The organism is Kitasatospora sp. NPDC001225 (assembly GCF_053597855.1).
In genome coordinates this window covers 1-52,811 of sequence record NZ_JBSFJC010000062.1, presented here as the reverse complement: position 1 = coordinate 52,811, position 52,811 = coordinate 1, and the positions used below count along the sequence as shown (strand labels likewise).

The following is a 52,811-nucleotide window of genomic DNA, read 5'->3' as shown; positions in this document are numbered from 1 at the left end:
GCGGAGGAGGGAGCCACTGCGGAGCATTGGCGACCGACGACAACGCGGCGAGGTGCGTGCCCCGGCGTCGCCCCGCAGACGCGAGTTTGAAGACAGGCCCTAGGTCCGCCCCTAGACCGTGGCCCGCTCGGCCCGGTCGGTGGCCGGCCCGTCCGGCTGGGCGGACAGGTACGCCGCGCCGCAGGCGGTCAGCCGCAGGGCGGTGTCGATCAGCGGGACGTGGCTGAAGGCCTGCGGGAAGTTGCCGACCTGGCGCTTGAGGCGCGGGTCCCACTCCTCGGCGAGCAGGCCGACGTCGTTGCGCAGCGCGAGCAGCCGGTCGAACAGCTCGCGGGCCTCCTGGACCCGGCCGATCATGGCGAGGTCGTCGGCCAGCCAGAACGAGCAGGCCAGGAAGGCGCCCTCGTGGCCGGAGAGGCCGTCCACGTTGTTGCCCGACTCGTCGTGGGTGGGGTAGCGCAACACGAAGCCGTCCTCGGTGGACAGTTCGCGCTGGATGGCCTCGATGGTGCCGATGACGCGCTTGTCGTCGGCGGGCAGGAAGCCGACCTGGGGGATCAGCAGCAGCGAGGCGTCCAGTTCCTTGCCGCCGTAGTACTGGGTGAAGGTGTTGCGCTCCGGGTCGTAGCCCTTCTCGCAGACGTCGGCGTGGATGGTGTCGCGCAGCGCGCGCCAGCGCTCCAGGTGGCCGCCGGTGGGCTCGTCCTCGGGGGTCTGCTCCAGGAGCTTGATGGTGCGGTCGACGGCGACCCAGGCCATGACCTTGGAGTGGACGAAGTGGCGGCGGGGGCCGCGGACCTCCCAGATGCCCTCGTCGGGGTTCTGCCAGTGGTCCTCGAGGTAGTCGATCAGGCGCAGTTGGAGCTGGTGGGCGTGGTCGTTGCGGACGAGGCCGGTCATGTGGGCGAGGTGGAGGGCTTCGACGACCTCGCCGTAGACGTCGAGTTGGAGTTGTCCGGCGGCGCCGTTGCCGATGCGGACGGGCTGGGAGCCCTCGTAGCCGGGCAGCCAGTCGAGGGAGGACTCGGTGAGTTCGCGCTCGCCGGCGATGCCGTACATGATCTGCAGGTTCTCGGGGTCGCCGGCGACGGCGCGCAGCAGCCATTCGCGCCAGGCCTTGGCCTCGTCGCGGTAGCCGGTGCGCAGCAGGGAGGAGAGGGTGATGGCGGCGTCGCGCAGCCAGGTGTAGCGGTAGTCCCAGTTGCGTTCGCCGCCGATGTCCTCGGGCAGGGAGGTGGTGGGGGCGGCGACGATGCCGCCGGTGGGGGCGTAGGTGAGGCCCTTGAGGGTGATCAGGGAGCGGATCACGGCTTCGCGGTAGGGGCCCTGGTAGGTGCACTGGTCGGCCCAGTCGTGCCAGAAGTCGGCGGTGGCGTCGAGCATGCCCTCGGCGTCCGGGGCCTTGGGCGCGTCGAGGTGGGAGGCCTGCCAGGTGAGGGCGAAGGCGATCCGCTCCCCGGCGGTGACGGTGAAGTCGGCGTAGGTGGTGAGGTCGCGGCCGTAGGTCTCGGCCCTGCCGTCCAGCCAGACGGAGTCGGGGCCGGCCACGGCGACGGTGCGGTGGCCGCCGTCGGCCTGCTCGACGCGGTGCACCCAGGGCACCACCCGGCCGTAGGAGAAGCGCATCCGCAGTGCGGAGCGCATCCGCACGGTGCCGGAGACGCCCTCGACGATCCGGATCACCTGGGGGACGGCGTCCTTGCCGGCCAGCGGGCGCGGCGGCATGAAGTCGATCACCCGGACGGTGCCGCCCTGGGTGTCCCACTCCTGCTCCAGGATCAGCGAGTCGCCCCGGTAGCGGCGGCGGTCGGCGGGCACGGCCGGGGCGGCGGCGGTGGGCGGGGGCACCCGCAGGTCGGCGGTCTCGGCGATGCGGACCCGTGCGGGCGAGGGGGCCGGGGCCGTCGCGGGGAGGGGGACCGAGGTGACGACGGCCTCGGCCGGGCCGATCCGCCAGAAGCCGTGTTCATCGGTGCCGAGCAGGCCGGCGAACACGGCCGGCGAGTCGAAGCGGGGAAGGCAGAGCCAGTCCACCGCCCCGTCCCTGCTGACCAGGGCAGCGGTCTGCATGTCCCCGATGAGTGCGTAGTCCTCGATACGGCCGGCCACGTGGATCTCCAGTTCGCAATGTGGTCAGGGCATCGGCGAGCGGAGGGAGCGAGCGGTCTGCGGGGCCGGAGGTCCACCCCGGGACGTCCGGCCTGCCGGGGGTGGTGGCGGGCCTTGCTGGAGTGTCCGCGGGGCTCGGTCGAGCCCCTGGAGTGGGTGGGGATGAGCGGGAATACGGGGAGGTCCGGTCGCGCATCGGGGACCGGGAGTGTCCTGACCCTCCCACGCCCTCCGCGTGCTCGTGCTGTCGGCGATGCGTCCGAGCAGCTTACGACGGACGAAAGGGGCGAAGCACGCGGACGCAGCCCGGTGTGGCGCCGCAATTCGGCGGAAATGCCGTGCATCGCGAGGGCGCGGCGCAGGATGGTCCGGAAGGATCACCTCCGCCTGGCCCGGCAGGGGGAGCCGGGATGGTCCGGACGGACACCGCGCTCTGGCCCGGTCCGGCGGGTTGTGCGACCGGTGTGAAACCTGTGGCGTGTGATGCGCCGGTCGTGCGCCCCGCGCGCGCTCCCGGCGCGGTGCGCGTGCCTCGATCGGCGTCCGGGTCGCGTCACTGATACCCTGGTATCCCGTGGACCGGCGGGATCAAACGCCCCGGACCAGCCGAACCGACGACCCAGTGAGCGCCGCGCACCGAGCCGGCCTCCCGTCACGGCGAACCCCGAGCCTCCCGCCCACGTCTGCTTCGACACGCGACCCACGGGAGCCCCCTCTTGGCACAGCCCCATTCCGGCAAGGCAGCGAACGGCCGCGCCGTGACGACCAAGCACCTCTTCGTCACCGGGGGTGTCGCCTCTTCGCTCGGAAAGGGGCTGACCGCCTCCAGCCTCGGCGCGCTGCTCAAGGCCCGCGGCCTGCGCGTGACGATGCAGAAGCTCGACCCCTACCTCAACGTGGACCCGGGCACCATGAACCCGTTCCAGCACGGTGAGGTGTTCGTCACCGACGACGGCGCCGAGACCGACCTGGACATCGGTCACTACGAGCGGTTCCTGGACACCAACCTGCACGGCTCGGCGAACGTCACCACCGGCCAGGTGTACTCGACCGTCATCGCCAAGGAGCGCCGCGGCGAGTACCTGGGCGACACCGTCCAGGTCATCCCGCACATCACCAACGAGATCAAGTCCCGGATCCGCCGGATGGCGACCGAGGACGTCGATGTCGTGATCACCGAGGTCGGCGGCACCGTCGGCGACATCGAGTCGCTGCCGTTCCTGGAGGCCGTCCGCCAGGTCCGCCACGAGGTCGGCCGGGACAACGTGTTCTTCGTGCACGTCTCCCTGCTGCCGTACATCGGCCCCTCGGGCGAGCTGAAGACCAAGCCCACCCAGCACTCCGTCGCCGCGCTGCGCAACATCGGCATCCAGCCCGACGCGATCGTGCTGCGCGCCGACCGCGAGGTCCCGCAGGCGATCAAGCGCAAGATCTCGCTGATGTGCGACGTGGACGAGGAGGCCGTGGTCGCGGCCATCGACGCCAAGTCGATCTACGACATCCCCAAGGTGCTGCACGGCGAGGGCCTGGACGCGTACGTGGTGCGCCGCCTGGACCTGCCGTTCCGCGACGTCGACTGGACCACCTGGGACGACCTGCTGCGCCGCGTCCACGAGCCGCAGCACATCGTCAAGGTCGCCCTGGTCGGCAAGTACATCGACCTGCCGGACGCGTACCTGTCGGTGACCGAGGCGCTGCGCGCCGGCGGCTTCGCCAACAACGCCCGGGTCGAGATCAAGTGGGTCACCTCGGACGACTGTGAGACCCCCGAGGGCGCCCGGGCGCAGCTCGGCGACGTCGACGCGATCTGCATCCCCGGCGGCTTCGGCGACCGCGGCGTCAACGGCAAGGTCGGCGCGATCACCTTCGCCCGCGAGAACAAGGTGCCGCTGCTGGGCCTGTGCCTGGGCCTGCAGTGCGTGGTCATCGAGGCGGCCCGCAACCTGGCCGGCCTGCCCGAGGCCAACTCCACCGAGTTCGACGCCGCCGCCAAGCACCCGGTCGTCTCCACGATGGCCGAGCAGCTGGCCATCGTCGACGGCAAGGGCGACCTGGGCGGCACCATGCGCCTGGGCCTGTACCCGGCCAAGCTCGCCGAGGGCTCGATCGTCCGTGAGGTCTACGGCGGCGAGCAGTACGTCGAGGAGCGCCACCGCCACCGCTACGAGGTCAACAACGCCTACCGCGCGGACCTGGAGAAGACCGGCCTGGAGTTCTCCGGCCTCTCTCCCAAGGGCGACCTGGTCGAGTACGTCGAGTACCCGCGCGAGGTGCACCCCTACCTGGTGGCCACCCAGGCCCACCCGGAGCTGAAGTCCCGCCCGACCCGCCCGCACCCGCTGTTCGCGGGCCTGGTCAAGGCGGCCATCGAGATCAAGACCGCGGTCTCCGAGTAGTCCTCCCCGGTCGTTCACCGAACGGCGGCCCCGCGATTCCCGCGGGGCCGCCGTTCGGCGTTAGATTGTGTCGTACTGACGAAAAGGGGAGAGCGATGGACGAGCAGAGCCGCCAGGGGATCGCCGACGTGGCCGAGGAGTGGGAGGTCCGGGCCGGCGGGACGCCCTTCCAGGGCAAGGTCACCGGGGTCCGCAGCGAGGAGGTCCGGATGCCCGACGGCAGCTGGGCCCGCCGCGACTACCAGACCCACCCCGGCTCGGTCTCGGTGCTCGCCCTGGACGACGAGCAGCGGGTGCTGGTGCTGCGCCAGTACCGCCACCCGGTGCGCCAGCGGCTGTGGGAGCTGCCCGCCGGCCTGCTCGACGTGCCCGGCGAGAACCCGTGGCACGCCGCGCAGCGCGAGCTGTACGAGGAGGCGTACTGCAAGGCCGGCACCTGGCGGATCCTCGCCGACTACTACACCTCCCCGGGCGGCACCGACGAGGCGCTGCGGATGTTCCTCGCCACCGACCTGGCGCCGGCCGAGGGCGAGCGCTACGCGGCCCAGGGCGAGGAGCAGGAGATCGAGGTCGCCTGGGTGCCGGTACCGGAGCTGATCCGGCTGATCCAGGCCGGGAAGCTGCACAACCCGACCCTGGTCACCGGCACCCTCGCCGTGCACGCCGCGCTCACCGGCCCGGACGGGCTGGACGCGCTGCGCCCGGCGGACTCGCCCTGGCCGGCCCGCCCCTTCGAGGCCTGAGTCGGCCGCTCGGGGGACGGCCGGCCGCCGGTCGTTGAGTCGTTGGGGTGATTTGCGGATTCGTACGACCGGATGTCACCTCGGCTGAGCCGGACGGTCGAACTACGCTTCGCAGACAGGGCGCCCGTCCCGGGCCGCCTCCGCTGAACTCCGGAGGCCGGGCACCGGAAGCCGGGTGTCGGATGCCGAGCGCGGGATGACGTCGGGAGTGGCACGGGTGGCGAGGAAGACGGCGACGATGGACCCCGGCCCCGGCGCGCCCGCCGGGGCCGTCCCGGGCCTGGAGCGGCTGCCGGCCGCACCCACCCTGTTCGTCGGGCGGCGCGCCGAACTGGCCGCGCTGCGGGCGGCCGCCGCCCGCCCGGCGAGCGGGCGCTGCCCGGTGCTGGTGCTGGCCGGGCGCCCCGGCTCCGGACGGACCGTACTGGCGGCGCGCTTCGCCCGTACCGTCGCCGCCGACTACCCGGACGGCGTGCTGTTCGTCCGGCTGTCCGCCCCGGACGGCGGCCGGGTGCCGCCCGCCCGGGCCGCCCGGCTGCTGCTGGAGCAGCTCGACCCGCAGACCGCCGTGCCGCTGCCCGGGACGGGCGAGGACGGGCGGGACGAGCCGGGCTGCGTGGCGCTGCGCGAGGCGCTCGCCGGGCTGCGGGTGCTGCTCGTCCTGGACGACGTCCGGGACGCCGGGCAGGTGTGGCCGCTGCTCGCCGACGAACCGGGCTGCCTGGTGCTCGCCACCACGGCCGGGCCGCTCACCGGGATCGAGGACATCGACCCGGTGATCCTCGGCGGGCTGGACCGGCAGGCCTCCGGCGAGCTGCTGGCCGACCTGGTCGGCGGCACCCGGATCTCCTGCGACCCGGTCGGCGGGGCGGACCTCGCCGAGGCCTGCGCCTCCCGGCCGGCCGCGCTGCGGCTGATGGCGGGGTGGCTGCGCGGGAACCCGAAGATCGCGGTCACGGAGGCGGCGCGCGAGCTCAACCGGGTGGTGGGGGAGGAGACGGCGGTCACGGGGGCCGTCGCGGAGCCGGCCGCGGGCGGCGAGGCCGCGGCGGTTGCTTCGTCGAAGGAGAAGGAGAAGGAGAAGGGGAGGGCGCCGAAGAAGAAGGAGGGGGAGCGGGCGGCCAAGGCCTCCGGTGCCCCTTCGGGCGGGCCCGCCGGAGCGGCCGGAGCCGCCGGGCCGGGCGGGGCCGCGCGGGGCCCCTCGGGGAAGGCGGCCCCGGGGAAGCCGGCGGAGGGCCGGGCCGGTGAGCCCGCCGCGGCCGCCGCCGCGGTGACCGAGTCGGCCGGTGACCCGGCGGCCTGGGTGAAGCCCGGCCCGGAGCCGGCCGAGCCGGTGCCCGTCCCCGACAACGATCCGCTGCTCGGCGCGTTCAGCCTGCTGTACCGTGGGCTGCCGGCCGCCCAGGCGCGGATGCTGCGCACCCTCACCCTGGCCCCGGCGCAGACCGCCGACCCGCGCACCGCCTCCGCCCTGGTCGGCTGCCCGGTGCCGGACGCGGCCGCGACGCTGGCCGCGCTGGCCGAGCGGGAGCTGCTCGGCGAGGAGGCGCCGACCGCCGACGGCACCCCGCGCTACCGGGTGCCCGGGCGGCTCTACCCCCGACTGGTCCGGCTGCGCGAGCAGGAGGACCGGCCCACCGAGACCGAGCTCGCCCGGGCCCGGCTGCTGGAGCGGCTGGTCCGGCTCACCGAGTCGGCCCGCGCGCTGCTCGACCCGGCGGCCGGCCCCGGCTCCGGCCAGGACCCGCTGCCCGCCCCGCTGCGGCTGCGCTCGGCCGCGCACGCCCGCGAGTGGCTGCTCGGCGAGCGGGAGCTGCTGCTCGGCGCGGTGGCCGACGCGATCGGCCAGGGCGACCTGGACGGATCGGCCGGTCGGCTGGTCACCGCGCTGCTGCGGGCCCTGCCGCTGACCGGAGCCGCCGCCCCCACCGACCTCTACCGGCTGCACGAGCTGGTGCTGACCGTCGCCGAGCGCAACGGCCGGCCCCGCCGGGCCTCGGCCGCGCTGCTCAACCTGGGCGACCTCCAGGCCTCGGCGGGCCGCTGGGAGCAGGCCGCCGCCCACTACCGGGCCGCCCTGGAGCACGCCCGGAGGGCCGACGACGAACCGCTCTGCGCCCGGGCCCTGGAGAGCGCCGCCAACTGCCACCGGGCGCTCGGCGACGCGGTGCGGGCCGCCGACTGGTACGGCCGGGCGCTCGGCCTGCGGCAGGCGCTCGGGGACCACGCGGCCGAGGCCCGGCTGCTCGCCCGGGTGGCCGAGGCGCACACCGCGCAGCGCCGCTTCGACGAGGCCGACCGGGAGTACCGGGCCGCGCTCGCGGTGCTGCGCCGGCTGGGCGACGAGCGGGGCCTGGAGGCCGTCGGGGGCGCCCTCGCGGACCTGCGGGAACGCGTCGACGCCGGGTGGTGATGGGCCTTTCGGAGGTATTGTCGGAAGTGCCCGGTTACGACGTCTTTGGTGGGTAAGTCGCAGGGGAAGCCTACGAATCTGCCAATGTGTTCGGAAAATTTATTCACTTTGGAAGGCTGACACGCCGCCTGGGCTTCATTACACTCGAACTCAGTCGCGCAGCGATCCCGGCCCCGGGCTGTCCCGGAGGCTTCCCCACGTGCGCGTCGCCCACCGGTCTTCTCCGGTCGGGACCCCCATGGCAAGAGGACGTGTTTAGCCGTGAAGGTCGGCATCCCCCGCGAGGTCAAGAACCACGAGTACCGCGTGGCCATCACGCCCGCCGGCGTGCATGAGCTGGTCCGCAACGGACACGAGGTCTACATCGAGGACAACGCCGGTGTCGGCTCCTCGATCCCGAACGAGGAGTACGTGGCCGCCGGCGCCACCATCCTCCCCACCGCCGACGAGGTGTGGGCCACCGCCGACCTGCTGCTGAAGGTCAAGGAGCCCATCGCCTCCGAGTACCACCGGCTGCGCAAGGGCCAGACCCTCTTCACGTACCTCCACCTGGCGGCCGACCGGGCCGGCACCGACGCGCTGATCGCCTCGGGCACCACCGCCATCGCGTACGAGACCGTGCAGCTGTCGAACGGCGCGCTGCCGCTGCTCGCCCCGATGTCCGAGGTCGCGGGCCGTCTGGCCCCGCAGGTCGGCTCGTACCACCTGATGCGTCCGGCCGGCGGCCGCGGCACCCTGCCGGGCGGCGTGCCCGGCACCCACCCGGCCAAGGCCGTCGTCATCGGTGGCGGCGTCTCCGGCTGGCACGCGGCCACCATCGCCGTCGGCATGGGTTACGAGGTGACCCTGCTGGACCGCGACATCAACAAGCTGCGCGAGGCCGACCGCATCTTCGGCACCAAGGTCAAGACCATCGTCTCGAACTCCTTCGAGCTGGAGAAGGCCGTCCTGGAGGCCGACCTGGTCGTCGGCGCCGTGCTGATCCCGGGCGCCAAGGCCCCGAAGCTGGTCACCAACGAGCTGGTCTCCCGCATGAAGCCGGGCTCCGTGCTCGTCGACATCGCCATCGACCAGGGCGGCTGCTTCGAGGACTCGCACGCCACCACGCACGACGACCCGACCTTCAAGGTCCACAACTCGGTCTTCTACTGCGTGGCCAACATGCCGGGCGCCGTCCCGAACACCTCCACCTACGCGCTGACCAACGCCACCATGCCGTACGTGCTGGAGCTGGCCAACCGCGGCTGGAAGGACGCGCTGCGCCGCGACGCCGCGCTCGCCAAGGGCCTGAACGTGCACGAGGGCCAGATCACCTTCCCGGCCGTGGCCGAGGCCTTCGGCCTGGAGTCGGTCTCCCTGGAGAGCGTGCTCGCCTGAACCCCCTGACCGCCCGGCGGTCGTTCGCCCCCGACCCGATCCCTTCGGGCCGGGGGCTTCGCCGTGCCCGTGAACGGCGGGTGGATCGGGTAGGTCGCTCTGTCGTCAATATCTGTCGGTCACGTCACCCGCCCGCAGAAACGTTGGGGCCGGTGACCCGCTCATCCCTTGACAGCAGCCCGCTCGATAGTCGACACATCCTGCCCACTACCGTGGATTGTGTTGCTGCGAACGCCTTGAACGGCCTAGAGTCGCAAACCGTCGGCATGCTGCCACGCTGACGAATCGACATAGAGTCCTGGATGCCCAAGGAGGTAAGACGACTTGTGAATGAGTCGACAATTGCTCCCGGGGGTGGTCAGCCAGGACTGGCGGCGCTCACCGCCGGCCAGCCGAGTGAGGAGCCCGGGGCCCGGCAGCCCTCCGTGGGCTCGGCCGAGGTCGGCTCGGTCGCACTCCGTACTTTCGAAGCACGCCAGAACACAGCACAGGTGACCACGGTGACCGATCACGACGCCGACTTGGCGGCCTACGGCCTGGCCTACGGCGAGTTCGCCTACGGCGCCTACGACGACCCGGACGCCGAGTACGAGCCGGACCCGGAGTACGCCGCCACGCTGGCCCCCGACGCCGCGCGCCAGCGCCGCGAGCGGGTCGGCCCGACCGGCCGTCCGCTGCCGTACTTCCCGATCCCCGCGCCGGTCGCCGAGCACGGCCCCGCCCAGATCATCGCCATGTGCAACCAGAAGGGCGGCGTCGGCAAGACCACGTCGACCATCAACCTGGGCGCGGCGCTGGCCGAGTACGGCCGCCGGGTGCTGCTCGTCGACTTCGACCCGCAGGGCGCGCTCTCGGTCGGCCTCGGCGTCAACCCGATGGAGCTCGACGTCACCGTCTACAACCTGCTCATGGAGCGGGGCCTGACGGCCGACGAGGTGCTGCTGAAGACGGCGGTCCCGGGGATGGACCTGCTGCCGTCCAACATCGACCTCTCCGCCGCCGAGGTGCAGCTGGTCAGCGAGGTGGCCCGGGAGTCCGCGCTGGCGCGCGCCCTGAAGCCGCTGCTGCCCGACTACGACTACGTCATCATCGACTGCCAGCCCTCGCTGGGCCTGCTGACGGTCAATGCGCTGACGGCCGCTCACAGCGTGATCGTCCCGCTGGAGTGCGAGTTCTTCGCGCTGCGCGGTGTCGCGCTGCTGACCGAGACCATCGAGAAGGTCTGCGAGCGGCTCAACCCCGACCTGCGCCTGGACGGCATCCTGGCCACCATGTACGACTCGCGCACCGTGCACAGCCGCGAGGTGCTGGCGCGCGTCGTCGAGGCGTTCGGCGAGCACGTCTTCCACACCGTCATCGGGCGGACCGTGCGCTTCCCGGAGACCACCGTCGCCGGCGAGCCCATCACGACGTACGCGACCAACTCGGTCGGTGCCGCCGCCTACCGCCAGCTCGCCAGGGAGGTGCTCGACCGGTGCCGCCCCGCCGAGTGAGTCTCCCGGGTGCCGACGAGCTGTTCCGGACCACGGGAGGGATGGCGCTGTCGCCCTCCCTCGCGCCGCGTCCGGCCGCCGAGGCATCCAGACCGGAGACCGCGCGGACCGTCAACGGCCGACCGGACGGCGCCGAGGGCACCGAGGCCGCCCAGGGCGCCCAGGACGACCGGCAGGTGACGCCGGAGCAGCAGGCGGGCGCCTCGGTGCCGGCGCCCGCGCAGCGGTCCGGAGCGGGCGTCGGGCCCGCCGCAGGCGTCGCCGCGGCCGGGCAGGCCGTCCAGGGCGGCCGGAGTGCCGCCCCGGCGGCCCGCACCCACCAGGGCGCCGCCGAGGAGCCGTCCGGTGCCGCCGGCCGTGCCCGGCCGCGCGGCCGCGCGCCGCGCCGGCCCAGCGGCCGCGAGCGGCACGACGAGAAGATCACGGTGTACGTGTCCGCCGAGGAGCTCATGGACCTGGAGCACGCCCGGCTGGTGCTGCGCGGCGAGCACGGCCTGGCCGTGGACCGCGGGCGGATCGTCCGGGAGGCCATCGCGGTCGTCCTGGCGGACCTGGAGCAGCGGGGCGAGGCCTCGATCCTGGTACGGCGGCTGCGCGGCCGGTAGGCGGCGCGGAAGGGCGGCCGGCGGTTGCGCCGGGCGTCGAGGGGGGCCGCGGGCCCGGCGTGGGGAGGCCGCCGGAGCCGTGTCGGGCGCCGCAGGGCGCCGCAAGGGCGGCAGGAGGCCCGCGGGACGCGGGCCGGAGGGCCGGCGACGTCCCGGGTGCCGGAGGGCCGTGTCGGGCGCCGCAGGGGCGTTCCCGGGGCCCGGGGGACCCACCGTGGCCTGTTCGACGGGACGGGTGCGTGCGGAGGGGCTCGTACGGGCCGGTGAGCGCCGGCGGAGCGCCGGGCGGGCGCCGGTCCGGGGCGCGGGTGGCACGGCGTGTCGGTCGGCCCCCGGGCGGGGCCGGAGGCGGCGACGGGTGAAGATGGACCGTCATGCCCAGAACCGCCGGACCAGCCGCCACCACCACCGCCGAGAGCGCGACCGAGAACGAGTCGCGGGGCGGCTTCCGGGTACGGCTGGACAACTTCGAGGGCCCCTTCGACCTGCTGCTCAGCCTGATCGCCAAGCACCGGATGGACGTCACCGAGGTGGCGCTGGCCACCGTGACCGACGAGTTCATGGCGCACATCCGGGCGATGGGCCCCGACTGGGACCTGGACGCGGCGACCGAGTTCCTGGTGGTGGCCGCCACCCTGCTCGACCTCAAGGCCGCCCGGCTGCTCCCGGTGGCGGAGGTCGAGGACGAGGCCGACCTGGCCCTGCTGGAGGCCCGTGACCTGCTGTTCGCGCGGCTGCTCCAGTACCGGGCGTACAAGCGGGCGGCGGCGCTGTTCGGCGAACGCTGGGCGGCCGAGCTGCTGCGCCGGCCCCGGACCGCCGCCCTGGAGCCCCGGCACGCGGAGCTGCTGCCGGAGGTCGTCCTCGGCATCGGGCCGCGGCGGCTGGCCGAGCTGGCGGCCAAGGCGATGGAGCCCAGGCCCGCGCCGGTCGTGTACGTGGACCACATCCACACCCCGCCGGTGAGCGTGCGGGAGCAGGCCTCCCTGGTGGTGGGGCTGCTCACCGAGCTGGGCGAGGCCTCGTTCCGGCGGCTGGTGGAGGACGCGCCGGACGACCTGGTGGTGGTCGCCCGCTTCCTGGCGCTGCTGGAGCTGTACCGGGAGCGGGTGCTCGCCTTCGAGCAGCCGGAGGCGCTCGGCGAGCTGCTGGTGCGCTGGGTGGCCGAGGAGGGGCGGAGCGCGGTCGAGGTGACGGACGAGTTCGACCGGCCGGCCGGTGAGGCCGGTGGAGACGGCGGGGTCGGTGGAGACGGCGGGGTCGAGGAGGGTCGGCGGCGATGAGCGGACGGGACGAGGGCGGCCGGCCGGTGCGGCGCCCGCTGGGGATGCCGGGGCGGCCGAGGGCCGAGGAGTGGCTGGAGCCGGCCTTCGCGCTGCTGCCGGACCCGGTGGAGCCCGCGGGGCCGGTCGGGCCGGTGGAGCCGGCCGGGGCGGTCGTCGTGCACCAGAAGTCGGCCCCGCCGGCCTCCGGTGCCGAGGGGCCCGACGACGCCGGGCTGCGGGCCGACCTGGAGGCCGTGCTGATGGTCGTCGACGAGCCGGTGGCGGAGGAACGGCTGGCCGGCGTGCTGGAGCGGCCCCGGGCCGAGGTGGCCGCCGCGCTGCGCGAGCTGTCCGCCGAGTACACGGCCCAGGGCCGCGGTTTCGACCTGCGGCTGGTCGCGGGCGGCTGGCGGTTCTACAGCCGGGACACCTGTTCCGCGGCCGTCGACCGCTTCCTCCTGGACGGTCGGCAGGCCCGGCTCAGCCAGGCCGCACTGGAGACCCTGGCGGTGATCGCCTACCGGCAGCCGGTGTCCAGATCCCGGGTTTCCGCCGTCCGTGGTGTGAACTGTGACGGCGTGATGCGTACCCTGGTACAGCGAGGACTGGTGGAAGAGGCCGGATCCGAGCCCGAAACAGGTGCGATCCTGTATCGGACGACGAACTACTTCCTGGAACGGATGGGGCTCCGCGGCCTGGACGAGCTGCCGGAGCTCGCTCCCTTCCTGCCCGAGGTCGACGACGTGGAAGCGGAGTCCCTGGAGGGCACGATGATCGCGGAGGCGGTCGCCGCCGCTGCCGCGCAGGCCGCGGACGGCAGTGGCGAGGCCGGTCGGGCCGGGCCCGATCGGTAGGGGGCGGTGAGGTCGGCCGAAACGACCGCACATCCCAGACGGAACGACGTACGGACACTTTGATGCGTAGCAGTGGCAACGGCAGGAACAGCAGCGGCGGCGGTAGCGGTCGCGGCGGACAGGGCGGGGGCCGGGGCGGCGGCTCCTCCTACGGCAGCGGCAGCAGTGGCGGCGGTAGCCGCGGCGGCTCGGGCTCGCGCGGGGGTTCGTACGGCGGCAGCGGTGGCGGCTCCTCCTACGGCGGCGGCCGTGGCGGTTCGGGCTCGGGTTCGAGCGCGGGTTCGCGCGGCGGCTCGTACGGCGGCGGCAGCGGTGGCGGCTCCTCGTACGGGGGTGGCCGTGGCGGTTCGGGCTCGGGTTCGAGCGCGGGTTCGCGCGGCGGCTCGTTCGGCCGTGACGACCGGCGCGACGACCGCCGTCGGGACGACCGTCGGGACGACCGCCGCTACCCGGACCGCCCGCTGCGGCCCGAGGAGCGCCGGTACGACCGCCCCGAGTACGGCGGCGGCCCCAACGCCACCCCGGCCCGCGGCGGCTACGCCGGTCGGCGCCCCAGCCCGGCCCCGCGCCCGCGCCGTGAGGGCCAGGGCGCCCCGGGCGACCCGCGCCGTCAGCCGCAGCGCTCGCGCGAGCTGCAGGCCAAGATCGAGGACGCCGTCCTCGCCCGGCACGACAAGCCGGCCGTCAAGCTGCCCAAGACCTTCGGCGAGCCCGAGGGCGAGCGCCTCCAGAAGGTGCTGGCCCGGGCCGGCATCGGCAGCCGGCGCGCCTGCGAGGAGCTGATCGAGCAGGGTCGGGTCGAGGTCAACGGCAAGCGCGTCACCGAGCAGGGCAAGCGGGTCGACCCGCAGAACGACGAGATCAAGGTGGACGGCCTGACCGTCGCCACCCAGTCGTACCTGTTCTTCGCGCTGAACAAGCCGGCCGGCGTGGTCTCCACCATGGAGGACCCGGACGGCCGCCAGTGCCTGGGCGACTACGTGACCAACCGGGAGACCCGGCTGTTCCACGTCGGCCGCCTGGACACCGAGACCGAGGGCATCATCCTGCTCACCAACCACGGTGAGCTGGCCCACCGCCTCACCCACCCGCGCTACGGCGTGACCAAGACCTACCTGGCCGCGATCCAGGGCCCGATCCCGCGCGACCTGGGCAAGCGGCTGGCCCAGGGCGTGGAGCTGGAGGACGGCTACGCGCGCGCCGACAGCTTCAAGGTCATCTCCAACATCGGCAAGAACTACATGGTCGAGGTGACCCTGCACGAGGGCCGCAAGCACATCGTCCGCCGGATGCTGGCCGAGGCCGGCTTCCCGGTCGAGAAGCTGGTGCGCACCCACTTCGGCCCGATCGCCCTGGGCGACCAGAAGTCGGGCTGGCTGCGCCGCCTGACCAACCCGGAGGTCGGCCAGCTGATGCGCGAGGTCGGCCTGTAGGCCCCGTCCGCTCCACCGGAGCCCCCGGTCGCACGTGCTGCGGCCGGGGGCTCCGGCGTTCCCGCGGCGGGGTCGGGTCGGCGTGCGGGCGTCCGCGCGCGGACGCCCGGTGCGGATGTGCTGTGGGGATGTCCGGGGGCGGATGTCCACGTTTCGGACGGGTCGTGTGAGCCGGGACGCAACCGCTGGTCACGGCCTTGTCAGCGCCATGATCCGTGGCCGAGGATGGCCACCGGAGCGCCGCCCCGCCCGGTGGCGGGACTGCGCCAGCACGGGGTGCGCGGGTCGGGGCGGGAGCGGCCGACGGAAACGGGCGAGCAGGGGGAGAGGGCGTCGTGTCCGATGCAGCACTGGGGCGGGCCGGCGGACAGGCCCTCGGCGCGCTGGGACTGGCGGAGCCGGACGGGCAGGTCTACGCGGCCCTGGTGGCCAGCCCGCAGTCCACGGCGGAGGAGCTGGCGGAGAGCTGCGGGCTGACGTTCCAGCAGAGCGTGCGGGCCCTGGACCGGTTGGCCCAGCAGGGCATGGCCACCCGGGCGCCGGTGGACCGGCACCGCTACCTGCCCGTCCCCCCGGACGTCGCGATCGGCACCCTGATCGGCCACCGGGAGTCGGAGCTGCGCTACGCCCGGGCCGAGATGCACCGGCTGATGGACGCCTTCCGGGAGGCCTCGCGGTACACCGACCCGGCGCACTCGGTGGAGGTGCTGACCGGCGGTGAGGCGATCGCCCAGCGGCTGGAGCACATCACCGAGACCAGCCAGTACCAGGTGCGCGGCTTCGACCGCCCGCCGTACATCCAGGACCCGGTGGCGCCGTTGACCCTGCAGCGGCGGCGGCTGCGCGAGGGCGTGAAGTTCCGGACGGTCTACGACCGGGAGGCGGTGGCCTGGCCGGGGCGGCTGGAGAAGAACATCCTGGTCGGCGTCGAGGACGGCGAGGAGGCGCGGGTCCGGCCGACACTGCCGATGAAGATGATCATCTCGGACGACCGGATGGCGATCATCCCGATCAGCGTCGGCGACAGCGTGCTGGACGCCGCGTACGTGATCCACCCCTCGGCGCTGCTCCAGGCGCTGGACACGCTGTTCGAGGCGGAGTGGGAGCGGGCCGTCCGCCTGCAGGCGGCGGTCGGCACCGAGGACGCCGGGTCGGAGCCGGAGACCGACCACCGCAAGCTGCTGGGCCTGCTGGCGGCCGGCCTCACCGACGAGTCGATCGCCCGGTCGCTCGGCTGGAGCGCCCGGACCACCCAGCGCCGCCTCCAGAGCCTGATGCGCTCGCTGGGCGCCACCACCCGCTTCCAGGCCGGGATGGCGGCCCGGGAGCGGGGGTGGCTGTAGCGGGGACGGGAGGCTCCGTCAGCTCCAGGGGCTGAGCGAGGCCCAGCGGCCGTCCGGGCCGCGCTCGACCTTCTCCAGGCCGACCACGGCGGTGCGGTTCAGCCGCCCGTAGATGTGCGGGAACAGCACGCCCGGAGTGGCCCCGGGCGGCGGGGCGCCGTGCGGGGCCTCCCACTTCACCATCGGCTCCACCAGCGACTCCTCGATCAGCAGCGCCATCAGCGGGTCGGGGGTGTCGGAGAAGAAGGCGTTGGCCACCGCGAGCGCCGTCCGCTCGTCCGCCGAGCAGTGGATGAACCCGTCGGTGAGCAGCGACGCGGTGGCGTACGGGCGGCCGGGGTCGGACAGCCAGTCGTCCAGGGGGGCGAGGTGGAGGATCATGGTTCCTTTTCTACCCGTTGTCTCCGGATTGGTCCTGGGGTGCCGCCCGCGGCGGTCAGAGCCCGGCCACCTTGGCGGAGGCGGACACCTCGTACACCAAGGTGAGGGTGCGCCGGGCGCCGGGGGCGAGCGGGACGTCCCAGCGGACGATGCCCTCGGCGTCGAAGGAGTCCGGCGCCGGGGAGCACTCCTCCTTGCGCAGCCGCACCTCGACCGCCGACACCTCGGAGACCGGCACCCGCTCGCGCACCGTGACGACCCTCTCGTCGCGCTCCTCCGGGCCGGAGAAGCGGGACAGGTGCAGCCGGACCGTCCGGGTGGTGGTCTGGCGGCCGGTGAGGCCGGCGGTGGCCTGGCGCTCCTCGCTCTCCCGGACCACCCGGTAGCCGTCCGAACTGCCGAAGGACAGCTCGGCCTCGGCACCGGCGGCGGTGAAGCGCAGCTCGCCGCGGCCGGTGAAGCCGCTGCCGCGGACCAGCTCGACCGGGCCGGACAGCAGCGGGTGCCCGGCCGCGTTGCGGAACCGGACCACCTGGGTGACCAGCGGGGACAGCTCCGGGGCGCAGGCGTACTCGCTGCCCGCCGGGCCGGTGAAGGCGCCCAGCGGCACCCGGTGCGCGCGGCCGTCGGAGGGCACGGTCGCGGGGGCGGGGGCGGGCAGCACCCGGACCTCGCCGCCGTCGTCCACGCCCGGCACCCGGGAGGCCGGGCCCAGGACGGCGACCGCCTCCTCGCGCAGCTCGACCTCGACCGTGCGGCGCTCCTCGTCGGTGCGCTCGCGCAGCACCAGGACGTCCTCGGCCACCGCGGGCGGGGCGGTGGCGAGGGCGGAGCGGGCGGTGGAGAAGGTGAGCCGGGCGTTCGTCCAGTCCTCGCCGGTGCGCTGCCAGACCACCGCCTCCGATTCCAGGCGCAGCTCGCCGCCGTCCAGGGTCGCCCGGTAGGAGGGCCGCCACAGCGCGCAGGGCACCAGGTGGGAGACGGTCAGCTCGGCGGGGCCGGGCCGGGCTGCCTCGACGGTGAGCTCCAGGTGGGCGGTCAGCTCGGCCGGGTCCTCCTCGGCCTCGTCCAGGGCGGTCAGGGCCTGCGAGCGCTCCTCCTCCAGGCGGCGCAGCCGGGAGTGGGTGGCGCGCAGCTCCTCGCCGTAGCGCTCGCGCTCGGCGTCCACCCGGTCGAGCTCCCGGGCCCAGCGGTTGGGTTCGAGCTCGCCGAGGCCGGCCGCCTCGCCGATCTCGCGCAGCAGGTCCGCGGAGAGCTGGGCGAGCAGGGCCAGCCGGGCCTCCAGCCGGGCCCGGGCCTGGTCGGCCAGCCGGCTCTCGGCGTCCAGCCGGTGCAGCCGGTGGCGCAGGTCGGAGTCCTCCGGGCCGGGCGGCAGCGGGGCGCGCGGGGCCCAGCCGCGCACCAGCCGGGACTCCAGCACCCGGACGCCATCGGTGCCGGACTCGACGCGCAGGGTGCGGTCGACGGCGAGGGCGGTGAGCGGGCCGAGGCGCAGCCGCTGCACGCCCGCGGCGAGCGCGACCGTCGTGCCGCGCTCGACCTGGCCGCGGTCCTCCAGGCAGGTCACGGCGGTGACGGGGAGGGGAAGGGTGACGGGGAGGGGACGGGTCTCGACGGTCATCGCTCAGTTCCTCCGGTTTCCGCCGACGATGGCCTTTCCGGCCGGGATCTTGATCAGGTAGCCGCCGTCCAGCTCGGTGCGTCCGCCCGGCGGCAGGTCGACCCGCCAGAGCCGGGTGCTGGGCGGGCAGTCCGGCGTGGAGACGGTCGGGGCGTGCCAGTCGGCCCGCTCCTCGATCCGGATCTCGGCGTCGGAGCCGACCGGCACCCGCTCGCGGACCTCCACCGTGACGGCGCGTCCGAGCCGGTTGGCCAGCTGGACGTGCACCCGGTGGTCGAGGACGGTGCTGTTGCCCTTCAGCATGCCGGTGGTGGACTCGTGCAGCTCGGTGCGGCGCGCCACCTCGATGCTCTCGGCGACACCGATGCCCAGCCGACGGGTGCCGCCGGGGGCCAGCGTGGGCAGGGCGGCGGTGAGCAGGAACTCGTCGTCCACGGTGACCTCGGCCGGGCCGGCCAGGACGGCCTGGTCGGTGCGGTTGGCGAGCACCAGGGTCGCGTACACCTTCTCCTCGACGGCGGGGACGGTGACGTACTCGGGGCGGACGGCGAGCGGGATCTCACCGACGGTGACGGTGTGCCAGGTGCCGTCGGACGGGATGTCGGCGGGGGCGGCGGCGTCGAAGCGGTGGTCGAAGGAGCCGGCCGACTCGCGGGGCGGGACGGCGTGCCGGGGGAGGGCGAGGGTGCGGAGCTGTGTGGTGCCGCTGCCGCCGGGTGCTGTCCAGGCGGGCTCCTCGTACTCGAATCGCTCGAACTGTGCGGGCCGTGTGATGTGGCCGGTCCGTTCGGGGCGGGGGTGCAGGGTGCCGCGCCGGGCGGCGGGCTCCTCGGGGCCGGCCAGGACGAGGTCGGGGTAGTCGAGCAGGGTGGCGTCCGGGGCGAGGCCGGGTGGCGGCGGGGGCGGGGCGGCGTGGCCGACGCGGCGGCGGGCCTCCCCGGGCGGGAAGCCGCCCGGGCCCTGCGGCGGCGGCGCGGCGGCAGCGACCGGGTAAGGGGTGGGCGGCGGGGCGCCGTAGCCGGCGAAGCCGCCGGGGGCGATCGGGGCGCCCGGCTCGATCGGGGCGCCCGGTGGCGCGGGCATCGGCTGGTCGGCGTTCAGCAGGCCGCCTCCGCCGTACGGGACGGTGGGGGCGAACTGCTCCTCGGCCGCGAAGGCCTCGGCCCGGGAGCCGCCCGGACGGACGCCGCCGAGGCGGGCGGAGCGGGGCGCCACGGCGGCCGACACCGCGATCGGGGTCTCGCGTCGCGGGGCGGGGCGGTCGGCGCCGGCCGCGTCGTAGCCGGTGAAGAGGTCGGCCAGGCCGGCCGGGGGCTCGCGCCAGCCGGAGGGCGGCGGGGCGGGCTGGCTGCGGCCGATCCGCAGCGAGGCGAGCCGGGGCAGGTCGGTGCGGCGGTCGAGGTCGGCGGTGGACAGGGCGAGGCGCACGCCCGTCCAGTCCTCGCCGGTGCGCTGGGCGACGGCGGCGCGCAGGACCAGGTGGGCCGTGTCGGCGCCGGTCCGGTAGGACAGCCGGTAGGCCGGGACCCAGCGGGCGGCGGGGACGCCGTACTCCAGTTCCAGCTCCATGGCCTGGTCCTGGTCCTGGTCCTGGTCGTGGCCCTGGTCCTGGTCGGGGTGGGTGCTCGCGGTGGTGAGGGTGAGCAGGACGGTGGTGCTGGTGCCGACCGGTTCGGTCCGGTCGGCGGTGGACGCCCGCTCCAGCCGGTCGGCGGCCAGGTCGCGCTCGTGGTCGGCGAGTTCCAGCTGCCGGGTGAGCTCCTCGGCGCGCTCCTGGAGCCGGGCCAGCCGCTCCTCGACGAAGTCGGCGAGCTCCAGCCAGGCGTCGGCGGGCGTGCGGCGCAGCGGTTCGTCGCGCCGGCGCTGCGGGGGGACGGCGCGCAGCGCGGCGGTCTCCGCGACCGAGGCCTGGACCAGCCGCAGGCGCTCGCCGAGCGCGCTGCGGCGCTCGTTGGCCTCGTCCAAGTCCCGCTTGAGATCCGGGAGTTCATCCGGTTCACGGAGTTCGGCGAGCAGCTCCAGCCGGGCCTCGGTGACGGCGGCGCCGGCCGGTCCGGCGAGCACCCGGGCGCGTAGCGAGCGGCCGTCCAGGGCGGCGGGCAGGCCGGTCAGCCGCAGCCGTCCGCCGGGCGGGACCGGGACGGTCGCCCGCCGGCGGCACACCGCGCCCTCGGCGTACACGACGACGGAGTCCAGGACCGACGGGTGGGCCGGTACGGCCGGCGGTTTCGACTGCCCGCTCCGGCCGCTGTGCTGATCGTCCATGCGCAACCCCTTCGTTCGCGTGTCGCCCGCCGCGTGGCGCTCGTCGTGCTGTCCTGCTGTTCCCGCGGTGCTCGCCCGTGCCTTCCCTTTTCCCGGGCGGCCAGTCTGCCCGGCTTCGGGGCGGACGTCGCAGGATTTCCGGGTGCGGCGCGTGCACTGTGTGGGACGGGGGCGGGCGCGTGGCGGTTGCCGGTGCCGGAAGCTGCCGGGGCCGCCCCCTCGGTTGCCGGGTGGCGGGTGGGGACTTGGGCCGGGCGGATGAGGGAGGATGGGGCGCGGGTGCTCCCGGACGGTTCCGGCACCTGTCGAGAATCGTGATGAGGAGAGCGACCCGCCATGCGCACTGCCGTCGTCGTCGGCACCGGACTGATCGGCACCTCCGCCGCGCTCGCCCTGACCGCTCGCGGGCTGACCGTCCACCTGGAGGACGCCGACCCGGACGCGGCCCGCACCGCCGAGTCGCTCGGCGCGGGCATCACCGACCCGGTGGACGGCCCGGTGGACCTGGCGATCATCGCCGTGCCGCCCGCGCTGGTCGGCAAGGTGCTCGCCGACTGCCAGCGCCGCAACCTGGCCCACTGGTACACCGACGTCGCCAGCGTGAAGGCCGGCCCGGGCAGCGAGGTCGCCGAGCTCGGCTGCGACACCGTCCACTACATCGGTAGTCACCCGATGGCCGGCCGCGAGCGCTCCGGCCCGCTGGCCGCCCGCGCCGACATCTTCGAGGGCCGCCCCTGGGTGCTCACCCCGACCGCGGACACCGACACCGAGACGCTCAACGCCGCGCTGGAGCTGGTCGCGCTCTGCGGCGCGGTGCCGATCGTGATGGACGCCGCCGAGCACGACCGGGCGGTCGCCCTGGTCTCGCACGCCCCGCAGCTGGTCTCCTCGCTGGTCGCGGCCCGCCTGGAGAACGCCGACGAGACCGCCATAAGGCTCTCCGGCCAGGGCGTGCGCGACGTCACCAGGATCGCCGCCTCCAACCCCGGCATGTGGGTCGACATCCTCTCCGCCAACGCCGGCGCGGTCGCCGACGTGCTGGAGGGGGTCGCCCGCGACCTCGGTGAGACCGTCACCGCGCTGCGCGCCATGCAGGCCGACGAGGAGGGCGAGCGGCGGGTGGGCGCGGCCGGGATCGAGGCGGTCATGCGGCGCGGCAACACCGGCCAGGCCCGCATCCCCGGCAAGCACGGCGCGCCGCCCACCCGCTACGAGACCCTGGCGGTCGTGCTGGGCGACCAGCCGGGCGAGCTGGGCCGGCTGTTCGGGGAGGTCGGCGAGGCCGGGGTCAACATCGAGGACGTCGTCATCGAGCACTCGACCGGGCAGCAGGTCGGCTTCGTCCAGCTGTCGGTGGCGCCGACGGCGGTGAAGCGGCTGACCAAGGCGCTGCGGGCGAGCGGCTGGAGCGTACGGGACTGAGGTGCGGGGCGTGCGGGACTGAAGGTGCGGGGCCGGTCCGGGCGGGTCGGAGGGGCCTGGCGGTCGGGCCTGGTTTCGGGCTTGGTCTCGGGCCCGGAGGTGGGCCGACCGGCGGCGGAGCGGGTCACGGCGGCGGTCCATTAACCTTGAGGGAGACATCCCCGGCCGTCCGCCTGCCCAGGCTCCGGCTCCCATGCTCAGAGAGAGGTTCGCCCGTGGACACTGCCGACCGAGCGCACGCCCCGGTCGTCGTCGCCATCGACGGACCTTCCGGCTCCGGCAAGTCGACCGTCTCGCGGGCGGTCGCCGCCCGGCTGGGCCTGAGTTTCCTGGACACCGGCGCCATGTACCGGGCGATGACCTGGTGGATGCTGGTCAATGAGGTCGACGTCGAGGACCCGGAGGCGGTGGCCGTCGCGTGCGGCAAGCCCGTCATCGTGTCGGGGACGGACGCCGACGGCCCCACCATCACGGTGGACGGCCAGGACGTGTCCGGCCCGATCCGCGGCCCCGAGGTGACCGCCAAGGTCAGCGCCGTGTCCGCGGTGCCGGCCGTACGGTCCCGGCTGGTGGACTTGCAGCGCGGCTGCGCCGAGGTCGCCGAGCGCGGCATCGTCGCCGAGGGCCGGGACATGGGGACCGTGGTGTTCCCGCAGGCCACCGTCAAGGTCTTCCTGACCGCCTCCGTGGAGGCCCGGGCCGCGCGCCGGGCGGCCGAGCTGCGCGCCAAGGGCGTGGACGAGGCGACCATCACCGCGATGGCCGCCGACCTCGCGCGCCGCGACGCCGCCGATTCCTCGCGGGAGACGGCCCCGCTGGCCCAGGCCGCGGACGCGGTGCTGGTGGACACCAGCGAGCTCACCCTGGAGCAGGTGATCGACCGGATCGCCGGGCTGGTGGAGGAGCGGGCCGGGCTGTCGTCGGTCTGACCGACCGATCGGCCGATGGTCCGACCGACTGATCGGCCGACCGGACATCGGACCGGCGCTGATCGACCGGGTACCGGAGCGGCCGTGGAGGCCGGTCCGACCCACTGAACGAACCGCGGGCCGTCGAGGCGCCGCGGCGGAAACCATCGCGCTGCCCCGAGCGGGGCAGGTACGCACGGCACGCCCCTGGGAAGGGCCGGGCCGGGAAACGGAACAGACGAACATGACCGCAGAGCACGACACCGCCGATCACGGCGGGCTGGACGCCGCCGACTACGCCGAGTTCATGGCCCTCGCGGCCGAGGAGGGCATCGACCTCGACGGCTTCGACGCCGAGGACGGCGGCGCGCACGTCCGGCTGCCGGTGCTGGCCGTGGTCGGCCGCCCGAACGTCGGCAAGTCGACCCTGGTGAACCGCATCATCGGCCGCCGCGAGGCCGTCGTCGAGGACAAGCCGGGCGTCACCCGCGACCGGGTCACGTACGAGGCCAGCTGGAACGGCCGCCGCTTCAAGGTGGTCGACACCGGCGGCTGGGAGATCGACGTCCTCGGCATCGACGCCATGGTGGCCGCCCAGGCCGAGCTCGGCATCGAGCAGGCCGACGCGGTGCTGTTCGTGGTGGACGCCAAGGTCGGCGCCACCGACACCGACGAGGCCCTGATCAAGATCATCCGCCGGGCCGGCAAGCCGACCGTCCTGTGCGCCAACAAGGTCGACGGCCCCTCCACCGAGGCCGAGGCCGCCTACCTGTGGTCGCTGGGCCTGGGCGAGCCGTACCCGGTCTCCGCCCTGCACGGCCGCGGCTCCGGCGACCTGCTGGACGCCGTCATGGACGCGCTGCCCGAGGCCCCGCCGCAGACCTTCGGCGACGCCGCCCCCGGCGGCCCGCGCCGCATCGCGCTGATCGGCCGACCCAACGTCGGCAAGTCCAGCCTGCTGAACAAGGTCGCCGGCGAGGAGCGGGTCGTCGTCAACGAGCTGGCCGGCACCACCCGCGACCCGGTCGACGAGATGATCGACCTCGGCGGCAAGACCTGGAAGTTCGTGGACACCGCCGGTATCCGCCGCCGGGTCCACCTGACCGCCGGCGCCGACTTCTACGCCTCGCTGCGCACCTCCTCCGCGCTGGAGAAGGCCGAGGTCGCGGTCGTCCTGATCGACGCCAGCGAGACCCTCGCCGAGCAGGACACCCGGATCATCTCGATGGCCGTCGAGGCCGGGCGCGCCGTCGTCGTCGCCTACAACAAGTGGGACCAGCTCGACGAGGAGCGCCGCTACTACCTGGAGCGCGAGATCGAGCGCGACCTCGTCCAGGTGCAGTGGGCCCCGCGGGTCAACGTCTCGGCCAAGACCGGCCGGCACATGGAGAAGCTCGTCCCGGCGATCGAGACCGCGCTGGAGGGCTGGGAGACCCGTATCCCGACCGCGCGCCTGAACGCCTTCCTCGGCGAGCTGGTCGCCGCCCACCCGCACCCGATCCGCGGCGGCAAGCAGCCGCGTGTCCTGTTCGGCACCCAGGCGGGCACCCGTCCGCCGCGCTTCGTGCTGTTCGCCTCGGGCTTCCTGGAGGCCGGCTACCGGCGCTTCATCGAGCGCCGGCTGCGCGAGGAGTTCGGGTTCGTCGGGACGCCGATCTCGATCTCGGTGCGGGTCCGGGAGAAGCGCAAGAAGAAGTAGTAGGAGCAGCAGCAGTCGGTAGGACCGGTCGGTCCGCCGACCGACGGCCGGAGGGCCTCGCCACGGTGGTGGCGGGGCCCTCCGGCGTGTCCGGGGTGGGTTTCCCGGTCGGGGCCGGTCCGGGGTGCGGGCCGGGTGTCAGCGGTGGTCGACGGTGGGGCCCGGGGGGAGGGAGAGCATCTGGCGGTGGCGGCCGCCGCTGGACGGCGCGGGGGCGAGACCGGTGGCCGTACCCATCACCGGGGCGGGCGCGGGCGGCGCCGGCGGTGCGGGCGCGGGCACCGGCATCGGGTGCGGAGCCGCGCCCAGGTAGCCGGCCGCGACCCAGCCCTGACCGTCGGTGAACTGGGCGGTGGGGACGGCGGGTTGGTCCTGGACGGGGGCCGGGGTGGCGGGGCCGAGGTTGTCGCCGGTGGGGGACTCGGGGTGGTGGCCGTGGTGGTGGCCAGTGCTGTGGGTGCCGGGGTGGGCGCTGCTGGTGTGACGGCCGGTGTGGCTTCCGGCGTGCGTGCCGGGGTGGCCTCCGCCGGTGTGGTTGCCGGTGTGGGAGTTGCTGTGGGGGGTGGCGTGGGCGCCGGTGTGGCCCCCGCTGTGGCTGTGCTGCTGGCCGCCGGTGGGGCCGGAGCCGTGGTGCTGGGAGCCCGGCATGAACTGGGGGAGGCCCGGCGTCTGGCCCGGGAGGGTGTGGAAGGTCTGCTGCTGAGGCGGGTACGGGCGCTGCTCGCCGTGCAGCGGGTAGCTGTCGCGGACCGCGAAGCCGGTGAACTTCAGGTCCTCCTCGTTCGAGCGGTCACCGGGCAGGGCGCGGAAGAGGCGCCGGTACTCGGAGTACAGCTCGTCGTAGATCGGCGTCGCGGAGTGCGGGTGCTCGGCGTCGTACGAGGGGCGCATGCCCGGGATCGAGCGCGAGGCGCTGGCGGACCGGCCGGGGGACGCGGAGACGTCGTAGCTGTACACGTAGGGGCCAACGAGCGAGAGGGGCGGGGGATGCGGGCCCTGGGGGCGGGGGTGCGCCTACACGCCGGAGTGCGCAACGGGTGCGCGCGCCGGGCGGGGTGTGGGCACGCCGGGGCGGACGCGGGCACGGCGGAGTGGAGCGGGGAGCGCAGGGCGCGGGCGGGGTGCGGCGGGGTGTTCCCGGGCATGGCGCGCGGCTGGGTGTCGCGGGTGTGCGCCCGCCGGACGGCTGCCGTGGGGGTGGGAGGCGGCCGTCCGGCGGGTCGGGGCGCGGAGCCGGATCAGGTGCCGGCGAGCGGGAGGGAGGCGGCGACCACCTGGCCCAGCGCCACCGCCCGTTCCAGCGCCTGGCGCAGCAGGTCCTCGCGGGGCTGCCGGCCGACCATGCCGGCCGGCACGGCGTACATCGTCACCTCGGAGAGCTGGCTCGCGGCCATCCGCCAGGCGTCGGTGACCTGGAGCGGCTGGTGCGCCTGCCACCAGCCGGTGCTGCCGCCGGCCGCGGCGGGCTGGAGGATCGCGTGCAGCTTGCCCATCGCGACCAGGACGGACCAGCCGGGCAGCTGGTCCGGGGTCTCGTCCAGGTCGGTGACGGGCTGGAAGCCGGCGTCCTGGAGCAGGTCGAGGAACTCGTCCTCGCCCGAGGTGCTGCCGGGGCGGCCGACCGGCCCGGTCGGCTCGACCACCAGCGAGGCGTGCCCGACCTTGCCGTGCAGGACCAGCCCGCAGGTGATGCCGAGGATGGCGGCCTGGCCGGGGGCGGCCGGCTGGGTCGGGGCCGGGCCGACGGGCGCGGCCGGGGCCGGCGCGGGGGCGCTCGGCACGGCGGCGGGGACGGCGAGGTCCGGGCCGCCGGGCTGGGTCTGGCTGATGCTGCGGACGGCGCCCGCCAGCTGCTCCTCGGAGACCGGGACGACCTGGGAGGGGATGCAGCGGGCGTGCGCGAAGGCGAGGACGGCGGTCTCGTCGCCGACGAACAGCACGGTGCTGGTGGGCTCCACGTGCGTGTCGCCGGGAGTCCGGCAGGAGGTGCACTCGTAGCCGTCGGGGGCGCGGTCGCCACCTAGCAGGCGGTCGGCTTCGTCGTCGCCGATCTCGGACCGGACCTCGTCGCTGACGTCGAGCATGCGCGGCACAGGGTCTCCTCGGATGGGTGTGGATGGGGTGCTGGGGCGGACACGGAGAGGTCGCCATGCCCAACGGGCCCTTGTGTCAGGCGTCACGGGTGCCCCTGGAGGCTGACGTGAATTGCCTCGGATTCGACCGCACCACGTGTTCTCGTGGTCGCAATCTGTCGATGTCGGTGCCGGGACTGCCGGAATCAAACAGTGAGGTGAGTCACGGAGTCCGGATGTTTGATCTAGGAATCGACGGTTAAAGCGGACAATTCGGGCATGATTGCATGGTCGTTACCGCCGGTAACCCTTGGCTGAGCTGGGCAGACCGTCGAAGTTTTGGATTCCCCGTCGACCGGCTCGTAGCTTCTTGGACGGCGCAACGAGCGCCACCCGGGTTCACCCCCGACGCACAGCCCCCCGGTCCGCCGGGCGTGGCAGGTGCCCGCCGACGCGATCGCTCGAACACGTCGTCGGCGAGCGGCTGGGTGGCCGGGGCGGCAAGCGGCACGTCCGACACGTGCCCGGCCGCCCGACGGACGCAGCGAGTGATCACGGCCCTTCCCGGGGTCTGGTTCCGCATGCCCGCCCGGGGCTGTCGAGAGGAACCTCATGACCTTCCGTAACGAGACCGCCGCTGCCACCACCTCCACCGCCACCAAGCGCAACCGCGTTCGGATGGCTGTCGTGGCGGGCGCCGCTGTCGCGGCCCTGCCGGTGGCCGGCCTCGTCACGGCCACCTCGGCCTCCGCCGCCTCCGTCTCCACCTGGGACGCCGTCGCCCAGTGCGAGAGCGGCGGCAACTGGGCCATCAACACCGGCAACGGTTTCTACGGCGGTCTGCAGTTCACCTCCAGCACCTGGGCCGCGTTCGGTGGCACCGCCTACGCGTCGCAGGCCAACCAGGCCACCAAGGCGCAGCAGATCGCCGTCGCGGAGAAGGTCCTCGCCTCGCAGGGCCCGGGCGCCTGGCCCGTCTGCTCCGTCAAGGCCGGCCTGACCAAGGGCGGCGCCCCGGCCGCCGTCGACACCTCGGCGGTCTCGACCGCCGCCGGCTCGACCGCCGCCAAGCCGGCGCAGACCCCGAAGCCCGCCGCCAAGCCGGCCGAGGCCCCGAAGGCCGCGCCCAAGGCCCAGGCCGCGCCGAAGGCTCAGGCCGCGCCGAAGAACGACGCCGCCGCGCCGAAGGCTGCCGCCCCGAAGGCCGACGCCCAGAAGTCCGCGCCGAAGGCCGACCAGGGCGCCAAGTCCTGGAACCGCTCGAACGACGCCAAGCCGGCCGCCAAGGGCGACTACACCGTCAAGGCCGGTGACACCCTGAGCTCCATCGCCGCCGCGCAGGGCCTGGACTGGCACGACCTGTACCAGAACAACACCAAGGTCATCGGTGGCAACCCGGACCTGATCTTCCCGGGCCAGACCCTCAGCATCTGAGGTCTCCCCAGCTGAGGCCTCCTCGAGCACGTGAGGCCCCGTGCGCGGTCGGTGTCGGCTGCCCGGGGCTCACCGTGCCGGTGCCCGACCGGGTGCCGATGTGCCGATCTGTTCATGCGCCGATCTGTCGGTGCGTCGGCTGTCGGTGCGTCGACGTACGGATGTGCGTACCGATGTGCACGGCTTTCACGGCCGCTTCTCCGCCGCGCGGGTTCCTCCGCCGGTCGGGGGAGCGGCCGTCGGCGTTCCCGCGGGCGGGAGTCGGGGTGCGCGGGGGTGTGCCCGCCGTCGGCGGCGGCCGGGCTGGGCGCGGGGCTGGGCCCGGGTGGGCGCGGTGCGGGAGGATGGTGGGGTGATCCAGGGCGAGCTGTTCGGTGATCCGGGCGGGTCCCCGGGCGCGCGCGAGCGCTCCGAGCCGGCCCCCGGCGCCGTCCTGCTGCCCGGCTGGCTGGACCTCGACGCGCAGCGGCGCCTGGTCACCGCCTGTCGGGAGTGGGCCCGCCCGCCGGCCGGTCTGCACGCCGTGCGGATGCCCACCGGCGGGATGATGTCCGTCCGGATGGTGAGCCTCGGCCTGCACTGGTACCCGTACGGCTACCGGGAGGTCGCCGAGGACGGCGCGCCCGTCAAGCCGTTCCCGCGGCTGCTCGGGGACCTGGCGCGCAGGGCCGTCGCCGAGGCGTACGGGGCCGCGCTGGGGGAGGTCGCGGGGGCGGCGTCGTACGCGCCGGACATCGCGATCGTCAACCACTACGCGCACGGCGCGAAGATGGGCCTCCACCAGGACCGCGACGAGCGGGCGGACGCGCCGGTGGTCTCGCTCTCGCTGGGCGACGGCTGCGTCTTCCGGCTGGGGAACACCGAGACCAGGACCCGGCCGTGGACGGACCTGGAGCTGCGCAGCGGCGACCTGCTGGTGTTCGGCGGCCCGGCCCGGTTCGCGTACCACGGGGTGGTGCGGACGCTGCCGGGGACGGCCGATCCGGCGCTGGGGCTGCTCGGGCGGCTCAACATCACGGTGCGGGAGTCGGGGCTGGGGGCGTAGCCGGAGGTCGTGCGGCCGGTGGGGGCCTCCTGGCCGACCGGGCCGTCCCGTCCGTCACCTGCTCGTCGGCTCGCCTACTCGTTCGAGTGAACTGGGCGTTCCGGACCGCTGCGCGGGAATGACCCGGGTCGCCAAAGGATTCGATTGAGCTGGAGAATTGTTCGGAGTCCGGAGAGGAAACGTGCCCATGGGTACCCCCGTCGACGACCTTGTCGATCTGCTCGACCTTGAGCAGATCGAACTCAACATCTTCCGTGGGCGCAGCCCCGAGGAGGCGCTGCAACGGACGTTCGGCGGCCAGGTCGCCGGGCAGGCGCTGGTCGCGGCGGGGCGCACGGTGGACGACGAGCGCCCAGTCCACTCGCTGCACGCCTACTTCCTGCGCCCCGGGGTCCCCGGCGTGCCGATCGTCTACCAGGTCGACCGGATCCGTGACGGCCGGTCCTTCACCACCCGCCGGGTGCTCGGCATCCAGGGCGGCCGGTCGATCTTCGCCCTCACCGCCGACTTCCACAGACCCGAGGAGGCCGGCATCGAGCACCAGTACCCGATGCCGCCCGTCGCCGCCCCCGAGGAGCTGCCCAGCGCCCTGGACGAGGTCGGCTCCCGGCTCGGCGAGCTGCCCCCGTTCATCAGCCGCCGCCAGCCCTTCGACATCCGCTACGTCGACCGGCTGCGCTGGACGAAGGAGGAGCTGGAGGGCGTCGAGGCGCGCAGCGGCGTCTGGCTGCGCACCAACGGCCCGCTGCCGGACGACCCGCTGATCCACGTCTGCGCCCTCACCTACGCCAGCGACATGACGCTGCTGGACGCCGTCCGCGCCCCGGTCGAGCCGCTGTGGGGCGAGCGGAGCTTCGACATGGCCTCGCTCGACCACGCGATGTGGTTCCACCAGCCGTTCCGGGCGGACGACTGGCTGCTGTACCAGCAGGAGTCCCCGATCGCGCACGGCGCGCGCGGCCTGGCCCGCGGGCAGATCTTCGACCGGCACGGCCGGCTGGTGGTGTCCGTGGTGCAGGAGGGGCTGTTCCGTCCGCTGAAGCGCCGCGAGGGGTAGGTGTGTGGCCGGAGTGGTGCCCCGTGTTGTGCCCGGTGTCGGCGCGTTGCCGCCGTGTTGCGGTTTCGGCGACATCGGGCCGACGGGAATGATCCGTCCGCGCGGACGGTGTTGTGGATGACGGAGGACGGGCGGCCCGAACAGCGGGCCGTCCACGGACCGACCGGGAGGGTGGACCGATGACGGAGACGGCCGCGGAGGACTGGAAGCACTGGAGTGACGGCCGGGCGGCGTCGGTGAGCGCGCAGCACGGCCAGCTCGCACTCACCGGAACGCACTGGCTGGAGCCCGAGCCCGCCGAGATCCCCGGCCTGCCCGGGCGCTGGTGGGCCGACGCCGAGGGCGTCCGGGTCCGGGCGGCGGCATCCGACGGCATCACGGTCGACGGCGCCGACGCACCGGTGGACGGCGAGGCGCTGCTGCGCCCGGACAGCGACCCGGCCGCCGACACCGCCGTCCTGGGAGGCCTGCTGCTCGTCCCGATCGAGCGCGAGGGCGAGCTGGCCCTGCGGGTCTTCGACCCGGCCGCACCCCGCCGGACGGCGTTCGCGGGCATCTCCGCCTTCCCGTACGCGCCCGAGTGGGCCGTGCCCGCCGTCTTCACCCCGTTCGAGGACGACGACGCCCGGTCGGTCGTCGTCCCGAACGCCGACGGCCGGGAGCGCCCGCTGGCCGTCTCCGGGCAGATCGCCTTCACGGTGGCGGGCGAGCACCGCACCCTGACCGTCAGCCGGTCGGGCGATCGGCTCAGCGGCGTGATCGCGGACACGACCAGCGGCATCGACACCTACCGCTTCCGCTTCATCACCCTGCCCGCACCCGACGCCGAGGGCCGCACCGTCCTCGACCTCAACCGGGCCTACCTGCCGCCGTGCGCCTTCTCGGACCACTTCATCTGCCCGTTCCCGCCGCCGGGCAACCGGCTGGACTTCGCGGTGGAGGCGGGGGAGAGGCAGGTGCTGAGCCGGTAGCGGGGGCCTCGCGGGTGGGGCCGGGGCGTCGCGGGCGGGGGCGGGCTTTCGCTGGGGCGGCCCCGGTGCGGGGCCGTCCGGGGGCGGAGCGGAGCATGAGGGACTATGTCGAACAATCAACATTCCATGCCGTCCCCCGCGCCCGGCCCGTCCTCCGTGCCCTCCGCCGCTGATCCCGAACCCGAACCGGAACCCGGACCGGGGGACGGACCCGGGCCGAAGGCGGCCGCCGACTCCCCCTGGTACCGGCGGGCCTTCGCCGACCTCAGCCCGCTGCGCGACCACCCCGACTACCGCCGGGTCTGGGCCGGGCAGGCCGTCTCCTCCATAGGTCAGCAGATGACGGCCGTCGCCGTCTCCGTCCAGGTCTACGACCTGACCGGCTCCGCCTTCGCGACCGGCCTGGTCGGCATCTTCTCCCTCGTCCCGCTGGTCGCCTTCGGCCTCTACGGCGGCGCGATCGCCGACACCGTCGACCGGCGCCGGCTGGGCCTGCTCGGCTCGGCCGGTCTGGCGGTCGTCTCCGCCGCCCTGGCCGCGCAGGCGCTGGCCGGCCTCGGCCTGGTCGCCGTCCTGTACGCCGCTGTCGCCGTCCAGGCCGGCTTCTTCGCGATCAGCTCGCCCGCCCGCTCCGCGATGATCCCCCGCCTGGTGCCCAGCCACCAGCTCCCGGCGGCGAACGCCCTGAACACCGTCAGCATGAACCTCGGCCTCACCGTCGGCCCGATGCTCGGCGGCGTCCTCATCGGCGCCTACGGATCCCAGGCCGCCTACCTGGTCGACACCGTCGCCTTCACCGGCACCCTCTACGCGATGTGGCGCCTGCCCGCCATGCGGCCGCTCGGCGAGCGCAAGGGCCGCGCCTCCGTCCTCGACGGCCTCCGCTTCCTGCGCGAGCAGCCCAACCTGCGCACCAGCTTCCTCGCCGACCTGGCCGCGATGGTCTTCGGCATGCCGCGCGCCCTCTTCCCGGCCATCGCGGTCACCTTCTACGGCGGCGACGCCGGCACCGTCGGCCTGCTGGTCTCCGCCCCGGCCGTCGGCGCCCTGATCGGCGCGCTCTTCTCCGGCTGGGTCGGCCGCGTCCACCGCCAGGGCGTCGCCGTCCTCGCCGCCGTCGCCGCCTGGGGCCTGGCCATCGCGGCCTTCGGCGCCCTCCACAACCTCTGGCTCGGCCTCCTGCTGCTCGCGGTCGCGGGCTGCGCCGACACCGTCAGCATGATCTTCCGCAACACGATGATGCAGGTCGCGGCCCCGGACGAGATGCGCGGCCGCCTCCAGGGGATCTTCATCGTGGTCGTCGCCGGCGGCCCCCGCCTCGGCGACTTCGAGTCCGGCACCGTCGCCGCCCTCACCAACCCCGCCACCTCCGTGATCACCGGCGGCCTCGCCTGCGTCGCCGCCGTCCTCCTCCTCGCCGCCCGCCGCCCCGCCTTCCTCACCTACGACGCCCGCCACCCCACCCCCTGACCCACCCCACCCCCCGAACCTGGCAGCGAGCACCCCCCGACGTGCTGTATTGTTTTCCACGTCGCCGGGACAACCGGAGACAAGGTCGAGAAGCCCACAGCAGAGCCCCCCAGGCCCCGCTGCAGGCACCGAGACCACGGGACGTGGCGCAGCTTGGTAGCGCACTTGACTGGGGGTCAAGGGGTCGCAGGTTCAAATCCTGTCGTCCCGACATTGTGTCGGAAAGGCCGTTGGCCGGGAGAAATCCCAGGTCAGCGGCCTTTTGTGTTGGCAGGTTGTTGATGCCCGCGCCCTCTGCGTCGGGCCTTAGGTGACCTTGCCAGGGACCAGCGGGGGACCACCACGGCGTACGGGTGCCGGCTGGTGCCACGCTGAGGAAGACGAATTGGGTGGAGCTCCGTCGGGAACGGGGTAGCGCGAGGGGTGGACTGAAGATGATGATCGATTACAACGTCAGTGATCATTGGTCCGCTGACGATCCGGACTGGCTGAAGTCTCTTGTCTCGTCGCTCGACCGTGGCCACGGCGTCAGTACCGTTCTGCCGCTCACCGTGATCGTAGAGGAGATCTTGGAGTGGCTTGAGCTTGCCAGCGGTGTCGATGCTTGGAAGAAAGCCGCCAATCGAACGTCACTGCGCCGGGACCTCGACGAGTCCGTTGATGCGCTCGGAGCTTCCCTCCGGGCACACATCGTCGCATCGCTCGCACAATTCCAAGCGGCCTTCTCGCAGCTTGACCGTAGCCCCGCGGCGGTTTTGACGCAGCCACCGGGGACCCGCACCGGCACCGTCTGGACCGACGCTGCCAAGGCCTCGAAGGATCTTCTCGGAGCGCTTGACGCGGACGAAGCAGTTTGCGCCAGCTGGGATGACCTCGTGGCTACGGCTCAGGACCGCACCCTGGTAGGTCGGGAGTACCGTCCGATCGCTGAACTGCTCTTTGACCAGTTGGGCAGGCGCGGCGTCAATGCAAAGATGGCTTTCCGAGACCTTGTCTCGATGGTCGCGTTCGGCCGTGAGCCCCACGACTTCCCCGTCGGTTCGACGAACGTGCCGCTGGAGAAGCGGATCGCGAACGCCCGAACCTATGTTGGCACTCCTGCGGAAGCCCAGTCGATCGTGGTGTGGCTCGGCTACCAGGGGCGGGCTTTCCCGCGTCTCTCCGCTGGGGGCGTGTCCTTCATGGATGCCCATTGGGCGGTGCCCAACGCCGAGCCCGAGGGGCAAGACTTCGAGCACAAGGCAGAGCTGTGGGAACTAGTACGGGGTGGGGGCCACTTTAAGGTCGCAAAGCTGGTCGACGAGAAATCTGATGTGGACTTCCTGGTTCGCGTTGACCTTGGCAGGACCACGGCGGCCGGCGCGTTGGACCGTGCTGTTCGCACCGTGAACACCATCCTCAACGTCTCGATCCACAACTCTGGCGGGATCCGCCCGCACCTCGTCCAGCACGGGCTCCTGCGCTCCGGTCGGGTCAGCTCATTTGGCTTTCAGGCATCGTCGCGCGAGACGAGCATCCCTGACGATCACTACGGTGCGGACATCACCAGGAGAGCGATCGAGGAACACGGCCCGCGCATCGCCTTGGCTATGGCTCGTGAAGAGCTTCCCCGATTTCTCGCGGCCGCACTCGAAGTGCAGACCGCAGCCGACCATCCGTTCAGCCGCGACATGATGATGCGCAAGCCTTCCGAGGCAGACATCAGCAGCGTGATCCCTCTCTCGGATCGTGTGGTGCAACACGTGGCAGCGCACGCAGCACTCGCTCCCAACGAGTTGTTCGATCTCCTCGGCGAGCGCTGGCCGCACGCTCGGTGGCTTTCCGATGTTCAGCGAGCCGTTCGTATGTGTCTGCTTGGCGGTGGAGAGCAGGAGGAACTGTGCCACGAGCTGACCTGCGAGTTGTTCGCGAGCAATTCGTCGAGTCCATGGCTGCTGTTCGTTGACGACCGTTCTAGTGATCTACTCTCGCTCTGCCGCATTAAGTCCGAGCGTGCCTGGATCAGGCGGATGCTTGAAAGTGTGAGCGACCACGCCGAGTACCTTGCCCTGATTGAGTACTACACCGCCGAAGGTTCCGTGTTGGAGGCCAGGCGTCGCCGTCTCCGGAACGCTTTAGTGCACGGCAATCCCGCGAGCTTCCCGGTTGTTGAGTCCGTGCGCGAGTACGCCGAGTTCCTGAGTGGTAGCGCACTCAGCCTCGGCCTCGAGTCCTACGTCGAGGGCACGGAGCCTGCTGCCGCGCTCGCGAAGCGGACTGATGAGTTCGGCGGGATGCAGGCGGGTCAGGACGCTGCCAGCTACTGGCGCGCTCGAATCACTGCCAACGCCGCACCGAGCGTGTCCTCGTCGTAGGCGCGGGCTTCAGCACGCCGGCGCTACCTGGCCAGCTGAAGCAGGCGTACTGCTATATGTGATCCAGGGTGTACTCGGACGCGCGTTCGTCGAGCCTCGCGGTTCACCATCCCCCCGGCGACCGGCATTTGGCCTCGGTCGCCGAGCAGGCCGACGTCTTCCTGACTGAACAGCCTGCCTGGGAGAGCCAACGGGGTTCGATTGGCAGGCTTATTGGACCAGCCGAAGGTGGCGGATTGGGTTGCATCGGCGTCGGCCCGGAGAGGTCCGTGTTCGACCTCACACGAGGTCGCCGGCCTGCCAGCCCGGGGGGACCTTGGGTAGTCCGATCAGGGCGTCGATGTTCAGGTGTTCGGCGAGCAGGGCCTTGAGGTTGCGGCCGTCGATGAGGCGGAGGCGGCCGTTGCGGTGGGCGAAGTCGTAGCTGTCCTTGCCGAACCACGAGGTGGTGACGACGATGCCGTAGCCGGCGTCCTTGTCCTGCATGACACCGGACATGGCGCGGACGGTGTTCACCGGGACCACGTTCTTGGAGCGTTTGGCCTGGATGGCGAAGATGGTGGATCCGGTCGGGTCGGCCAGTGTCGCGACGGCGTCCACACCGTCGTCGCGGGAGCCCTGGGTGCGCCAGGTCTCGTAGCCCATGGCTTCGAAGAGTTCGCGCACCAGGCGTTCGAAGTCGTAGGGGTTCATCTGGAGCAGGTCGGGCCGGCTGTCCAGGGTGGCGACAACGGCGGTGTCGGTGGTGATGCGGTAGCGGGACAGGTCGGCCTCGACGACGGGTGTGACCGGTTCCAGGTCGTGGGGGTGCTTGGAGACGGTGGCGCCGAGCCGGTGGAGGCACTGCTGCGGGTCGAGCCTGGGCTCGTCCAGGACCAGTTCGGCGAAGTCCTTGCGCTCGGCGACGACGCTGACGACGCAGGCCCGGACGGTCTGGCCGGTCGCCCGGTCGGTGGTGTTGACGCGACCGTTGAGGATGACGGTCTCCACGAACGAGGCCGGGGTGGCGGAGAACACCTCGTCCAGCGCGCGCAGGGTTAGGCGGGCCACCAGACGGGCGTAGGCCTCGTGGATCTCGGTCTGCTTGGCGGGTTGGGGGACGACCTGGGCCCGCTGCGCGACGTAGCGGTAGGAGGCCACCGAGGGGACGATCTCGTGGTTGGGTAGCTCGACGTCGACCAGGAGCTGCTGGGCCTCGGGGACGTAGACCGCCTGGGCCGCGGTCCGGCAGCCCGGGGGGACAGGGGAGCGCCGCAGCAGGTCCTCGATCCGCTCCGCGACGCCCTGAGGACCTTCATGGGCGAACGCCTCTTCGACGTGCGGGTGCCACGCCTCCAGGCCTTCGGGGCGAAGCAGCAGGACTGATTCCAGTTCCCCCCGGCGCTGGTTGCACTCGGCGGTGCTCTCCTCGGCCTGGGCCTTGAGCCGGGCCGTTTCGGCTTGCCGGGCTTGGCGTTGGGCTTCTTTCTCGGCCTGGGCGTCCGCGCGCTTCTTCGCCTCCTCCTCCCGGCGGCGGGCCGTCTGGCGCTTGGCCAACTCGGCTTCCACGCGGGCGGTTTCCCTGGCGCGGGTGGCCTCCTCGCGTTGGAGGTGTTTCTCGCCGGCGGCCAGGAGCCGAGCGTGTTCGACGGCGGGGTCCACCTTTCGCTTCCTGGGCCGGGGTTGAGCCGTTGGGGCGGCAGCGCGGCCGGTCGCCTGTTGGGCCCCGCCCTGTGCCTGCGCGATATGCCAGCAGCCCTACCCGGCTGGGGCCGCCGAGAATCCGCTGCCCCGAGCTGAATAGGGCATGAGCAACCGGTGCAGGGGCACAACGCCGCCGCTGGGGAGATGAAGCACTTACTGATGCGGAAGCGGAGAAGGGCTTCCGCCGGGGGCCTTGACCGGGCGGTTGCACAGGTCGCGTACGGCATCCAGCGGCGTGGCGATTCCAGATGTGCGGAGGCTGCCGTGGATGTTGCGTGCGGTCTGTTCGCGGTGCAGAAACCGGATCCAGGGCGGCGTATCTTCTTCATCGTCTGCCACAAGCTACTTCTACAGCATGGTGGTTGACGATGGCAGGCCGACCGTTGCGGGCGGTTGGCCAGTGGGGATCTCCAGCAGACGTCCGTTGAGGCCGCTTACTGGACGAGACGCAGATGGCGCACCGTCGCCTCCACCGCCTGGGCGGATGCTGCTGCCGATGGGTTGTGCCGGTCGGCCGACAGGTGCCTGCTGAGGGTCTGGCCGGCCTTCTCGATGGAGCTCTTGTCCGGGTGGAGGTATCGCTGGGTGGTGGTGATGTGGCCGTGTCCGGCGATCTTCTGGAGGACGTGGATGGGGACGCTGGCGTCGGCGAACCAGGTGGGGCCGGTGTGCCGGAGGTCGTGGCGGCGCAGGTACTCGTAGCCGAGGCTGACGACGACTTCGTCCCAGTGGGTGGTGTCGCGCAGGATGGCGGTGGTGATGCGGCCGCCGCGCGGCCCGGTGAAGAGGCGGGCCATGGGGTCGTTGCCGACGACGGTCATGCGCCAGTTCACGAGGTCGCGGATCTCTTCGATGATGGGGACAGTGCGCCGCCGCTTGCCTTTGGTGCCCTTGTCGATGAGGCCGCCGGGGCCGGTGGTGGTCTGGCGGCACAGGCGCCTTCTGTGGCTACGACGGGATGCTGGGCGCGAGCACGGTCGGCCTGGAAGCGGCGCACGTGCGGTGGTGGTCGTACCACGGGCCGGACGAGGTCGACAACGGTCTGTGCCTGTGCTCCTTGCACCACAAGCTCTTCGACAAGGGCGTCCTGGGCCTGGGGGAGGGGCGCCGCATACTCGTCTCACAGCGCCTCGTCGGACGCAGCGAGGCCAGCAAGCAGCATGTGCTCGCGTTGGCCGGGCGGCAGGTCATCGGCCCGCAAGCAGGGACTCCAACGGTCGCCAGCCGACACCGGCAGTGGCACGCCCAACAGGTCTTCCGAGGCAAGCCTCGAGAGCCTCTGAACCAGGCGCACACCGGCTGAGAGAGGGCTGTCTGATCGCCGAGGCGCCAGCGCTGACCATGTGCCGCCCGACTCCAGGCTGCACGGCCGTTCCCGGCCGTGCAGCCTGGTCCGCCCCATGTGCCTAGCGTGGAATCAGTGAGTGGCCATCAGCCGCGACGGTCGTGTTCCACTTCGATCTGGCTCACCTGTTGCCCGGTGACCAGATCCCGCAATTTGGCGCGCGTCTCCGGGTCCGTCGAGTACACGACCGTGCCGATCATTCCACGCGTCAGCAGCACCTTGTAGGTGTTGCGGATCAGGCGGTCGATGTCGGCGTCGGTGGTGGACGTGCGGAAGACGGGGTCCTTCGACGCTGTCCGGTCGGTGATCCAGCGGTCGGTTCGCCAGACGAGGTCCGGGCCGAGAATGACGCCGCTCCAGTCGTACTCGAAGCCCTGGGCGGTGTACACGCAGCCGACCTGGCCGAAGCCGGCCGGGTCGGTAGCCCACAGCGCGGCCGGAGGGGCGCCAGCGATCGAGCGGTCGCCGTACACGTTCCACGGCCTGGCCCAGTCCCCGATGCGCACGTCGAGCGGAAGCGGGTCTCCCGGGGCCACCTTAGTCGTCCACTTCCAGCAGTACCCAGCTGTCATGCGGGCGCTGAACCCTTCCGTACGGCGGGCTTGGAGGAACTCCTCTAGCTCTTCGGGGCTGTCGACAACCTTCAGGGTCACCTTGCCATCGGGCTCCCATTTCACGGGGCCACCTGACTCCGGCCCGAGCAGTCGTAGTACCCAGCGCAAGTAGGCATCGCTACCTCCAGAGCGGAACTGGCTGTCCAGCTTGACCACATGGCAGTCCAGGCCCTTGACGGCAGCGGCGGCCCGAATCTGTGCCACGGTGCCCATCTCGCCGGGTCGGACGGCCTGACGCTCGTCCAGCAGGAACACCGGCACTTTCGCGGCGTCGATCAGCTCCTCGATCTGGGGCTTCCCCGTGCGCTGGGCTGCGCGGGTGTAGCGGTTCGCCGATGTCTCTCGGATCCGGTGAGCCTCGTCGCAGATCAGAACGTCCAGCCCGTTCCGTTCGGCGGTCATGAAACTGTTGAAGTATTTGAACAGCTCCTGCACCTGACGATTCCCTGCCCCGGCCGTCCGACGCATGGTGGTGGTGAACGAGCTGGACCCGGTTGCATGTAGAGCCGTGATGCCGCGTCGGTGTAGATCGCCGAGGAGTGACAGTGCGATGGCGCTCTTCCCTGTACCCGGACCGCCCGTGATGACGATTACCTCTTTGTAATCCGTCTGCTGCGCTCGGCGAACAGCGCGCAGCACCAGCTCGTGGGCAACTCGTTGTTCGTCCAGCAGGACGAACTGTTCACGCTCGCGCACCTCGGCGGCAGCCACCGATACGAGTTGTGGTGTCGGGTTGCTCTTCGCAGAGAGGAGGAGGCCGGCCTCCTCAGCACCGCCTGTTGGGGCTAGTTGCGACCGGAGATAGTCGATGAAGCTTGCTCGCTGATCCCCGGTGAACATCGTGACCTTGAGGCCTGGGCTCGTGGTATGGATACCCTGGACCGAAAACTCCGTGGCGCTGGGGAGGAACGCAATACCTGAGATCCATTCAGGATGGCCGACCAGCACCTTGTTGTACGACGTCAGATACTCACAGTAGCCGCGCACCTGTTCGAGCGGGCTGAGTATGGGGTGTGGGTAGCCGGGGACTCGACACAGATGCGAGATCTCACCATCGGGCTCGGCTTGTGACCACAGCTTTATTTCAACAACGACGTAGGACGGATTCCCAGTCGCGGGATGAACGCCTGCCAGCACGAGGTCGGCCGACCGGTTAGTGAAGGGTAGGTCGTATCCAACCAGCACCTCAACTTGGCCGAGGCCGGCTTCCAGGAGCACGCTCAGGACGTCTCGAAGCCCGCGCTCCCACGTGTGCCGTTCGGCTTGACCTGGCCGGTGCCCGCGGAGAAGCAGTGCGCCTTGCTCGACTGCCGACACGAGGCTTCCGGAGAGGGCCTGTGCAGCCAGGAGGGATGCGGGGCCGCGGTACAGCACGTACGTATCCTCCTGGCTGCCGGGGCTAGCTTCGTGTTTGGGTGGCCAGCAGACAGTAACAAAATGGGAGGCGGGGGAGCGGGCTCACTCACTTGGGCAGGGCCTTGAGAATCTCAGGCCTGTCCTTGGGTTCGGAGTTGGCAAGTGCCTCGCTGGCGATCTGCCGGGTCAGCCGGGCACGGACGATGACGCGCACGATCGTGGAAACAGCGAGGAGGCCAGAACCAATGGCAGTGTAGATCGACAGCACGGGAGTCCTTAGGAATGGCCGCGCTCGTTAGCGCCCAGGTGCGCCTGGCGCGGGCAGTGCCTGATGCCGGATTGCGGACGACGGGCGCACGGGCCTGCCGTGCGTACAGGCCGTCGCTCAGATGTTCCGAGAGCAGGGGGAAGGGATCACCCGCGGTTGTGTCACGAGGGTGGCGCAAGTCAGGATCGGTTCTGGCGTGGCGCTTCCGGCCAAGGCCGTGGCGCTCGCAGGCATGCGCGAGGGCAACATTGAGGAACTCCGTTACGGGTGGGGGCATGTCCAACAATCGGAAGCCCGGCGGACCGTATGACTGTCCGTCACCGTAGCACGCTTGTCTGCCGAAGGGCGGGGAGTCCTCGGTGTTGATGTGTCAAGCGCCCGCGTTCCTCGGCCTCATTGGCGCAGTGCCTCGCGTCGCAGCAGTCAATGTTCGACAGGGGGCTTCTGGCCCTGGAGAGCCGGGCAGTAGGTGCCTGGTCGGTGGTGGTGTGCGCGGTCGATGATACCGACGGCTTCGCGGGTGGCCTGAGCGGTGAGGTGGTTGTAGATGTTGGCGGTAGTCGACACGGGAACTGCCGCATGGTCTCGGAAGTCGCAACGAGGGGGCGCCGGCAGTGATGGAGATGGGTGCGGCGAGGCATCGCAGATCCTGGACGGTGGTACGGGGGAGGTCGAACTGGCTGCACAGGTAACGGTAGTGGTTCAGGACGTGGGCCGGATGGAGGAGGTGGTCATCGGGGCGGTGGAGGATGTATCCGTCGCGGGTGCTCGGATCCGTGCGGGCTCCTGTCGGTTGCGCGATGGTGCAGGGCGGTGGCGACGCGTCGGGGGATGGTGACCCAGCCCTTGCCGGAGCGGGTCTTCGGCCAGGTGAGGGCGAAACTGGGTTGTCGACAGCGGACGACGTGTGGCAGATGGAGAGGACACGGTGGGGCAGGCGGACGGCGGGCCCAGTGCAGGGCGAGCGTGCCACAAAAGGTTCATCCGAAGGTTGCCGCTGCGGACTTCAGTAAACCGCGAGTGCTGAGGAGGGTGTCGCGGCAGACTTGGTGCGATCGAAGCGACGATTGAGGGGGCCATGTGGAGATCCGGTCGACTGAGCTTTCGGAAGCGATCAAGGCTGTTCGAACGGGGCTTGTAGAGGCCCAGCAGGACGGGGATGGCTTGCCGATCCGATTCTCGGTCCGGGAGATCACACTCGACCTGGAGGTCGAGCTGCGCCACAGCGTGTCGGCGGGCGGTGGGGTGAAGGCCTTTGTCGTGTCCGCTGATGCCAAGGGCGAACGGGCGAGCACCCGTTCGCACCGGCTGACGGTCACTCTGGACATCCAGTCCGGCCAGGCCGGAGGCGACGTGCTCATTGGGGATCAGCGTGCTTTGACCCCGCTGCCGGGTCCGGCTGCGAACTAGGCGGGCGGCGGATGGGGGGAACGCCAGCACAGCGGACCGTCGAGGTCTGTAACCCGCGAGTCGGCGTCGTCGGCTCTGGCAGCATCATCGCACCCAGACTGGTACTGACGGCATACCACGTGGCCTGTCCGATGGACGACAACAAGCCAGTCGTCGTACGGGCGTTGGATGGAGGGAACCAGACCAACGCCGAGGTGGTGTGGTCCAATGCTGAGCTGGATGCTGTGCTCTTGCGGGCCGACCGGGCGCGGATCGGCACCGATCTGACCGCCGTGCGCTGGGGACAGCTGACCTGCGAGCACGCAGCGGTGCGGCCAGTGTGCACGATGACCGGATTTCCCCGGGCGATGAGCCGTCTGTTGACCCGCGGGAATCAGGAGACCGCTGTCGACGATCCGAAGACGGTGGATGGCCGGATCAAGCCAGGTTCCGGCCAATGCTCTGACTTTTACGTCTTTGAGATCGACGACGCACCCCCCAGCTCTCACGACCTTTGGAAGGGCATGTCGGGTGCCGCTGTGTTTTGCGAGGATTTGGTTGTAGGCCTCGCGGCCCGAGCTCCTGAGCGCTGGCGGGGCCAGATGCTCCTCGTCGTCCCAGCCGACCAACTTCTTGCGGCCACCGGCTTCGCCGAAACCATCACCAATGTTACCGGTATGCCTCCGCAGCTGCGGCCCGCTGACCTCAGTCCCCTTCTCGCCGACCTGCGTGACGCGCAGCTGTCCTCCTCCCACTTACTTAACCCCCACTCCCGGGTCGTTCCTCTCAGTGGCACAGCTGACCACCTCAGGGCATTGGAAGAATGGTGCCAAACCAGCCGCGCCACCGACGTCGCCGTGATTACCGGAACGGGCGGCATCGGTAAGACCAGAATCGCCAGCGAGCTGCTCCACCGGCTTACCCATGTTCCGAAAAGGCAAGGCGTATGGATCGGCGGGTTCCTTGCAGACAACCCTCGCCGTCAGCCGCCCGAGTACGTCATGCTCACCACTGCCCGCCAACCACTTCTCATCGTCGTCGACTACGCCGAAACCCGACTCGACCAGGTCAGACACATCCTTGACCTCCTGGGCGCACCGCGCTTAGGAGGCCGCATCCGCCTGCTACTCATCGCCCGCGGCCGTGACAACTGGTGGCCGCCGCTGCGACGGGCCCACCAGGGCACCGCCGCGATGGGAGTAGGCCTGTCGGTTGAGGCGAAGGCGGCGGACGCCCTTAAGGGAATCGGAGCTGTACGGACGTTCGCTGCCGCGAAAACCGCCTACACCGAGCGCATCGGTCTGTTGCAGCAAGCCGGCCTGGGGGAGGAATGGCCGGCGCCTACAATCGGGACCGGGACCACAGGTAAGCGCCATTTTCCCACGTCGGCCGACAAGACCGTGATTGCGCTTCACATGACCGCACTCGCCGAGGTTCTGGCCGAGTGTAATCCCGACTTCGCAGTGTTCGACCGGCCAATGGACGTTCTGCTAGCACACGAGGAGAACTACTGGCGTCGCGTCGCCGCCGCTCGTATGCCGAACGTAGCCTTCGACATCGGACTGGTCCGCTCCATGGTTGCCGTCCAGCGATTGACAGGTGCTCAGACACGCAAGGACTCTCGAGCGGCAGTGAGCGCCGGTTTCGAGATTCACCACCACGGGTTCCCCGCCGTGATCGCGCCCCAGGCCGGTGATCTGGTGGCCTACGAGGAGATCCTAACCGCGCTCTACCCGTCCGGTAGCGGGGCTCGCTGGGGCGCCATGGGCCCCGACCTGCTCGGCACTGCTCTAGTCGCGGAAGTCGAGCAAGACAGCGGAGGTGAGTTCATCGAACGCCTTCTGCCTCACCCTCATCTCACCAACGCCCAGCGCCACCAAGGCCTAACCGTCATCACCCGCGCCTCGGCCACCCAGCCGGAGCTCGTCGTCAGTGCTGCCCGGGCCGTGGCCGCCGCCCCAGCGGTTCTTCTGCCCCCAGCATCAGCGCGGCGGTCGCGGCCACGTGGCCGAGCGCTCCGGCCAGCGCGGATCCGGCGACGGCGGTGAGCGCGGCGGGCAGCAGGGCCCGGCCCGCGGGGGAGGCGGCCAGCCAGGGGCCGGCCGCCAGGCCCGCGACCACCACGGAGCCGACGGCCCCGGCCAGGGCGGGCAGCCAGAGGCGGGCCAGGAACACGGACTGCTGCGGCACCCGCCAGGAGAGCAGGACGGCGCGGTCGGGCGGATCGAGCAGCAGCCGGGCCTGGTTGGGCCGCGCCGAGAGCAGGTGGCCAGCGACCAGTACGACCGCCACCGACCAGCAGGCGCCGGACACGACGGTGCCGTCCTCGGGGCCGACCGGGAAGACCCGGCCGAGCGCCGAGCCGATCCCCCAGAGCAGGGCCGCGACGGTGGCCAGGCCGACGCCGACGGCCAGCGCGAGCACGGCCCGGGCCGGCGGGGCGAGGGTGCGCAGCCCCGGGAGGCGGTTGCGCCGGCGCCGCAGGTCGGCGTCGACCAGGGCCAGCCCGGCGGTCCAGGCGAGTCGGCGGCCGTCCATCAGTCCCGCCGGCCGGTGAGCAGGGCGACCGCGCTGGCCGCGACGACCAGGACGCAGAAGCCGGCGGCCGTCCCGTTGAGTCCGGCGGCGGCGGGCAGCCGGAAGCCCGCCACCCCGAGCGGCATGCAGACCAGGGCCGAGAAGCCGAACAGCAGCCAGCGGCCGGTGGAGGCCAGGGCGACCACCGTGCCGAGGGCGAGCAGCAGGACGGCGGCCGCCAGCCAGCCCCAGTTGAGCAGGTCCTGGGTCTGCACCACCGTCGACCGGGCGGCGTCGACGACCCGGTCGGCCCGGTCGACCGCGGCCAGGGTGTCCGGCCGGCTCGTCCAGTACCAGACCGTCCGGACCCCGGCCAGGACGGCGGCGGCCACGGCCAGCAGGCCGGCCACGGCCGCACCGGTCGGCTTGATCTGCGATACCACGGTGATGTCGGCTCCTCGGTCGTGCGGGGTCGTGCGGGGTCGTACGGGTCGTACGGGGGTCGTTCTCTCAAGCGGTGCGAGCGGTGCGAGCGGTGCGGGCCCGGTCCCGGCCCGGCGCGGGCTCAGCGCGGGATCAGGCAGAGCGCGAGGAGCACCGCCGTGGGCGCGAGCGCGGCCGCCGCGCTGCGGGCGGGGCTCAGGCCGGTGCTGCGGCGCAGGACCTCGGTGAAGGCCGCGAACAGCACGACCAGGCCGAGGTCGGCGCTGCCCAGCGCGTCCACCAGTCCGTCCCAGGAGGGGCGGCCGACCAGGGCGGCACCCGCGGCGAGCAGCAGCAGCTTGCCCACGAAGTAGAGGGCGGCCACCGTACCGACGGTCGCGCGGTCCCGGGCGAAGCCGTCGCGGGCGCCGGCCAGTCGGCAGGCGGCGGCACCGGCGGCGCCGGCGAGCAGGACGGCCAGCAGCACGCCGATCGCGCCGAGCACCGATCCGAACAGCCAGCCCGCCCAGACGCCGGCCTTCACCGCGCCCGGTGCCGCGTCGGGGATCTTCTCCAGGACGGCCGCACGGTAGCGGCCCAGGAGGCCGAGACCGGCCAGGGGCTGGACGAGGACGGCGAGCGCCAGGGCGACGCGGTGGCGCAGGCGCCCGGCCCGGTCGTCGTCCCGGCCTTCGGGCGCGGCCTCCGGATCGAGCAGGGGACGGTGGTCCGTCGTGGTGGTCAAGGTCATCGGGGGCTCACCCACGTTTCCACGCCCGCGGCCACGGCGAGCGCGGCCAGCGAGGTTCCGAAGAGGACAGCGGCGTCGACCATGTGCTGGCTGAACGGGGCGCCCCGTCCGGACACCAGGCGGCGGGACAGCCCGAGCACCGGGGCCAGGCCGGCCGCGACGGCGAGGCCGAGGGCCGGCAGTTCGAGCACCGCGTGCGGTCCGACGGCCCGCAGCAGTTGGCTCCCGCCCAGCGCGTACGCGTGCCCGATCAGCACGCCGACACCGAGGCCGGAGAGCAGCGAGAAGGCGAGGCCCAGGCGGCTGCGAGCCCTCCGCGGACTCCCGCGATCACGTCGTCCCTCCCCAAGTCGTTTGCTGCACAAGGCCGGTGGGCCGGACCCCGCCGGTGCGGCGGGGTCCGGCCGGCGCCCGGGTCAGGCGATGATGGCGCGGCGGCCACCGGCGGTGATCGCCTTCTTGAGCATCCACATGGCCACGCCGCCGGCGGCGGTGACGCCACCGAACAGCGAGAGGGCGGCGGCGACGTCGGTGCCGGCCTCGATGGCGGTCAGCACGCGGTCGGCGCTCTTGTACTCCAGACCGAAGTAGCCGGTCAGCACGTCAGGGGTGGTGGCGGCCAGCAGGAGCGGGGCGCTCAGACCGGCAACGGCCGCGCCGGCGGCGGCGATGCGCTTCTTCGGGGTCGAGAAAACGGACATGTTAATCTCCAGTTCGCCACTTTTAGGGAGTGGTTGGGAATATCCGGCAGCTACCGGTCGCTTCGGGACTGCGCCTGATCATCGAATCCGACCCCGTGCTGACGGTGGTGGCGGACTGTCCGGTGGACCGGGCGGTCGAGCAGGCCCGTGCGCTCCAGCCCGACCTGGTCCTGCTCGACCTCGGCCGCCAGGCCGACGCGGCCCTCGACACCCTGCTCTCGCTGATCTACCTGCCCCGGGCGCCCCGGGTGGCCATGCTGGCCACGGAGGAGGACGGCGACCTGCTGAACCGGGCGCTGCGGCACGGCGCGGTCGGCTGCCTCCGGCGGAACGCCCCGAGTGGCCTGCTGCTGGACGCCGTCCGGGTGCTCACCTCGGGCGGCACCGTGGTCTTCCCGCAACTCCGGTCGGCCGCACCGGCGGTGGCTCCCGAGCCGTCCGACCGGCAGGTCCCGGCCCGGCTCAACGCCCGCGAGCGGGAGCTCCTGGTCTGCCTGGGCGAGGGTCTGTCCAACGCGGACATCGCCGAGCGGCTGTACCTCCGCCCGGCGACCGTCAAGGACTACGTCAGCGAGCTGCTCGCCAAACTGGGCGTCCGCAACCGGACCCAGGCCGCCGTCCCGGCCAAGCGGTACGGACTGCTCAGGGCCCACGCCGCGGCGTGAGGAAGGGGCCCCGTGCGGGGCCCGGTGCACGACCCGGGGGCCCCGCAGGCGGGTTCGGGGCCGGCCGGGCGGCTCTCCCCGGGCCGGACGGCCGGCTGCCCTACGGGTTCTTCACCTCGGCGGTCCGTTCCGTCGCGTCCGGCTCGGCCGGTTCCTCGGTGGCGCGCGTGCCGTCCAGGCGGATGCCGCGCATCGAGGCCCACATCACCAGGGCGCTGCCGCAGACCACGCCGCAGTCGGCGAGGTTGAAGACCGGCCAGTGCGGCAGTTGGATCCAGTCCACGACGCGTCCCTCCCACGGGGACGGGTCCCGGAACAGCCGGTCGATGAGGTTTCCGGCCGCGCCGGCGATGACCAGCCCGAAGGAGACCGCCCAGAGGGGGGTGCGGATCCGGGGCGACACCACCAGCATGAGGACGATGACCAGCATCTTCACCGTGGTGAAGAACCAGGTCTCCCCCGCGCCGATGGAGAACGCCCCACCCGAATTGAAGACCAGCGTGAATTTCAGAAGCCCGCCGAGGGTCGATGTCGGATCGGTCCCCGAGAAATGTGTCAGCGCTATCTGTTTGGTGATGAAATCCGACGCCAGCAGTGCGATTGCCACGGCTGTCATGGTTCCCAGTCGTCGAGGCGTGTCACCGGACAAGGAAGCTCCTCGCGCAACCCGTAGGCGTAGTAAGCCAGTCATGGCCGCATTGTAGGTGACGGCGGCTTGCGCACGAGTGTTCACAAGTACGGGAGCGCACCGTCAGAACGGGAGCATACCCGCGCCGTTGCCGGGCGCCGGCCCCGCCGTCGCCGGGTGTCGGCGGGCCCCGATGGTCACCCGAAGACTCCGGCGAGGCGGGTCAGCCCTTCCCTGATCGCCTCGGCGGGGTGTCCGGTGAACGACAGCCGCAGGGTCGCCGGGTCGGGCCGGTCGGCGAAGAACGGCGCGCCGGGTACGTAGGCGACGTCGTGGGCCGCGGCCCGGGGCAGCAGGGCGGTGGCGTCGTGCCCGTCCGGCAGGCGCACCCACACGAACATCCCGCCGTCGGGCCGGTTCCAGGTGCTTCCGTGGGGGAGCGCGTGGGGCAGGCCGTCGAGCAGCGCGTCGCGGCGTTCCCGGTAGGCGGCGCGGACCCGCGTCAGGTGCGCGTCGAGGTCGGCATGGGTGAGGTACCGGGCGGCGGCGGCCTGGTCGACGGTGGAGGAGTGCAGGTCGGTGGTCTGCTTCACCGTCGTACAGGCGCGGCGCAGTTCGGCCGGAGCGCGCAGCCAGCCGAGGCGCATGCCCGGGGACATGGTCTTGGAGAGGCTGCCGAGCAGCACCGTGCGGTCGGCCGCGGCGTCGAGCGAGGCGATCCACGGCAGCGGAGCGCCGTCGAAGCGCAACTCGCCGTAGGGGTCGTCCTCGACGATCCACAGGCCGTGGTGGGCCGCGACCTCCGCGACGGCCCGGCGGCGCTCGACGGGGAGCGTACGGCCGGTCGGGTTCTGGAAGTTGGGGACGAGGTAGAGGAGTCTGGGCCGCTCCGAGGCGACGAGGCGGGCCAGTGCCACCGGGTCGACGCCGTCCTCGTCGGACGGGACCGGGACGACGCGGGCTCCCGCGAAGGCGAAGCACTGCAGGGCCGCCAGATAGGTGGGGTTCTCCACGAGGACGGTGTCGCCGGGGGCCAGCAGCGCCGTCGAGACCAGCGTCAGTGCCTGCTGGGAGCCCGAGGTGACCAGCAGGTCGTCCGCCGGGGGGGGGGGCAGGCCGCGGGAGCCCAGCCGCTCGGCGACGGCCGCCCGCAGCGCCGGGTCGCCCTCGGTGGTCGAGTACTGGAGGACGCGGTGCGGGGCCGTGGCCAGTACGTGGTCGTACGCGGCCCGCAGGCCGGCGACGTCGAAGAGCTCCGGGGCGGGCAGGCCGCCGGCGAAGGAGATCACCTCCGGCCGCGCCGTGAGTTCGAGGATCTCCCGTACGGACGAGGCGTGGGCGGCGGCGTGGCGGGCGACGGGAACGGGGGCGGCGGCTGGGCTCGTCATGCCCGCAGGATACGGACGATCGGGGCGGTGTCCCGGGTGCGGGAGTCCCACGGGTGCCCAAACATGTCCCGTCGATTTCTTGCCGAGATCGCTCAGGTGTCCGTGGTGACGGCGGGTTCCGCGACCGGCCGTGCCGGACCGTGATCTTCCGGAAACCACCAGGTGGGACCGGGGCGGACGTTGACCTGCGGTCTTCCGCCAGATGGGCCGAAAACGCGTGGTCGGCCGTCGAACGGGCTTGTCGGGCGGTGCGGTGCGTATGTCAGTCTCTGGGGGCCGTGTGCCGTGTTCCACAGTGTTCTGACGGGGAATTCCGAATCTCTCTTTCCTTTCCCTGGTTCTCCGGGATGCGTTCCGTCATGCCGTCGGTCGGTTCGAAGTGATAACAGGGGGCGTCATGTCTGATCTCCGCCATGGGCATTCCGAGGCCTCCGTGAATTCCGCGGGAAATCGGTCGGTGCCGGAGGAACCCATCGCGTTGGTCGGAATCTCCTGCCGCCTTCCGGGCGCCGCGGGACCCCGGCAGTTGTGGGACCTCCTGCGGGACGGCCGCAGCGCCGTCACCGAAACTCCCGACGACCGCCGGGGCGGTTCCGGGGGGCCCGGGGACGACGAGCCGTCCGCCCTGCGGTGGGGGGCGTTCCTGGAGGACGTGGACCGGTTCGACGCGGGGTTCTTCGGGATCGGCCCGCGCGAGGCCGCCGCGATGGATCCGCAGCAGCGCCTGGCCCTGGAACTGAGCTGGGAGGCCTTCGAGGACGCGGGAATCCGCCCGGAGACCTGGCGCTCCCAGGACACCGCCGTCTTCCTCGGCGTGGCGTCCGGCGACTACGGCCTCCTGCTCGACCGTCGTGGACCGGCCGCCCGGACCCCGCACACCGTCGCCGGCACCCAGCGCGGCATGACGGCCAACCGCGTCTCGTACGCCCTCGGACTGCACGGCCCCAGCCTCACCGTCGACGCCGGCCAGGCGTCGTCGCTGGCCGCCGTCCACCTGGCCTGCGAGAGCCTGCGGCGCGGCGACTCCGCGCTCGCCGTGGCGGGCGGGGTGCACCTCAACCTGCTGCCCGACACGGCGCACGCGATGGCCGGGCTCGGCGCGCTCTCGCCCGACGGCCGCTGCTTCACCTTCGACGAGCGGGCGAACGGCTACGTCCGCGGCGAGGGCGGGGCGATGGTGGTGCTCAAGCCCCTGGGCCGGGCCCTCGCCGACGGGGACCCGGTGTACGGCGTCCTGCTCGGCAGCGCCCTGAACAACGACGGCGGCGGAGAGGGACTGACGGTGCCGGCCCGGGCCGGGCAGGAAGAGGTGCTGCGGCGGGCCTGCGCGAGGGCCGGTGTCGACCCCGCGCACGTCCAGTACGTCGAACTGCACGGGACGGGCACCAGGGTTGGCGACCCGGTCGAGGCCGCCGCGCTGGGCGCCGTGTTCGGCGCGGCCCGGACGGCCGGCCAAAGCCCCCTGCACGTCGGCTCGGTGAAGACGAACGTCGGCCACCTGGAGGCCGCGGCGGGCGTGGTCGGCCTGGTCAAGGTGGCACTGTCGCTCCAGCACGCGACGCTGCCGCCGAGCCTCGGCTTCCGCACCCCCAACCCGCTGATCGACATGGACGCCCTGCGGCTGCGCATGGTGACGGACCGCCTGCCGTGGACCGGAGTGGACGGCACCCGCCTCGCGGGCGTCAGCTCCTTCGGTCTCGGCGGGACCAACTGCCACATCGTGCTGTCCCAGCCGCCCGCCCCCGCCGTGGACAACCGGGCGACGGCGGACGGCGGTTCCGGCGTGGTGCCGTGGGTCCTGTCCGGTGCCACAGCGGAGGCGCTGCGGGCCCAGGCCGACCGTCTTCGGTCGTACGTGGCCGAGGAGCCCGACGCCGAACCCGCCGACGTGGCCCTCTCGTTGGCCACCACGCGCGCGACCCGGGAGCACCGCGCGGTCGTCGTCGCGGCCGACCGCGAGGAGTTCCTCCGGGCCCTGACCGCCGCCGCCGAACCCGGCGGAGTCGACCCCGCACTGGTCCGGGGCAGTGTCGCCGAGGACGGCGAGGTGACCTTCGTCTACCCGGGCCAGGGCTCCCAATGGGACGGCATGGCACGGGAGTTGCTCGACACCTCGGCCGTCTTCCGGGAGCGGATGGAGCAGTGCGACGCGGCGCTGCGGCCGCACGTCGACTGGTCGCTGCTCGACGTCCTGCGCGGGACGCCCGACGCCCCGCCCCTGGAACGGGTCGACGTCGTCCAGCCCGTGCTGTGGGCCATGATGCTCGCCCTGACCGAGGTGTGGGGCTCCTTCGGGGTGCGTCCCGACGCGGTGGTGGGGCACTCGCAGGGCGAGATCGCCGCCGCGTGCGTCGCGGGCGCCCTCAGCGTCGAGGACGGCGCGAAGATCGTGGCGCTGCGCAGCCGCGCGCTCGGCCGGCTGGCGGGCACCGGCGCCATGGCCACCGTCTCCCTGCCCGTGGCGCAGGTCCGCGACCGGCTCGAACGGGGCTGGGACGGGGTGGAGATCGCCGCGGTCAACGGCCCGGTGTCCACGGTGGTCTCCGGCCCGCCCGGGAGCGTCGACCGGCTGCTGGCGGAGTACGAGGCCGAGGGCGTCTGGGTGCGCGCGATCCCGGTCGACTACGCCTCGCACTCCGGCGACGTGGAGGTCCTGCGGGACGCGCTGCTGACGGAACTCGCCGGGATCACCCCGCGCCGGTCGCGGATCCCGTTCTGCTCCACCGTCACCGGTGAGATCACCGACACCACGGAGCTGGACGCCGGCTACTGGTACCGCAACCTGCGCCGGCCGGTCCGGATGGAGACCGCCACCCGGCACCTGCTGGAGGCCGGGCACCGGACGTTCGTCGAGGTCAGCCCGCACCCGGTGCTCACCGTCGCGCTCCAGCAGACCGTCGGTGCCGCGGCGGCGGTCACCGGGACGCTCCGGCGGGGCGAGGGCGGTCCGCGCCGTCTGCTGGACTCCGTCGCCCGGCTCCACGTGCGCGGTGCGCGGGTCGACTGGCGGCCCGCGCTCCGGACGGGCAGCGGGCGCCGGCTCCGGCTGCCCACCTACCCGTTCCAGCGGCAGTCGTACTGGCTCGACGGCGAGGACCGGCGCGAAGCCGCGGCGGCGGACCGGCGGGTGCCCGTGACGGCGGACCGGCGCGTGCCGTTCGGCGCGGAGACCGGGGCCCCCGCACCCGGGCCGTCGCGGCCCGGCCACGGCGAACTGACGGGCCTCGTACGGGAACACGCCGCGGCCGTGCTCGGCCACCCGGAGCCCGGGCTGGTCGACACCTCCCGCCGCTTCAAGGACCTCGGCTTCAACTCGCTGGACGCCGTCAACCTCCTGGAACGGCTGACCGCCGCCACCGGCGTCCCTCTCCCGCCCACCCTGATCTTCGACCACCCCACACCCGCCCTCCTGGCGGAGTGGCTGCGCACGGAACTCGCGGGCGAACGCACCGACACCGGCACCGCACCCCTCCGCACCCCCCACGACGACGAGCCGATCGCGATCGTGGGGATGGGGTGCCGGTACCCGGGCGGGGTGCGGTCGCCGGAGGACCTGTGGCGGCTGGTGTCGGAGGGGCGCGACGCGATCTCCGGCCTCCCGGAGGGGCGGGGGTGGGACCTGGAGCACCTCTACGACCCCGATCCCGACGCGGGGGAAGGCGGGCGGACGTACACGCGTGGCGGGGGTTTCCTGCACGACGCGGACCTGTTCGACGCGGGGTTCTTCGGCGTTCCGCCGCGCGAGGCGGAGGCGATGGATCCGCAGCAGCGGCTGCTGCTGGAGGTTTCGTGGGAGGCGTTGGAGCGGGCGGGGATCCGTCCCGACACCCTGAAGGGCAGTGCGACCGGCGTCTTCACCGGAGTGATGACCAGCGGCTACCGGCCCGCCCCCGCCCGGGTCCCGGTGGAGTTCGAAGGGCACGTCCTGACCGGCAACGAGAGCAGTGTCGCGTCCGGCCGGGTGTCCTATGTGCTGGGGCTGGAGGGCCCGGCCCTGTCGGTGGACACGGCGTGCTCGTCGTCGCTGGTGGCGCTGCACCTGGCGGTGCAGTCGCTGCGGCGGGGCGAGTGCTCGATGGCGCTGGCCGGCGGCGTCACCGTCATGGCGGCCCCGGCCACCCTCATCGAGTTCGCCCGGCACCGGGGTCTGTCCCCGGACGGCCGGTGCCGGGCCTTCGGTGAGGGGGCCGAGGGGACGGGGTTCGGTGAGGGTTGCGGCGTGCTGGTGCTGGAGCGGTTGTCGGACGCGCGGCGGGCGGGGCGCCGGGTGTTGGGGGTGGTGCGGGGTTCGGCGGTGAACCAGGACGGTGCGTCGAACGGGTTGACGGCGCCGAGTGGTCGGGCGCAGGTGCG

Annotated in this window: 40 protein-coding genes, 1 tRNA gene and 1 pseudogene; 25 read left to right on the top strand and 17 right to left on the bottom strand. The window is 72.7% G+C overall.

The window, feature by feature from the left end:
* Nucleotides 1–111: 111 nt before the first annotated feature.
* Nucleotides 112–2,109, bottom strand: coding sequence for a glycoside hydrolase family 15 protein (locus ACWDCZ_RS21985; RefSeq protein ID WP_449816731.1), 1,998 nt, complete (start codon nt 2,107–2,109; stop codon nt 112–114).
* 716 nt (nt 2,110–2,825) lie between these two features.
* Here ACWDCZ_RS21985 and ACWDCZ_RS21980 point away from each other — a divergent pair.
* The 10 genes from ACWDCZ_RS21980 to ACWDCZ_RS21935 all read left to right on the top strand — a co-directional run bounded on the left by ACWDCZ_RS21980 (nt 2,826) and on the right by ACWDCZ_RS21935 (nt 16,031).
* Nucleotides 2,826–4,505, top strand: coding sequence for a CTP synthase (locus ACWDCZ_RS21980; RefSeq protein WP_375875575.1), 1,680 nt, complete (start codon nt 2,826–2,828; stop codon nt 4,503–4,505).
* Nucleotides 4,506–4,600: 95 nt separating this feature from the next.
* Entirely contained in the window at nt 4,601–5,248 is a 648-nt protein-coding gene (locus tag ACWDCZ_RS21975; protein WP_117490101.1) for an NUDIX domain-containing protein, read from the top strand.
* Between the two features lie 217 nt (nt 5,249–5,465).
* Nucleotides 5,466–7,661: a tetratricopeptide repeat protein gene (locus ACWDCZ_RS21970; protein ID WP_449816730.1), complete on the top strand. Its 2,196-nt coding sequence runs from the start codon at nt 5,466–5,468 to the stop codon at nt 7,659–7,661.
* 261 nt (nt 7,662–7,922) lie between these two features.
* Entirely contained in the window at nt 7,923–9,038 is a 1,116-nt protein-coding gene (gene ald / locus ACWDCZ_RS21965; RefSeq protein ID WP_049659955.1) for an alanine dehydrogenase, read from the top strand.
* A 425-nt stretch (nt 9,039–9,463) separates the two neighbouring features.
* The gene (locus tag ACWDCZ_RS21960) at nt 9,464–10,531 is read left to right on the top strand and encodes a ParA family protein (protein ID WP_369808367.1); all 1,068 of its coding nucleotides are present in this window, start codon (nt 9,464–9,466) and stop codon (nt 10,529–10,531) included.
* A 41-nt stretch (nt 10,532–10,572) separates the two neighbouring features.
* The gene (locus ACWDCZ_RS21955; RefSeq protein WP_074004691.1) at nt 10,573–11,136 is read left to right on the top strand and encodes a hypothetical protein; all 564 of its coding nucleotides are present in this window, start codon (nt 10,573–10,575) and stop codon (nt 11,134–11,136) included.
* 374 nt (nt 11,137–11,510) lie between these two features.
* Nucleotides 11,511–12,419 carry a segregation and condensation protein A gene (locus ACWDCZ_RS21950; protein WP_449816729.1) on the top strand — a complete coding sequence of 303 codons (909 nt, stop codon included), beginning with the start codon at nt 11,511–11,513 and terminating at the stop codon, nt 12,417–12,419.
* Entirely contained in the window at nt 12,416–13,255 is an 840-nt protein-coding gene (gene scpB, locus ACWDCZ_RS21945; protein WP_375875580.1) for an SMC-Scp complex subunit ScpB, read from the top strand. Before ACWDCZ_RS21950 ends, scpB begins: the two co-directional genes overlap by 4 nt.
* Before the next feature lie 62 nt (nt 13,256–13,317).
* Nucleotides 13,318–14,688 carry a pseudouridine synthase gene (locus tag ACWDCZ_RS21940; RefSeq protein WP_380779496.1) on the top strand — a complete coding sequence of 457 codons (1,371 nt, stop codon included), beginning with the start codon at nt 13,318–13,320 and terminating at the stop codon, nt 14,686–14,688.
* A gap of 335 nt (nt 14,689–15,023) precedes the next feature.
* Nucleotides 15,024–16,031: a helix-turn-helix domain-containing protein gene (locus ACWDCZ_RS21935; protein ID WP_049659479.1), complete on the top strand. Its 1,008-nt coding sequence runs from the start codon at nt 15,024–15,026 to the stop codon at nt 16,029–16,031.
* 18 nt (nt 16,032–16,049) lie between these two features.
* On the opposite strand, the gene ACWDCZ_RS21930 is transcribed toward ACWDCZ_RS21935, so the two are convergent.
* From ACWDCZ_RS21930 to ACWDCZ_RS21920, 3 genes are read right to left on the bottom strand one after another with little or no spacing between them, the layout of a single operon-like run.
* Nucleotides 16,050–16,412, bottom strand: a complete 363-nt coding sequence (locus ACWDCZ_RS21930; protein ID WP_049659481.1) for a DUF952 domain-containing protein — start codon at nt 16,410–16,412, stop codon at nt 16,050–16,052.
* Nucleotides 16,413–16,467: 55 nt separating this feature from the next.
* A complete protein-coding gene (locus ACWDCZ_RS21925; protein WP_380779494.1) occupies nt 16,468–18,033 on the bottom strand; it encodes a mucoidy inhibitor MuiA family protein in 1,566 nt (521 codons plus the stop codon).
* A 3-nt stretch (nt 18,034–18,036) separates the two neighbouring features.
* A complete protein-coding gene (locus ACWDCZ_RS21920) occupies nt 18,037–20,298 on the bottom strand; it encodes a DUF4139 domain-containing protein (RefSeq protein WP_449816728.1) in 2,262 nt (753 codons plus the stop codon).
* Between the two features lie 336 nt (nt 20,299–20,634).
* Here ACWDCZ_RS21920 and ACWDCZ_RS21915 point away from each other — a divergent pair, with 336 nt between their 5' ends.
* From ACWDCZ_RS21915 to der, 3 genes are all read left to right on the top strand, one after another.
* Entirely contained in the window at nt 20,635–21,720 is a 1,086-nt protein-coding gene (locus ACWDCZ_RS21915) for a prephenate dehydrogenase (RefSeq protein ID WP_049658411.1), read from the top strand.
* A 215-nt stretch (nt 21,721–21,935) separates the two neighbouring features.
* Nucleotides 21,936–22,649 (top strand): (d)CMP kinase, encoded by a 714-nt coding sequence (gene cmk / locus ACWDCZ_RS21910; RefSeq protein ID WP_049658412.1) that lies wholly within the window; start codon nt 21,936–21,938, stop codon nt 22,647–22,649.
* A 223-nt stretch (nt 22,650–22,872) separates the two neighbouring features.
* On the top strand, nt 22,873–24,327 hold the full coding sequence (der, locus tag ACWDCZ_RS21905; protein WP_049658414.1) for a ribosome biogenesis GTPase Der: 1,455 nt from the start codon (nt 22,873–22,875) through the stop codon (nt 24,325–24,327).
* Nucleotides 24,328–24,465: 138 nt separating this feature from the next.
* On the opposite strand, the gene ACWDCZ_RS21900 is transcribed toward der, so the two are convergent.
* Nucleotides 24,466–25,284, bottom strand: a complete 819-nt coding sequence (locus tag ACWDCZ_RS21900) for a hypothetical protein (RefSeq protein WP_449816727.1) — start codon at nt 25,282–25,284, stop codon at nt 24,466–24,468.
* A 281-nt stretch (nt 25,285–25,565) separates the two neighbouring features.
* Nucleotides 25,566–26,420 (bottom strand): hypothetical protein, encoded by an 855-nt coding sequence (locus tag ACWDCZ_RS21895; RefSeq protein ID WP_074004696.1) that lies wholly within the window; start codon nt 26,418–26,420, stop codon nt 25,566–25,568.
* 591 nt (nt 26,421–27,011) lie between these two features.
* On the opposite strand from ACWDCZ_RS21895, the gene ACWDCZ_RS21890 reads away from it, so the two are divergent.
* The 7 genes from ACWDCZ_RS21890 (at nt 27,012) to ACWDCZ_RS21860 (ending at nt 34,730) form a co-directional block, all read left to right on the top strand.
* Nucleotides 27,012–27,833 carry a transglycosylase family protein gene (locus tag ACWDCZ_RS21890; protein ID WP_449816726.1) on the top strand — a complete coding sequence of 274 codons (822 nt, stop codon included), beginning with the start codon at nt 27,012–27,014 and terminating at the stop codon, nt 27,831–27,833.
* 355 nt (nt 27,834–28,188) lie between these two features.
* Nucleotides 28,189–28,878, top strand: coding sequence for an alpha-ketoglutarate-dependent dioxygenase AlkB family protein (locus ACWDCZ_RS21885; RefSeq protein WP_380716915.1), 690 nt, complete (start codon nt 28,189–28,191; stop codon nt 28,876–28,878).
* A gap of 187 nt (nt 28,879–29,065) precedes the next feature.
* Nucleotides 29,066–29,935: an acyl-CoA thioesterase gene (locus tag ACWDCZ_RS21880; protein WP_049658849.1), complete on the top strand. Its 870-nt coding sequence runs from the start codon at nt 29,066–29,068 to the stop codon at nt 29,933–29,935.
* A gap of 179 nt (nt 29,936–30,114) precedes the next feature.
* Entirely contained in the window at nt 30,115–30,906 is a 792-nt protein-coding gene (locus ACWDCZ_RS21875) for a DUF1684 domain-containing protein (RefSeq protein WP_074004698.1), read from the top strand.
* A 126-nt stretch (nt 30,907–31,032) separates the two neighbouring features.
* Complete coding sequence (locus ACWDCZ_RS21870) at nt 31,033–32,376, top strand: MFS transporter (protein ID WP_449816725.1); 1,344 nt, start codon at nt 31,033–31,035, stop codon at nt 32,374–32,376.
* Between the two features lie 137 nt (nt 32,377–32,513).
* A tRNA-Pro gene (locus ACWDCZ_RS21865) sits at nt 32,514–32,587 on the top strand.
* Between the two features lie 223 nt (nt 32,588–32,810).
* Nucleotides 32,811–34,730 carry a hypothetical protein gene (locus ACWDCZ_RS21860; RefSeq protein WP_449816724.1) on the top strand — a complete coding sequence of 640 codons (1,920 nt, stop codon included), beginning with the start codon at nt 32,811–32,813 and terminating at the stop codon, nt 34,728–34,730.
* A 279-nt stretch (nt 34,731–35,009) separates the two neighbouring features.
* Here ACWDCZ_RS21860 and ACWDCZ_RS21855 read toward each other — a convergent pair whose 3' ends face one another.
* Both ACWDCZ_RS21855 and ACWDCZ_RS21850 read right to left on the bottom strand, forming a co-directional pair.
* The gene (locus tag ACWDCZ_RS21855; protein WP_449816723.1) at nt 35,010–36,278 is read right to left on the bottom strand and encodes a restriction endonuclease; all 1,269 of its coding nucleotides are present in this window, start codon (nt 36,276–36,278) and stop codon (nt 35,010–35,012) included.
* Nucleotides 36,279–36,847: 569 nt separating this feature from the next.
* A complete protein-coding gene (locus tag ACWDCZ_RS21850) occupies nt 36,848–37,312 on the bottom strand; it encodes a tyrosine-type recombinase/integrase (RefSeq protein ID WP_449816732.1) in 465 nt (154 codons plus the stop codon).
* Between the two features lie 38 nt (nt 37,313–37,350).
* Here ACWDCZ_RS21850 and ACWDCZ_RS21845 point away from each other — a divergent pair.
* Nucleotides 37,351–37,716 (top strand): annotated as a pseudogene (locus ACWDCZ_RS21845) (HNH endonuclease); the annotation flags it as partial.
* Nucleotides 37,717–37,844: 128 nt separating this feature from the next.
* Here the strand turns inward: ACWDCZ_RS21845 and ACWDCZ_RS21840 are convergent.
* Together ACWDCZ_RS21840 and ACWDCZ_RS21835 are read right to left on the bottom strand one after the other, a co-directional pair.
* Complete coding sequence (locus ACWDCZ_RS21840) at nt 37,845–39,746, bottom strand: DNA/RNA helicase domain-containing protein (RefSeq protein ID WP_449816722.1); 1,902 nt, start codon at nt 39,744–39,746, stop codon at nt 37,845–37,847.
* An 88-nt stretch (nt 39,747–39,834) separates the two neighbouring features.
* The gene (locus tag ACWDCZ_RS21835; RefSeq protein WP_449816721.1) at nt 39,835–39,996 is read right to left on the bottom strand and encodes a hypothetical protein; all 162 of its coding nucleotides are present in this window, start codon (nt 39,994–39,996) and stop codon (nt 39,835–39,837) included.
* A gap of 1,080 nt (nt 39,997–41,076) precedes the next feature.
* On the opposite strand from ACWDCZ_RS21835, the gene ACWDCZ_RS21830 reads away from it, so the two are divergent.
* A complete protein-coding gene (locus ACWDCZ_RS21830) occupies nt 41,077–41,406 on the top strand; it encodes a trypco2 family protein (RefSeq protein WP_449816720.1) in 330 nt (109 codons plus the stop codon).
* An 11-nt stretch (nt 41,407–41,417) separates the two neighbouring features.
* Entirely contained in the window at nt 41,418–43,433 is a 2,016-nt protein-coding gene (locus ACWDCZ_RS21825) for a S1 family peptidase (protein ID WP_449816719.1), read from the top strand.
* On the opposite strand, the gene ACWDCZ_RS21820 is transcribed toward ACWDCZ_RS21825, so the two are convergent.
* The 5 genes from ACWDCZ_RS21820 to ACWDCZ_RS21800 all read right to left on the bottom strand — a co-directional run bounded on the left by ACWDCZ_RS21820 (nt 43,315) and on the right by ACWDCZ_RS21800 (nt 45,777).
* Nucleotides 43,315–43,923, bottom strand: coding sequence for a hypothetical protein (locus ACWDCZ_RS21820; RefSeq protein WP_449816718.1), 609 nt, complete (start codon nt 43,921–43,923; stop codon nt 43,315–43,317). The genes ACWDCZ_RS21825 and ACWDCZ_RS21820 overlap by 119 nt on opposite strands.
* Complete coding sequence (locus tag ACWDCZ_RS21815) at nt 43,923–44,345, bottom strand: hypothetical protein (RefSeq protein WP_449816717.1); 423 nt, start codon at nt 44,343–44,345, stop codon at nt 43,923–43,925. The genes ACWDCZ_RS21820 and ACWDCZ_RS21815 overlap by 1 nt, the downstream gene beginning before the upstream one ends.
* A 122-nt stretch (nt 44,346–44,467) precedes the next feature.
* Nucleotides 44,468–45,076 carry a hypothetical protein gene (locus ACWDCZ_RS21810; protein ID WP_449816716.1) on the bottom strand — a complete coding sequence of 203 codons (609 nt, stop codon included), beginning with the start codon at nt 45,074–45,076 and terminating at the stop codon, nt 44,468–44,470.
* A complete protein-coding gene (locus ACWDCZ_RS21805; RefSeq protein WP_449816715.1) occupies nt 45,073–45,441 on the bottom strand; it encodes a stage II sporulation protein M in 369 nt (122 codons plus the stop codon). The genes ACWDCZ_RS21810 and ACWDCZ_RS21805 overlap by 4 nt, the downstream gene beginning before the upstream one ends.
* Nucleotides 45,442–45,492: 51 nt before the next feature.
* The gene (locus ACWDCZ_RS21800) at nt 45,493–45,777 is read right to left on the bottom strand and encodes a hypothetical protein (RefSeq protein ID WP_049649003.1); all 285 of its coding nucleotides are present in this window, start codon (nt 45,775–45,777) and stop codon (nt 45,493–45,495) included.
* 95 nt (nt 45,778–45,872) lie between these two features.
* Between ACWDCZ_RS21800 and ACWDCZ_RS21795 the strand changes: the two genes are divergently transcribed.
* A complete protein-coding gene (locus ACWDCZ_RS21795; RefSeq protein ID WP_449816714.1) occupies nt 45,873–46,442 on the top strand; it encodes a LuxR C-terminal-related transcriptional regulator in 570 nt (189 codons plus the stop codon).
* A 100-nt stretch (nt 46,443–46,542) separates the two neighbouring features.
* Here the strand turns inward: ACWDCZ_RS21795 and lspA are convergent, their stop codons facing one another.
* Both lspA and ACWDCZ_RS21785 read right to left on the bottom strand, forming a co-directional pair.
* On the bottom strand, nt 46,543–47,091 hold the full coding sequence (lspA, locus tag ACWDCZ_RS21790) for a signal peptidase II (protein ID WP_234348152.1): 549 nt from the start codon (nt 47,089–47,091) through the stop codon (nt 46,543–46,545).
* Between the two features lie 176 nt (nt 47,092–47,267).
* Complete coding sequence (locus ACWDCZ_RS21785; RefSeq protein WP_449816713.1) at nt 47,268–48,458, bottom strand: aminotransferase-like domain-containing protein; 1,191 nt, start codon at nt 48,456–48,458, stop codon at nt 47,268–47,270.
* A gap of 526 nt (nt 48,459–48,984) precedes the next feature.
* Here ACWDCZ_RS21785 and ACWDCZ_RS21780 point away from each other — a divergent pair.
* Nucleotides 48,985–52,811, top strand: a 3,827-nt coding sequence (locus tag ACWDCZ_RS21780; RefSeq protein WP_449816712.1) for a beta-ketoacyl synthase N-terminal-like domain-containing protein, incomplete at its 3' end; no start/stop codon positions are given.

Excerpts from the sequence above, each read along its gene's own strand:
- ACWDCZ_RS21975 (WP_117490101.1), top strand. The coding sequence starts at position 4,601 with ATGGACGAGCAGAGCCGCCAGGGGATCGCCGACGTGGCCGAGGAGTGG.
- ACWDCZ_RS21955 (WP_074004691.1), top strand. The coding sequence starts at position 10,573 with ATGGCGCTGTCGCCCTCCCTCGCGCCGCGTCCGGCCGCCGAGGCATCC.
- ACWDCZ_RS21950 (WP_449816729.1), top strand. The coding sequence starts at position 11,511 with ATGCCCAGAACCGCCGGACCAGCCGCCACCACCACCGCCGAGAGCGCG.
- scpB (WP_375875580.1), top strand. The coding sequence starts at position 12,416 with ATGAGCGGACGGGACGAGGGCGGCCGGCCGGTGCGGCGCCCGCTGGGG.
- ACWDCZ_RS21940 (WP_380779496.1), top strand. The coding sequence starts at position 13,318 with ATGCGTAGCAGTGGCAACGGCAGGAACAGCAGCGGCGGCGGTAGCGGT.
- ACWDCZ_RS21930 (WP_049659481.1), bottom strand. The coding sequence starts at position 16,412 with ATGATCCTCCACCTCGCCCCCCTGGACGACTGGCTGTCCGACCCCGGC.
- ACWDCZ_RS21925 (WP_380779494.1), bottom strand. The coding sequence starts at position 18,033 with ATGACCGTCGAGACCCGTCCCCTCCCCGTCACCCTTCCCCTCCCCGTC.
- ACWDCZ_RS21920 (WP_449816728.1), bottom strand. The coding sequence starts at position 20,298 with ATGGACGATCAGCACAGCGGCCGGAGCGGGCAGTCGAAACCGCCGGCC.
- ACWDCZ_RS21915 (WP_049658411.1), top strand. The coding sequence starts at position 20,635 with ATGCGCACTGCCGTCGTCGTCGGCACCGGACTGATCGGCACCTCCGCC.
- der (WP_049658414.1), top strand. The coding sequence starts at position 22,873 with ATGACCGCAGAGCACGACACCGCCGATCACGGCGGGCTGGACGCCGCC.
- ACWDCZ_RS21890 (WP_449816726.1), top strand. The coding sequence starts at position 27,012 with ATGACCTTCCGTAACGAGACCGCCGCTGCCACCACCTCCACCGCCACC.
- ACWDCZ_RS21880 (WP_049658849.1), top strand. The coding sequence starts at position 29,066 with ATGGGTACCCCCGTCGACGACCTTGTCGATCTGCTCGACCTTGAGCAG.
- ACWDCZ_RS21875 (WP_074004698.1), top strand. The coding sequence starts at position 30,115 with ATGACGGAGACGGCCGCGGAGGACTGGAAGCACTGGAGTGACGGCCGG.
- ACWDCZ_RS21870 (WP_449816725.1), top strand. The coding sequence starts at position 31,033 with ATGCCGTCCCCCGCGCCCGGCCCGTCCTCCGTGCCCTCCGCCGCTGAT.
- ACWDCZ_RS21860 (WP_449816724.1), top strand. The coding sequence starts at position 32,811 with ATGATGATCGATTACAACGTCAGTGATCATTGGTCCGCTGACGATCCG.
- ACWDCZ_RS21825 (WP_449816719.1), top strand. The coding sequence starts at position 41,418 with ATGGGGGGAACGCCAGCACAGCGGACCGTCGAGGTCTGTAACCCGCGA.
- ACWDCZ_RS21820 (WP_449816718.1), bottom strand. The coding sequence starts at position 43,923 with ATGGACGGCCGCCGACTCGCCTGGACCGCCGGGCTGGCCCTGGTCGAC.
- ACWDCZ_RS21810 (WP_449816716.1), bottom strand. The coding sequence starts at position 45,076 with ATGACCTTGACCACCACGACGGACCACCGTCCCCTGCTCGATCCGGAG.
- ACWDCZ_RS21800 (WP_049649003.1), bottom strand. The coding sequence starts at position 45,777 with ATGTCCGTTTTCTCGACCCCGAAGAAGCGCATCGCCGCCGCCGGCGCG.
- ACWDCZ_RS21785 (WP_449816713.1), bottom strand. The coding sequence starts at position 48,458 with ATGACGAGCCCAGCCGCCGCCCCCGTTCCCGTCGCCCGCCACGCCGCC.